Origin of the sequence: Devosia litorisediminis, from assembly GCF_018334155.1 — a bacterium.
Lineage (GTDB): Bacteria > Pseudomonadota > Alphaproteobacteria > Rhizobiales > Devosiaceae > Devosia > Devosia litorisediminis.
Window position 1 is genome coordinate 2,582,407 of the sequence record NZ_JAGXTP010000001.1, and the last position, 55,147, is coordinate 2,637,553.

Annotated in this window: 60 protein-coding genes and 2 tRNA genes (2 of these 62 running past the window's edge); 30 read left to right on the forward strand and 32 right to left on the reverse strand. The window is 61.3% G+C overall.

Annotation, left to right across the window (positions count from 1 at the left end; translation table 11 throughout):
- The 6 genes from KD146_RS12315 to KD146_RS12340 form a co-directional block, all read right to left on the reverse strand.
- Window positions 1-65, reverse strand: the 5' portion of a protein-coding gene (locus tag KD146_RS12315) for a YbhB/YbcL family Raf kinase inhibitor-like protein (RefSeq protein WP_212658952.1). 493 nt of this gene lie to the left of the window's left edge; the window shows 65 of its 558 coding nt (coding positions 1-65); the start codon lies at window positions 63-65; its stop codon lies off the left edge, out of view.
- Complete coding sequence (locus KD146_RS12320; RefSeq protein ID WP_249327664.1) at window positions 62-1,066, reverse strand: YHYH protein; 1,005 nt, start codon at window positions 1,064-1,066, stop codon at window positions 62-64. The genes KD146_RS12315 and KD146_RS12320 overlap by 4 nt, the downstream gene beginning before the upstream one ends.
- Before the next feature lie 88 nt (window positions 1,067-1,154).
- Complete coding sequence (locus KD146_RS12325; RefSeq protein WP_212658953.1) at window positions 1,155-1,649, reverse strand: EF-hand domain-containing protein; 495 nt, start codon at window positions 1,647-1,649, stop codon at window positions 1,155-1,157.
- A gap of 569 nt (window positions 1,650-2,218) precedes the next feature.
- Window positions 2,219-3,826, reverse strand: a complete 1,608-nt coding sequence (locus tag KD146_RS12330; protein ID WP_212659215.1) for a catalase — start codon at window positions 3,824-3,826, stop codon at window positions 2,219-2,221.
- A 211-nt stretch (window positions 3,827-4,037) separates the two neighbouring features.
- Window positions 4,038-4,544, reverse strand: coding sequence for a CAP domain-containing protein (locus tag KD146_RS12335; protein ID WP_212658954.1), 507 nt, complete (start codon window positions 4,542-4,544; stop codon window positions 4,038-4,040).
- Between the two features lie 187 nt (window positions 4,545-4,731).
- Window positions 4,732-5,580: an aminoglycoside phosphotransferase family protein gene (locus KD146_RS12340; protein WP_212658955.1), complete on the reverse strand. Its 849-nt coding sequence runs from the start codon at window positions 5,578-5,580 to the stop codon at window positions 4,732-4,734.
- A 214-nt stretch (window positions 5,581-5,794) separates the two neighbouring features.
- Between KD146_RS12340 and KD146_RS12345 the strand changes: the two genes are divergently transcribed.
- Window positions 5,795-5,971 carry a hypothetical protein gene (locus tag KD146_RS12345; RefSeq protein ID WP_212658956.1) on the forward strand — a complete coding sequence of 59 codons (177 nt, stop codon included), beginning with the start codon at window positions 5,795-5,797 and terminating at the stop codon, window positions 5,969-5,971.
- Window positions 5,972-6,041: 70 nt separating this feature from the next.
- Here the strand turns inward: KD146_RS12345 and uxaC are convergent, their stop codons facing one another.
- Window positions 6,042-7,484 carry a glucuronate isomerase gene (gene uxaC / locus KD146_RS12350; RefSeq protein ID WP_427857088.1) on the reverse strand — a complete coding sequence of 481 codons (1,443 nt, stop codon included), beginning with the start codon at window positions 7,482-7,484 and terminating at the stop codon, window positions 6,042-6,044.
- A 182-nt stretch (window positions 7,485-7,666) separates the two neighbouring features.
- Here uxaC and KD146_RS12355 point away from each other — a divergent pair, with 182 nt between their 5' ends.
- Together KD146_RS12355 and KD146_RS12360 are read left to right on the forward strand one after the other, a co-directional pair.
- The gene (locus KD146_RS12355) at window positions 7,667-7,834 is read left to right on the forward strand and encodes a hypothetical protein (protein WP_212658958.1); all 168 of its coding nucleotides are present in this window, start codon (window positions 7,667-7,669) and stop codon (window positions 7,832-7,834) included.
- Window positions 7,835-8,028: 194 nt separating this feature from the next.
- A complete protein-coding gene (locus KD146_RS12360) occupies window positions 8,029-8,199 on the forward strand; it encodes a hypothetical protein (protein ID WP_212658959.1) in 171 nt (56 codons plus the stop codon).
- A 124-nt stretch (window positions 8,200-8,323) separates the two neighbouring features.
- Here KD146_RS12360 and KD146_RS12365 read toward each other — a convergent pair whose 3' ends face one another.
- On the reverse strand, window positions 8,324-10,165 hold the full coding sequence (locus tag KD146_RS12365) for a putative bifunctional diguanylate cyclase/phosphodiesterase (protein ID WP_212658960.1): 1,842 nt from the start codon (window positions 10,163-10,165) through the stop codon (window positions 8,324-8,326).
- A gap of 152 nt (window positions 10,166-10,317) precedes the next feature.
- Entirely contained in the window at window positions 10,318-11,064 is a 747-nt protein-coding gene (locus KD146_RS12370; RefSeq protein ID WP_212658961.1) for an SDR family NAD(P)-dependent oxidoreductase, read from the reverse strand.
- Between the two features lie 252 nt (window positions 11,065-11,316).
- Between KD146_RS12370 and KD146_RS12375 the strand changes: the two genes are divergently transcribed.
- Both KD146_RS12375 and KD146_RS12380 read left to right on the forward strand, forming a co-directional pair.
- On the forward strand, window positions 11,317-12,693 hold the full coding sequence (locus KD146_RS12375) for an NAD-dependent succinate-semialdehyde dehydrogenase (RefSeq protein WP_212658962.1): 1,377 nt from the start codon (window positions 11,317-11,319) through the stop codon (window positions 12,691-12,693).
- 99 nt (window positions 12,694-12,792) lie between these two features.
- Window positions 12,793-13,395, forward strand: a complete 603-nt coding sequence (locus KD146_RS12380; protein ID WP_212658963.1) for an SDR family oxidoreductase — start codon at window positions 12,793-12,795, stop codon at window positions 13,393-13,395.
- A gap of 64 nt (window positions 13,396-13,459) precedes the next feature.
- Here the strand turns inward: KD146_RS12380 and KD146_RS12385 are convergent.
- The 7 genes from KD146_RS12385 to KD146_RS12415 all read right to left on the reverse strand — a co-directional run bounded on the left by KD146_RS12385 (window position 13,460) and on the right by KD146_RS12415 (window position 17,563).
- A tRNA-Phe gene (locus KD146_RS12385) sits at window positions 13,460-13,535 on the reverse strand.
- Between the two features lie 161 nt (window positions 13,536-13,696).
- Window positions 13,697-13,903: a DNA gyrase inhibitor YacG gene (yacG, locus tag KD146_RS12390; protein WP_212658964.1), complete on the reverse strand. Its 207-nt coding sequence runs from the start codon at window positions 13,901-13,903 to the stop codon at window positions 13,697-13,699.
- A complete protein-coding gene (locus KD146_RS12395; RefSeq protein WP_212658965.1) occupies window positions 13,903-14,541 on the reverse strand; it encodes a Maf family nucleotide pyrophosphatase in 639 nt (212 codons plus the stop codon). The genes yacG and KD146_RS12395 overlap by 1 nt, the downstream gene beginning before the upstream one ends.
- A 10-nt stretch (window positions 14,542-14,551) precedes the next feature.
- A complete protein-coding gene (infA, locus tag KD146_RS12400) occupies window positions 14,552-14,770 on the reverse strand; it encodes a translation initiation factor IF-1 (RefSeq protein WP_046138947.1) in 219 nt (72 codons plus the stop codon).
- A gap of 76 nt (window positions 14,771-14,846) precedes the next feature.
- A complete protein-coding gene (locus KD146_RS18500) occupies window positions 14,847-15,824 on the reverse strand; it encodes a UPF0262 family protein (protein ID WP_212658966.1) in 978 nt (325 codons plus the stop codon).
- A gap of 2 nt (window positions 15,825-15,826) precedes the next feature.
- On the reverse strand, window positions 15,827-17,119 hold the full coding sequence (hisD, locus tag KD146_RS12410; RefSeq protein ID WP_212658967.1) for a histidinol dehydrogenase: 1,293 nt from the start codon (window positions 17,117-17,119) through the stop codon (window positions 15,827-15,829).
- A 9-nt stretch (window positions 17,120-17,128) separates the two neighbouring features.
- Complete coding sequence (locus tag KD146_RS12415; protein WP_212658968.1) at window positions 17,129-17,563, reverse strand: DUF2948 family protein; 435 nt, start codon at window positions 17,561-17,563, stop codon at window positions 17,129-17,131.
- Between the two features lie 186 nt (window positions 17,564-17,749).
- On the opposite strand from KD146_RS12415, the gene KD146_RS12420 reads away from it, so the two are divergent.
- The 4 genes from KD146_RS12420 to KD146_RS12435 are packed head-to-tail and all read left to right on the forward strand — an operon-like array spanning window position 17,750 to window position 21,379.
- Complete coding sequence (locus KD146_RS12420; protein ID WP_212658969.1) at window positions 17,750-18,382, forward strand: TetR/AcrR family transcriptional regulator; 633 nt, start codon at window positions 17,750-17,752, stop codon at window positions 18,380-18,382.
- Complete coding sequence (locus KD146_RS12425; protein WP_212658970.1) at window positions 18,379-19,314, forward strand: HlyD family secretion protein; 936 nt, start codon at window positions 18,379-18,381, stop codon at window positions 19,312-19,314. The genes KD146_RS12420 and KD146_RS12425 overlap by 4 nt, the downstream gene beginning before the upstream one ends.
- The gene (locus tag KD146_RS12430; protein WP_212658971.1) at window positions 19,311-20,249 is read left to right on the forward strand and encodes an ABC transporter ATP-binding protein; all 939 of its coding nucleotides are present in this window, start codon (window positions 19,311-19,313) and stop codon (window positions 20,247-20,249) included. The genes KD146_RS12425 and KD146_RS12430 overlap by 4 nt, the downstream gene beginning before the upstream one ends.
- Complete coding sequence (locus KD146_RS12435) at window positions 20,246-21,379, forward strand: ABC transporter permease (RefSeq protein WP_212658972.1); 1,134 nt, start codon at window positions 20,246-20,248, stop codon at window positions 21,377-21,379. Before KD146_RS12430 ends, KD146_RS12435 begins: the two co-directional genes overlap by 4 nt.
- Window positions 21,380-21,403: 24 nt before the next feature.
- Here KD146_RS12435 and murA read toward each other — a convergent pair whose 3' ends face one another.
- Together murA and KD146_RS18375 are read right to left on the reverse strand one after the other, a co-directional pair.
- The gene (gene murA, locus KD146_RS12440; protein WP_212658973.1) at window positions 21,404-22,696 is read right to left on the reverse strand and encodes a UDP-N-acetylglucosamine 1-carboxyvinyltransferase; all 1,293 of its coding nucleotides are present in this window, start codon (window positions 22,694-22,696) and stop codon (window positions 21,404-21,406) included.
- Window positions 22,697-22,826: 130 nt separating this feature from the next.
- Window positions 22,827-22,952 (reverse strand): hypothetical protein, encoded by a 126-nt coding sequence (locus KD146_RS18375; RefSeq protein ID WP_282222859.1) that lies wholly within the window; start codon window positions 22,950-22,952, stop codon window positions 22,827-22,829.
- A 161-nt stretch (window positions 22,953-23,113) separates the two neighbouring features.
- On the opposite strand from KD146_RS18375, the gene KD146_RS12445 reads away from it, so the two are divergent.
- The 8 genes from KD146_RS12445 to KD146_RS12480 all read left to right on the forward strand — a co-directional run bounded on the left by KD146_RS12445 (window position 23,114) and on the right by KD146_RS12480 (window position 31,302).
- Window positions 23,114-23,188, forward strand: a tRNA-Thr gene (locus KD146_RS12445).
- A 207-nt stretch (window positions 23,189-23,395) separates the two neighbouring features.
- Entirely contained in the window at window positions 23,396-24,166 is a 771-nt protein-coding gene (locus tag KD146_RS12450; protein WP_212658974.1) for a motility protein A, read from the forward strand.
- A 7-nt stretch (window positions 24,167-24,173) separates the two neighbouring features.
- On the forward strand, window positions 24,174-25,022 hold the full coding sequence (locus KD146_RS12455; protein WP_212658975.1) for an OmpA/MotB family protein: 849 nt from the start codon (window positions 24,174-24,176) through the stop codon (window positions 25,020-25,022).
- Window positions 25,023-25,244: 222 nt separating this feature from the next.
- Window positions 25,245-26,498: an ABC transporter substrate-binding protein gene (locus KD146_RS12460; RefSeq protein WP_212658976.1), complete on the forward strand. Its 1,254-nt coding sequence runs from the start codon at window positions 25,245-25,247 to the stop codon at window positions 26,496-26,498.
- Between the two features lie 68 nt (window positions 26,499-26,566).
- Window positions 26,567-27,442 (forward strand): carbohydrate ABC transporter permease, encoded by an 876-nt coding sequence (locus KD146_RS12465; protein WP_212658977.1) that lies wholly within the window; start codon window positions 26,567-26,569, stop codon window positions 27,440-27,442.
- Window positions 27,439-28,299: a carbohydrate ABC transporter permease gene (locus KD146_RS12470; protein WP_212658978.1), complete on the forward strand. Its 861-nt coding sequence runs from the start codon at window positions 27,439-27,441 to the stop codon at window positions 28,297-28,299. The genes KD146_RS12465 and KD146_RS12470 overlap by 4 nt, the downstream gene beginning before the upstream one ends.
- Before the next feature lie 13 nt (window positions 28,300-28,312).
- Window positions 28,313-29,395 (forward strand): LacI family DNA-binding transcriptional regulator, encoded by a 1,083-nt coding sequence (locus KD146_RS12475; protein ID WP_212658979.1) that lies wholly within the window; start codon window positions 28,313-28,315, stop codon window positions 29,393-29,395.
- Window positions 29,392-31,302 (forward strand): glycoside hydrolase family 127 protein, encoded by a 1,911-nt coding sequence (locus KD146_RS12480; RefSeq protein WP_212658980.1) that lies wholly within the window; start codon window positions 29,392-29,394, stop codon window positions 31,300-31,302. The genes KD146_RS12475 and KD146_RS12480 overlap by 4 nt, the downstream gene beginning before the upstream one ends.
- A gap of 74 nt (window positions 31,303-31,376) precedes the next feature.
- Here KD146_RS12480 and KD146_RS12485 read toward each other — a convergent pair whose 3' ends face one another.
- Entirely contained in the window at window positions 31,377-31,763 is a 387-nt protein-coding gene (locus KD146_RS12485) for a PRC-barrel domain-containing protein (RefSeq protein WP_212658981.1), read from the reverse strand.
- Between the two features lie 195 nt (window positions 31,764-31,958).
- Here KD146_RS12485 and KD146_RS12490 point away from each other — a divergent pair, with 195 nt between their 5' ends.
- On the forward strand, window positions 31,959-32,216 hold the full coding sequence (locus tag KD146_RS12490; protein WP_212658982.1) for a hypothetical protein: 258 nt from the start codon (window positions 31,959-31,961) through the stop codon (window positions 32,214-32,216).
- Complete coding sequence (locus KD146_RS12495; protein WP_212658983.1) at window positions 32,216-32,515, forward strand: hypothetical protein; 300 nt, start codon at window positions 32,216-32,218, stop codon at window positions 32,513-32,515. The genes KD146_RS12490 and KD146_RS12495 overlap by 1 nt, the downstream gene beginning before the upstream one ends.
- Before the next feature lie 49 nt (window positions 32,516-32,564).
- On the opposite strand, the gene KD146_RS12500 is transcribed toward KD146_RS12495, so the two are convergent.
- Window positions 32,565-33,233 (reverse strand): YiaD family glycine zipper/OmpA-like lipoprotein, encoded by a 669-nt coding sequence (locus KD146_RS12500; RefSeq protein WP_212658984.1) that lies wholly within the window; start codon window positions 33,231-33,233, stop codon window positions 32,565-32,567.
- A 101-nt stretch (window positions 33,234-33,334) separates the two neighbouring features.
- Window positions 33,335-34,105: an SDR family NAD(P)-dependent oxidoreductase gene (locus tag KD146_RS12505; RefSeq protein ID WP_212658985.1), complete on the reverse strand. Its 771-nt coding sequence runs from the start codon at window positions 34,103-34,105 to the stop codon at window positions 33,335-33,337.
- 306 nt (window positions 34,106-34,411) lie between these two features.
- Between KD146_RS12505 and hemA the strand changes: the two genes are divergently transcribed.
- Window positions 34,412-35,692, forward strand: coding sequence for a 5-aminolevulinate synthase (gene hemA, locus KD146_RS12510; protein WP_212658986.1), 1,281 nt, complete (start codon window positions 34,412-34,414; stop codon window positions 35,690-35,692).
- Between the two features lie 21 nt (window positions 35,693-35,713).
- On the opposite strand, the gene KD146_RS12515 is transcribed toward hemA, so the two are convergent.
- The gene (locus KD146_RS12515; RefSeq protein WP_212658987.1) at window positions 35,714-36,349 is read right to left on the reverse strand and encodes a response regulator transcription factor; all 636 of its coding nucleotides are present in this window, start codon (window positions 36,347-36,349) and stop codon (window positions 35,714-35,716) included.
- Window positions 36,350-36,567: 218 nt separating this feature from the next.
- Window positions 36,568-36,996 (reverse strand): large conductance mechanosensitive channel protein MscL, encoded by a 429-nt coding sequence (gene mscL, locus KD146_RS12520; protein ID WP_212658988.1) that lies wholly within the window; start codon window positions 36,994-36,996, stop codon window positions 36,568-36,570.
- 170 nt (window positions 36,997-37,166) lie between these two features.
- Here mscL and KD146_RS12525 point away from each other — a divergent pair, with 170 nt between their 5' ends.
- On the forward strand, window positions 37,167-38,789 hold the full coding sequence (locus KD146_RS12525) for a hybrid sensor histidine kinase/response regulator (RefSeq protein ID WP_212658989.1): 1,623 nt from the start codon (window positions 37,167-37,169) through the stop codon (window positions 38,787-38,789).
- Here KD146_RS12525 and KD146_RS12530 read toward each other — a convergent pair.
- The 3 genes from KD146_RS12530 to KD146_RS12540 are packed head-to-tail and all read right to left on the reverse strand — an operon-like array spanning window position 38,786 to window position 41,119.
- A complete protein-coding gene (locus KD146_RS12530) occupies window positions 38,786-40,141 on the reverse strand; it encodes an MATE family efflux transporter (RefSeq protein ID WP_212658990.1) in 1,356 nt (451 codons plus the stop codon). The genes KD146_RS12525 and KD146_RS12530 overlap by 4 nt on opposite strands.
- Window positions 40,142-40,157: 16 nt before the next feature.
- Window positions 40,158-40,829: a nucleoside/nucleotide kinase family protein gene (locus KD146_RS12535; protein ID WP_212658991.1), complete on the reverse strand. Its 672-nt coding sequence runs from the start codon at window positions 40,827-40,829 to the stop codon at window positions 40,158-40,160.
- Window positions 40,829-41,119 (reverse strand): DUF6460 domain-containing protein, encoded by a 291-nt coding sequence (locus tag KD146_RS12540; RefSeq protein WP_212659221.1) that lies wholly within the window; start codon window positions 41,117-41,119, stop codon window positions 40,829-40,831. Before KD146_RS12540 ends, KD146_RS12535 begins: the two co-directional genes overlap by 1 nt.
- Here KD146_RS12540 and KD146_RS12545 point away from each other — a divergent pair.
- Window positions 41,001-43,694 carry a ligase-associated DNA damage response DEXH box helicase gene (locus tag KD146_RS12545; RefSeq protein WP_212658992.1) on the forward strand — a complete coding sequence of 898 codons (2,694 nt, stop codon included), beginning with the start codon at window positions 41,001-41,003 and terminating at the stop codon, window positions 43,692-43,694. The two genes, KD146_RS12540 and KD146_RS12545, sit on opposite strands and share 119 nt — an antisense overlap.
- A complete protein-coding gene (pdeM, locus tag KD146_RS12550; protein ID WP_212658993.1) occupies window positions 43,691-44,398 on the forward strand; it encodes a ligase-associated DNA damage response endonuclease PdeM in 708 nt (235 codons plus the stop codon). Before KD146_RS12545 ends, pdeM begins: the two co-directional genes overlap by 4 nt.
- Here pdeM and KD146_RS12555 read toward each other — a convergent pair whose 3' ends face one another.
- The 3 genes from KD146_RS12555 to KD146_RS12565 form a co-directional block, all read right to left on the reverse strand.
- Complete coding sequence (locus KD146_RS12555) at window positions 44,399-45,160, reverse strand: TIGR02186 family protein (protein WP_212658994.1); 762 nt, start codon at window positions 45,158-45,160, stop codon at window positions 44,399-44,401.
- Window positions 45,157-46,083, reverse strand: a complete 927-nt coding sequence (locus tag KD146_RS12560) for a sulfite exporter TauE/SafE family protein (protein ID WP_212658995.1) — start codon at window positions 46,081-46,083, stop codon at window positions 45,157-45,159. Before KD146_RS12560 ends, KD146_RS12555 begins: the two co-directional genes overlap by 4 nt.
- Window positions 46,084-46,236: 153 nt before the next feature.
- Entirely contained in the window at window positions 46,237-49,935 is a 3,699-nt protein-coding gene (locus KD146_RS12565) for a peptidoglycan-binding protein (RefSeq protein WP_212658996.1), read from the reverse strand.
- A gap of 237 nt (window positions 49,936-50,172) precedes the next feature.
- Here KD146_RS12565 and KD146_RS12570 point away from each other — a divergent pair, with 237 nt between their 5' ends.
- Entirely contained in the window at window positions 50,173-50,844 is a 672-nt protein-coding gene (locus tag KD146_RS12570) for a response regulator (RefSeq protein ID WP_212658997.1), read from the forward strand.
- Here KD146_RS12570 and KD146_RS12575 read toward each other — a convergent pair.
- Both KD146_RS12575 and KD146_RS12580 read right to left on the reverse strand, forming a co-directional pair.
- Entirely contained in the window at window positions 50,841-51,950 is a 1,110-nt protein-coding gene (locus KD146_RS12575) for a quinone-dependent dihydroorotate dehydrogenase (protein WP_212658998.1), read from the reverse strand. The two genes, KD146_RS12570 and KD146_RS12575, sit on opposite strands and share 4 nt — an antisense overlap.
- Entirely contained in the window at window positions 51,947-52,303 is a 357-nt protein-coding gene (locus KD146_RS12580; protein WP_212658999.1) for a DUF952 domain-containing protein, read from the reverse strand. Before KD146_RS12580 ends, KD146_RS12575 begins: the two co-directional genes overlap by 4 nt.
- Before the next feature lie 132 nt (window positions 52,304-52,435).
- On the opposite strand from KD146_RS12580, the gene KD146_RS12585 reads away from it, so the two are divergent.
- From KD146_RS12585 to KD146_RS12595, 3 genes are read left to right on the forward strand one after another with little or no spacing between them, the layout of a single operon-like run.
- Complete coding sequence (locus KD146_RS12585; protein WP_212659000.1) at window positions 52,436-53,077, forward strand: S24 family peptidase; 642 nt, start codon at window positions 52,436-52,438, stop codon at window positions 53,075-53,077.
- Entirely contained in the window at window positions 53,074-53,538 is a 465-nt protein-coding gene (gene aac(6') / locus KD146_RS12590) for an aminoglycoside 6'-N-acetyltransferase (protein WP_212659001.1), read from the forward strand. The genes KD146_RS12585 and aac(6') overlap by 4 nt, the downstream gene beginning before the upstream one ends.
- Window positions 53,519-53,701, forward strand: coding sequence for a hypothetical protein (locus KD146_RS12595; RefSeq protein ID WP_212659002.1), 183 nt, complete (start codon window positions 53,519-53,521; stop codon window positions 53,699-53,701). Before aac(6') ends, KD146_RS12595 begins: the two co-directional genes overlap by 20 nt.
- Window positions 53,702-53,773: 72 nt before the next feature.
- Here the strand turns inward: KD146_RS12595 and KD146_RS12600 are convergent, their stop codons facing one another.
- Window positions 53,774-54,163 (reverse strand): chlorophyllide reductase, encoded by a 390-nt coding sequence (locus KD146_RS12600; protein ID WP_212659003.1) that lies wholly within the window; start codon window positions 54,161-54,163, stop codon window positions 53,774-53,776.
- A gap of 107 nt (window positions 54,164-54,270) precedes the next feature.
- On the opposite strand from KD146_RS12600, the gene KD146_RS12605 reads away from it, so the two are divergent.
- The 3 genes in view from KD146_RS12605 to KD146_RS12615 are tightly spaced (at most 55 nt apart) and all read left to right on the forward strand, a layout consistent with a single transcriptional unit that may run on beyond the window.
- Window positions 54,271-54,855, forward strand: a complete 585-nt coding sequence (locus KD146_RS12605) for a hypothetical protein (RefSeq protein ID WP_212659004.1) — start codon at window positions 54,271-54,273, stop codon at window positions 54,853-54,855.
- 5 nt (window positions 54,856-54,860) lie between these two features.
- Window positions 54,861-55,082, forward strand: a complete 222-nt coding sequence (locus tag KD146_RS12610; protein WP_212659005.1) for a helix-turn-helix domain-containing protein — start codon at window positions 54,861-54,863, stop codon at window positions 55,080-55,082.
- A gap of 55 nt (window positions 55,083-55,137) precedes the next feature.
- A protein-coding gene (locus KD146_RS12615) for an alpha/beta hydrolase (RefSeq protein WP_212659006.1) crosses the window boundary here: on the forward strand, window positions 55,138-55,147 show its beginning. 902 nt of this gene lie beyond the right edge of the window; the window shows 10 of its 912 coding nt (coding positions 1-10); the start codon lies at window positions 55,138-55,140; its stop codon lies off the right edge, out of view.

Consider the following 55,147-nt stretch of genomic DNA (forward strand, 5'->3'; position numbering starts at 1 on the left):
GCCGACCCGGCCAATCCTGCCAGCATCAGCGCAGTGATCCAGCGCCGTGGCGCGACCGGCATCATCGGCAATACTTGCCGGTTTTGATCTCGCCCTTATTGGTCACCGTGCGCGTTTCGAAATCGTAGCAATCCGGCGTGTCGGAGGGTGTGTAACGCATGTAGTACTCTTCGCCCTGATAGGTGTAATCCATGCTGCGCTGACCCGAGGCATCCTGGGTGAACACCAGGCCCTCAACCCCACCGCGTGGCGGCTGACCGGGCTCCAGACCAACGCCGCCACCAGCAGGTGACAACGGGGCAGTCCGTGGCAAATCTTTCAGATCGGCGACCGTGCCCATCAGGCACTGGATAATATAGGGGGCCTCCAGCGAGGTGTGATAGCGATAGCCAAAGGTGTCGTCGGCCTGCCCGTTGCAGACATCGAGCACGTCTATGGCGATGGGCGTGCCGTCGGGATTGTTGTCACCGAAGATGGGGAAGCCGTCAAAGGCCCAGCCGATGATGGCGTCGTCACCGGCATTGTCCATCTGTTCGATCATGCAGGTCGGTTTGACGTGGTAGTGATAATCATCGCCACGTCCGGCATGGCCACCACAGACATCGAGCTGCTGGGTCAGCAGGGTGTCGTGCTGGGTTTGGTGGTGGTACAGATCGGCCTCGGTCATCTCGCCGCCGCCGGTATAGTCAAAGATCGGCACACCGTTCACGGCCACACCCAGCGCCGCGTCGCGCGTCTGTGGTGTGTCGCCCAGGCTCGGCTGCAGCGGGATAGGGGCGGCATAGTCCTTGGCCGGAACCGGCACCTGCTCGTTGGTGCCGACAATGCCGGTCATCAGAGTGTGGTCGGGATAGGTGTCCGATGTCATCACCGCCTGCCCATTCTCACAGGTGACGGTGACACTATCGGCAAATCCGGCATCGGCCACAGATGCCATGACGGCGGCGCAATGCTCGTCTTCCGACTCGTGGGAATGTGCGGTAGCGGGCGTAAAAACCGCTGTTCCGATGAGCATCGTCAGCGTTGTCACACCGAACTGAAAATGGAGAGGCTTCGTTATCGGCATGGTGACTCCAGTGATTGCCTGTTGGGCTCTGAGACTGAAAAACGGCTCGGCAATGGCAGCGACCTTTCAGATCACCGCCAGGCGAGGACTAGCCGCGCGGCAACTGACCCGAGACGTGGGCGGCTTCAATCTCTTCGGCGGAGACCGTGTCATCTCCGTCGATGTCGATCAGATCAAAGAATTCACCAAGGCCCATCTGACGGTAGAGCCGTTCGTTGGCATAGTCGGTAACTTCCGCAAGCGTCAGACGACCGTCCGCATTGGCGTCTGAGCCATCGAAGGCGAACTCGGGCTGAACGCTGGCGACTTCGCTCTCGTCAAGAACCTGATCCTGGTTGAGGTCGAACTGGTCAAAATAGGCAACCATGCCGACGCTGCGTTCCGGGCCCATCGCAATAAACTGGTCGATTTCGGCCCGCGTAACCTGACTGTCGTGATCAAAATCAGAGGCGCTGAAAGGACCGTGAGGTCCGGGGCTTCGGGGACCATTCGTCAGACTGTTTCCCGCAGTCTGCGCAAAGGCAGAGCTGGCCAACAGGGCTATAGTGGCTGCCGCCAGAATGAGCTTCGTGGTCGTTTTCATTGTGCCCTGCAACTCCCAAAGATAATATCACGCCATCTGCGGGCCGCTACGGCACCCGCGATTGTTGCGCATAGTCATACGGTCGCGGGCTGCCCGATGGCACGTTACAAGCCGGTCGCAAACATGAACGTTTGGAAACAGATCGTCATTGCTGAGGTCGTGCAGGACAAGACTGCTCCTCGACGACACGGAGCCGTAACGCTGGGCGCTGCGATGGGTGAGCGCGTGTGGCCGCTCTCATCCGGTGAGTAGCGACGAGATCGCTATTCCTATCCTTGGGAGAGAACTGAAGGACGCAGCTGCGGCTGAACGATTTTTGGCCAGGGTCGACCCGGCGGGCCGGCGCATCGCATGTCGCATCGGCGTCTTCGCTGACGCAACCGGCTTTTGCCATCAGTCGCGAGTTGCAGCTATCGCCATGTGGAGAGGCGACTGCTTACATACATCGGAACATACGGCTTGAGTGGCTGAAATGGGGTCTTCAGCAGATGGGCGATTTGGGTTTTTTTCCTGACCGACCGGTTTGCGGCCGGTCAGGAGAAAGAACCCAGACTTAGACGAGGTGACGGCTATCGCGAGACTGGATCGTCTTGCTGGTCAGGGGAGGCGCCGTTCTGGGCATCGCCTTTGGCGATCGATGCCGTGGCGGGAACGCCATGGTAGCCGGAAATCGATTTGGCGCTGGCCATGCCTGGAGATTGAGACTTGCCGCCGAGCATATCGCGGGTGGCCTTTTCGATCCGGTCGCCAATGTCTTTATCCACCTTGCGCCAATAGTCAAAAGCGCGCTCCAGGATCGGCTCACTGACGCCGTTGGCCAGATGTCCAGAAGCGTTTTTGACAAATCGCTCGCGTTGCTCATCGTCCATGACGTCGCGCACGAGTGCACCGGCTTGGCTCCAATCGTCATCTGCGGCGCGTAGGGTGTAAGCAGCGCGGACCATGTCGCCATCGGCCATCCAGGTCGCTTCTCCCCCTGTTTCCGGCTGCGCTCCAGCACCACCATATGAGTTGGGCGCATAGACCGGATCGAGCGCATTGACAGTGCGGCCGCGCCCGGCACGCGAATAGGAATGCACCTCCGCCGCCTTGGCCTGATTGACCGGAATCTGCTTGTAATTGACCCCCAGCCGAGCGCGGTGTGCGTCAGAATAGGAGAACCCGCGCGCGAGAAGCATCTTGTCAGGGCTGAGACCGATACCCGGCACCATATTATTTGGCTCGAAGGCCAATTGCTCAATCTGCGTATCCCAATCCACGGGGTTTGTATCGAGCGTTAGCTTGCCGACCTCCATCAACGGATAATCGGCATGCGGCCATATCTTGGTGAGGTCAAACGGGTTGATACGATAGGTCTTGGCGTCGTCGAAAGGCATCACCTGGAACTTCAACGTCCAGCTTGGGAATTCACCTCTGGCGATGTGCTCGAACAGGTCGCGACGGTGATAGTCGCCGTCCTGGCCTGCCATCTTGTCAGCCGCGTCCTGTGTAAGGTGCGCATTGCCGTCGCCCAGATCGGTATGGAAGTGCCACTTGACCCAGAATTTTTCGCCCGCTTCGTTGGTGAGCATGTAGGTGTGGCTGCCGTAACCGTTCATTTCGCGCCAGTTCCTGGGCACGCCGCGATCGCCCATAAGATAGGTCACCTGGTGTGCACTTTCGGGGCTGAGCGTCCAGAAATCCCACTGCATGTCATGATCGCGCAGTCCGTTATCGGCCCTGCGCTTCTGGCTACGGATGAAGTGCTGGAACTTCATCGGGTCGCGAATGAAAAAGATCGGCGTGTTGTTGCCGACCATATCGAAATTGCCGTCATCGGTGTAAAACTTCACCGAGAACCCGCGCGGATCGCGCCACGTGTCGGGACTGCCGCGTTCACCGGCCACGGTGGAGAAGCGGACCGCGGTTTCCACTTTGGCACCAAGCTGCAGGAATTTTGCCTTGGTGAATTTGCTGACGTCGCTGGTCACCTCAAAATGGCCAAATGCCCCACTTCCCTTGGCATGGGGCTGCCGTTCAGGAATGCGCTCGCGATTAAAATTCGCCATCTGCTCAATCAAGTAGTGATCATTGAGCACGATCGGGCCGTCTCGACCTATCGTGAGCGAATGCTCGTCGCTCTGGACCGGAATGCCTGCATCGGTCGTGGTGCGGGGGGCGGAGCTCTTATCGGCCATGGTCGTGTCCTCGGGGTGCGTTGCTATAGCACTACAACCGATGGCGGGAGCGGCAGGTTCCGTCGTGAGCGGTCCTGATCGGGCATGCGTTGCAGGACTTAGTGATGAGGGGCGACACGGCCGCACTTTGTCGGCTCGAAGCGCCGGGCAAAACTGCGCAGACTGTATTGTCGGCGGCACGCCGGCTGCAGCTGAACCGGCCCGTTTGTCGCTAGACCACCTTGAGCCAGGGCTGGAAACTGCCGCCGGCGATCATGGCCCAGTAGAGCTTGCCGTTTGACGTCCGCGCGACGGCCAGACCGAATTCGGTGAATTTGGCATTGAGCAGGGTCGAGCGGTGGCCAGAGGATTGCATCCAGCCCTCGATGGCACCTTGCAGGCTGGTATAGCCCTTGGCGAGGTTTTCGCCGACGGCGCCCTGATAGCCTGCGGCGGTGACGCGCTCGCGCAGGGTAACCCCCAGATCGTGGCTGAGCGTGTTCTTGCTGGCCATCAGGCGGGCCTGTGAACGGGCGGCGTCTTCAAGGCGGGGATTGTAGCTCCAGGGGCCCGCTCCATTGGCCTTGCGCACCGCGTTGATGGCGGTGAGGATTTCCGCGTCGCTCATGGTCTCGGGCGTGCTGGCGCCCTTGGGCAAGACCGGAATGGTGCTTGCGCAGGCGGACAGCGCCAAGGCGGCACCGAGAACGAGAAAGCTGCGGCGGGGCAAAGTCGACATCAAGCAAATTCCACTTGTAGCGGCGCTATGGCACCATGAATCCGAAGGTCTGGCATACAGCGTTCTGGCGTCGCGCATGGCGCTCGGTTGATCTGATATCACGCAAGGAAGATTGCCAGTCCATGAAGATCATAGTGGAAAGCTGGCAGTTCTGGGCCGCCGGTGGCCCGGCACCAAAGCCAGGGCGCTAGGCCTGATCATAGGCGCTGAGCAAGAGCGGCAGCATAGTGAGCTGCCAGATGATCGCCTCGCCCGCCTCCAGGGTCCAGCAGGCCGAAAGCGCCGCATGGGCCGAGGCCCAGCCCAGAACACGCTTGCGACTGTAACCCAGCCGTTCGGCCACCATGTCGGCCATGGCGGCGATGCGGCGGGGATCCTTGACCGTATCTTCGGCGCCCAACGGATTGATGAAGGCATTGGCCAACTCGTAACAGGGGTCACCCAGCAGCCCCTTGGGATCAATGGCCAGCCAGCCCCGATCGGAGGACATGATGTTGTCATGGTGCAAATCGCCATGCAGCGGGATCTGCGCGGTGGGGCGATCAAACAGTTTGAGCGCTATGCCGGCGGCCCGGGCATACATGTCGCGGGCGGTGTGGGGCCAGGCGCGCACATCGGTATCAAACAGCGGCTGGAAGCGCTCGCGCAGCGGCAGCATGTCTTCAAGCGGCTCGGCGCGAGCACGGTGCAGGCCGCCCACCACAGAGCACAGCGCGGTGGTGGACTGATCATCATGACCGGCGCGCACGGCATCGCCCAGCGTGCCGCCATCGAGCCATTCCATGAAAATGGTATCGCCGTGGATATCAAAGACCGTTGCAGCCCCCTCCCCGCCATACCAGTTCATCAGGCGCCCGCCACGCCGCTCTTCCTGCGCCGCTGCAGGCTTGAGCAGTTTGAGCACGGCGAAATTGCGCCCGTTCTGCTCGACCTTGAAGATCGTGCTGGACGGGCTGTCGGCAAGCTGGGTCGACTTGGTCAGCGACCAGCGGATCATGGCGCGGCTGAGCGCGGTTTGAAGGGGCGACTGATTCATCATGACCGCCATTAGAGCAGAAGCCGGTGCCGGATTCGACTGGCAGCCAAACATGGCCGGAAAAGTTGATCAAGATGGGGCACAAGCCGGCAGCGGTCGCCCTTGACACAAAAGCAAGCATAACGCGCAAAAACGCTGGGACGGCAAGGCTTCTTAACCGGATGGGGGCGCATGATCAGTGCATGCAAACGGCGGGCCCTGGGGAGGACCATCGATGACGCATTACAAGAGAGACGACGCCTACGCCCATCCTGAACTGACCGACATTATCAGCCCTGATGAAGCGCGGCCGGGTCTGCTGCGGCAGTTTGCCAATGGCCTTGGCGGGCTGGTGGTGCTGATGCTGACCGGACTGGTGCTGATTGTCATGGTGTTCTGGAAATCGCCCTGACCGAACCGGCAATGGAAAACACCCCGACCATTGCCCGGGGTGCAATCAATCATGGGCCGGGCGGGTCAGCCTATTTGATGCGGTAGGCATCCTTGGCAGCCTGATAGCTCAGATGCTTGGCAACATCGCGCGCCGTGCTGCGCGAAATGCGGTTCTCACCCACCCAACGTCCCAGAAAGCCACAGACTTCGCGGCGCCAGACATCGTGACGGGCCGGGATCGAGAGCAGCGCGCGGGTGTCGTCGTTGAAGCCGGCCAGATTATAGAAGCCAGCGCTTTCAACCACCTGATCGAGATAGCGACGAATGCCCTGTGGGCTATCATGGAACCACCATGGCGGCCCCACCAGCAGGCTGGGCCAGTAACCGGCCATGGGGGCCAGTTCGCGGGCATAAGTGGTTTCGTCGAGCACGAACATGATCAGGCGCAGATTGGGCTCATTACCGCAGCGTGAGAGCAGCGCGCGCAGGCCGTTGACGTAATCGGTGGTGCCCGGAATGTCGGCACCCAGATCGGGGCCACGCTCGGTGAACAGCAGCGGATCGGTGTTGCGGCGCGAGCCGGCATGGATCTGCATGACCATGCCATCCTCGACAGCCAGCAGGGCCATTTCGGTCAGCATCTGGGCGCGGAACAGTTCGGCATCGTTGGCTGTATGCGTGCCAGCCAGAACGCGGTCGAGCAGTGCCTGCTTGTCGACCAGAGGCAGATCAGCCGTGTTGGCCGTCGGCACGCCGTGGTCGGTAGCCACCGCGCCATGCTGGCGGAAAAATTCGCGGCGAATGCGGTGGGCGTTGATCAACCCGTCCCACCTGGTGATGTCCTCGCCGGTCAGTTCGCCGAACTTTTGCAGGTTGGCGGCAATGGCAGGGCGGCTTGGGTCGGTGACGTCATCGGGTCGATAGGTGGTGCGGACGCGACCGATATAGCCATCGGCCTTCATCTTTTGATGATGCGGCAGGGTATCGAGGGCAAATTCGGTGGTGGCGATGACCTCGACATTTGCATTGTCGAGCACGGCGCGCGGCAACAGGTCGGGCGTGGCGAGCGCGGCATCAATGCGATCATAGATGGCGTCGGCGGTCTCGCCCGAGAGTTCTTCTTCAATGCCGAAGGACGCCTTGAGCGAATGATCGATCCAGGTCTTGGAGGGGGTGCCGGCAAACAGATAATAATTGGCCGCAAACAGTCGCCAGGCATCGCGGCCGGCGGCGACCGACTTGCCATCCTTGCGGGGCACGCCCAGATCGTCATAACTCAGGCCACGGCTGCGCAGCATGCGCAAGACGTAGTGATCGGGCGTCAGAAACAGGCTGGCCGGATCAGAAAAGCGCTGGTTGTTGGCAAACCAGGCCGGGTCGGTGTGACCGTGCGGGCTGATCAGCGGCAGGTCGGAGACCTCGGAATAGAGCTGGCGCGCAATGGTCTGGGCGGGCTCGGAAGCGGGAAACAGGCGGTCTGGATGCAGGTGTGTCATGGACCATTTTTGCCATGAACCGCGTCCGGAATCAATCATCTTCCATACAAGATAAGCGATGGAATCAGATTGATAAAATTAACGGCGTTTGCAGGATCGTCTTCGGCTTTTCGCGCCGCGGGATTAGCCTTCATGTGCCGGGTGAGAACAGCGTAAAGCGGCGACCCAGTTGTGAGCCCGATCCGGCACGGATCGGCATGCTGAGGGGACGACCGAGAATGGCGCATCTCAATTTCGACCACGCACAGAGCAAGCCAAGCGGCACCCGCGCACAGGCGCGCGCCGCCAACCATGTCCATCACGCCCAGATCATGCTGGTTGCGGCAGGGATGACCGCGATGGGCATTGTAGCCGTGGCCGCCACGATGATGACCACCCTGCTCTAGCAGCAGAAGTCGCTATGTCGGCTCTGCGCGCCCCATGGCTGGGCGCGGCCTGTCCGCACATGCCCTGAGCGGGCAATACCCTCACCGCATGGCTGGATTGACCAATTGGGCCTACCGCAAAGCAGGCGGCGCGCCCATTTGTCTAGTCATGAAAGCGACCCGGCAATTCGGTTGGGTCTTATGAGGAACTGGCTATGAGCAATCCGCGCAAAACTTTGTTTGCGACCCTTGGCACCGTGTTCGACGTGTTCGGCAGCGCTGCTGCCGCCGCGGCGGCTGTTGAAGGTGGGCGTGCGCCCAAAGCCAAGCACCTCAAGACCCTCGGGATTGATTCCGACGCTTTCCGTTCGATCGGCAAGCGCTAGATCTCCTGGCAGCAGGGCGCGTCCCCTCCCTGAGCGACCTGCGCCGCGCACCCGACCTGACGTAAGAAAGCCCGGGCACCCTTGATTGGGTGGCCGGGCTTTTGCTTGCGTATTTACGCGCAGATCAGGCCGAGAGCTTGCTGGCCTGACGCAGTGGCACGCGCTTCTGGGCGAAGGTGGTGAGCAGACTGGTGGTGTCTTCCGCTGAACACGGGCGGGAGAACAGGAAGCCCTGCCCCAGCTTGCAGCCCAGTTCGGCCAGCGCCTGAACCTGATCGGCGGCCTCGATCCCTTCAGCGACAATCTTCATGTCGAGCTTGCGGGCCACCTCGATGATGCACCCCACAATGGTGCTGCTGGCAGCGTCGGAGCCGATACGGTCAACGAATGACTTGTCGATCTTGATGACATCAACCGGGAAGCTGAGCAAATGGGTCAGCGAGGCAAAGCCGGTGCCGAAATCATCAAGCGCTACCAGAACGCCACGCTCACGCAGGGCGCTGACGGTCTTGGGGACCTGATCGATGCCGCCCATGAAGACGGCTTCGTTGACCTCAAGGGCGATGTGGTGGAGCGGCACGCGGGCTGCACCAAAGGTGTCAACGATGCGCTGTTCGAGGTCACCGCGCAGGAAATCGCCCGAGGTGACATTGATGCCAACATGCTGGAAATCAATGCCGTCATCGAGCCATTGGCGGACATCGCGGGCGACCTGATTCATGATCTGGCCGGTCAATTGCCAGGCAATGCGCGGATCGGCGAAGGCGGCGTGGAATTCGCCGGCGCTGGCAATGCGCCCATCAGGCATGCGCATGCGAGCCAGCGCTTCTACGCCGACGATCTCGGCAGTGTCGAGGCGGACGACTGGCTGGTAGTGCGCCAAGATGCGGTTTTCGCTCAGCGCCAGATCGACATCGCGCACCATGCGGGCGCGTTCGAGCATGGAAGTACGCAGATCGGGGGTGAACCGGACAAAGCCGCCGCGACGAATTTCCTTGGCGTGATAGAGCGCGAAATCGGCGTTCTGACGCAATGAGCCACTGTCTTCGCCGTCAGCGCCGAACAGGGCACCGCCAAGAGTGATATGGGGATCGATGGCCTGGCCATCGGCGTGGATCAGACCTGCGGCGGCCTCGATAATGGTGGTAGCCGCATCGTGCAGGCAGGTTTCGGTGCCGCAGGCGGGCACCAGCACGGCGAACTCGTCGCCGCCCAACCGACAGGCCACCAGGCTGGAATGGGCACCGGCAATGCGCTCGGCCAGGGTGCGGATCATCAGATCACCAACCACATGACCGACAGTGTCGTTGACGACCTTGAGATGATCAATATCGATCAGTAGCAGACCGAACGGGGCCTTATGCGAGACGGCATCTGCCAGCAATTCATCGAAGTGCCCGCGATTGGGCAGCCCGGTGAGGACATCGAAATAGGCAAGTCGTTCGCTGCGCGCGCGGACCTTGTCGTGATCGATAGCAAGGGCGCACAGATGCAGGCAGGTCTGGACGATATCGCGTTCCACCACATTGGGGCCGCGACAGGTGCGATAATAGAAGGCGAAGGTGGCCACTGTCTGGCCGTTCTTGTCGCAGATCGGGCTGGACCAGCAGGCCCGCAAACCCAAGGGCTGCGCCAATGCGCGATAATCGGCCCAGAGGGGGTCGTTGTCGATATCGGTGACCATTACCGGCTGTTTGGTGTAGGCAGCGGTGCCGCACGAGCCGGTTTGTGGCCCAATGGGAAGATCAACAAGCGCCGCAGAGAACTCTGGTGGCAGGCTGGGAGCCGCAAGCGGCTGAACCCGTCCCGCGCCATCAATGGCGAGAATGGAGCAGATGGCGCCGGGGGCCATGGCTTCGGCCCGGCGGCACAGCAACTCGGCGATCGACGCAATCGTCTCGCCGCGAGCGACTGCTTCAAGCACCTCGGTCTGCAAATGCAGCAATAATGCACTGTCGGTGACCATGAAAACCTCTCACCGGTCGCTTCAGAACAAAAACGCTGTACCACCACGTTTTATCACGAGGCTTCACTATGACGCACAAGCTTGAGGCAGGCGTTAAACGCCATGGTTAGGCAGGTCTTACAGATGTTGTGACAAAGCCGAACGCATCGTGATCAATACGTCGCCCGACCGCCCGAGAGATCGAAGACGCTGGCCGTGGTGAAGCTGTTGTCACGACTGACCAGCCAGGCCACCATGGCGGCAGCCTCATCGACCTCCAGGAAGCGCCCGCGCGGGATGCGCACCAGCATGTAGTCGATGAATTCAGGGGTCAGGGTGTCGAGAATGGCGGTCTTGGCCGTCGCGGGAGTGATGGCATTGACCCCGATATCGAATTTGGCCAGTTCCTTGCCCAGCGACTTGGTCAGCCCGATAACGCCTGCCTTGGCGGCTGAATAGGCCGAGAGGTTGGGATTACCCTCCTTGCCGGCAACCGAGGAAATATTGACGATGCGCCCGTAATTGCGGGCCTTCATGGCGCCAATCACCACCTTGTTAACGTAGAAGGTGCCGTTGAGATTGACCTCGACAACACGACGCCATTCGTCCGGGTCGTAATCCTCCAGGCTGGCATTGGAGCCAGCAATGCCAGCGGAGTTGACCAGGATCGATACCGGCCCGATCTGGCGTTCGACTTCGGCGTGAGCGCCCAGCAGGCTGGCATAATCGGTGATGTCCACGACCATGGATGAGGCGGCCGCCCCCAGGGCCACTGTGGCCTGTGACAGCACCTGGGCGTTGGAATCCCACAGGCTCACCTGAGCGCCGCTGTCGATCAGCCGCTTGGCGATGGCGAAGCCCAGCCCCTGGGCGCCGCCGGTGACAATGGCGACCTGGTCGCGAAGATCGATCTGGTTCATGCGTGCTGGCCTCGGAATGACGACGGGTCAGGCAGACTGACGCGGGCATGCCGCGGCGCGCCGAGTCTCCCCCTGAGCCCATAGTGCGACCTGTGCGCCGGCAGAAACAAGCCCGCGACGGCGCGAAGTGTCAGGTTGAGTCTGATGGCGGATAGCGGCGTGATGCACCTGGACGGTACGGCTCACGCTCGCGTGTTGAACGGAACGGACAGCAAATCCGCCCGTTCTGCCCTGGATATTCAAGGAGCGAGCATGTCCACGATCACGACCATCAACCCTGCCACCGAAGAGGAAATCCAGACCTATAACCGGATGAGCGAGGCTGAGGCGATTGACCGGGTCGAGGCCTGCCACACCGCGTTTGTGGAATGGCGCACGCTATCGCATGCAGAGCGCGCGCCCTATCTGAACAAGATCGCGCAGGAACTGCGCGACAATGCCGATGAGCTGGCCGCGCTGATGACGCAGGAGACCGGCAAGCTGATCAAGGATGGCAAGCGCGAGGTGGAAATCTGCGCCGCGATCTTTGAATACACCGCCAAGAATGGCCCAGACGCGCTGGCCGATGAAGAGCGCACCCATGGCGCCAAGCAGAAGCGCGGCGTGGTGAGCTACCAGCCCATTGGCGTGATCTACTCCATACAGCCATGGAACTTTCCGCTCTACCAACCGGTGCGCGTGCTGGCTGCCAATCTGATGGCGGGCAATGGCTGTGTGCTCAAGCATGCCAGCATCTGCACCGGCTCAGGGCTGCGCCTGCGCGAATTGTGCATCGCAGCGGGCCTGCCCGAAGATCTGTTCCAGGTCGTGCTAATCGACCACGACATCAGCGACAAGCTGATTGCGCACCCCAAGGTGCGCGGCGTGACCCTGACCGGCAGCGATAGCGCGGGCCGTCATATTGGCGCTGTGGCTGCCAAGGCGCTGAAGAAGACCGTGCTCGAACTGGGCTCGAACGACGCCTATCTCGTGCTCGAAGATGCCGACATTGATACCGCCGTGAAATATTCGGTGATGGGACGGCTCTACAATAATGGCGAAACCTGCGTCTCGGCCAAGCGCTTCATCGTGACCGAAAAGGTGTATGACGCCTTTGTCGATGCCTTTGTCGCCAAGATGAAGGATATCAGCCTGGGCGATCCGACCGACGAGAACAGCCAGCTTGGGCCCCTGTCGAGTCAGGACCAGTTTGATACCGTCAAAAGCCAGGTTGACGAGAGCGTCGCCAAGGGCGCGAGCGTCCTGTGTGGTGGCACGGCGCCTGACCGGACGGGGGCGTACTACCCCGCCACGGTGTTGGCGGACCTGAAACCCGGCATGCCCGCCTATGACGACGAAATCTTTGGGCCGGTCGCCTCGATCATTCGCGCCAAGGATGACGAGGACGCCATGCGTCTGGCCAATGAAAGCCGGTATGGACTGGGCGGCGGCATCTTTTCCAAGAATGAAGAGCGTGCGCTGGAACTGGCACGCGACCACTTCGATACCGGCATGATCCGCATCAATTCGTTCGGCGCGGCCGACCCCAACATGCCATTCGGGGGCGTAAAGGATTCCGGCTATGGCCGCGAACATGGCGGCTTCGGCATGAAGGAATTCGTCAACACCAAGGCGATTTTCCTGCCGTAACCGCGCGGCGGCGCCGGTTTTCCGGTGTTCCGCCCACCTTTTCGACATCCCGCGCGACATACGCAACCCAAATCAAAATCCGAGCTTAGGAGCATAGTTATGAGCATGAATATTCTTGTTGCCGGCGCAACCGGCAAGACCGGGCGCCAACTCGTCCAGGCCCTGATCGATCAGGGTCACCAACCCACAGCCCTGGTGCGCGAAAGCTCGGACACCAGCGCCCTGCCCGCGGGTGCGAACCTGCGCCAGGGTGATCTGACCGATCTGCAGGCGGGCGTGTGCGAGGGCATGGATGCAGTCGTCTTTGCAGCAGGCTCGGGCGGCTCAACTGGTCCCGAAATGACCGACAAGGTGGATCGCGACGGCGCGCAACGCCTGGTCGATCTGGCGCGCGCGGCGGGCGTATCCCGCTTTGTCATGCTGAGTTCGGTCGGCGCCGACCAAGCCAATCCTGAAGGCAAGCTGGCGCATTATCTCAAGGCCAAGCACGCCGCCGACGAACACCTCAAGGCGTCCGGCCTGACCTACGCCATCCTGCGCCCGGTTGCCCTGACTGATGATGGCCGTAGCGACAATGTGATTCTGGGCGAAGACGTGGACAAATCCGCCGAAGCCTCCCGCGCCGACGTGGCGCATGTGCTGGCCGAGGCCGTGACGACCGGTCGATATGATGGGCAGGCGCTGAACCTGCAGTCAGCTTAGCTCAGAGCAAAGCCGCGCTGGAAACGCCCTCGGGCATCACGAACTGGTCTTTGTAAAGAAAAGGTGGTGCCCGGGACCGGAATCGAACCAGTGACACGCGGATTTTCAATCCGCTGCTCTACCAACTGAGCTACCCGGGCAAGTGGGCGGAAGGTCCGCCCGGCTGAAAGCCATGGGCCTTATAGGGGATGGGTTTTTGCCGTGCAAGCGCGAAAAGCGCCTGTTGAAAATCAGTTTGCACGATTGGCGAGAAACTGGCGGGTCAGCTCGGGTTTTTGGGGCGATGGACGGCGCAAATGGATCAGAATTCGTCGTCCTGATCGTAGCTGGGGATGGAATTGTCGTTCTCGGACATAGGCTCGTCATCGCGCGCGGGGATGACATAGCCGCCGGTAAGCCAGCGATTGAGGTCCACATCGGCGCAGCGCTTTGAGCAGAAGGGCTTGAAGGCCTCAACGGCAGGCTTGGAGCAGATGGGGCATTTTTTGGCGGCGGCTGGGGTGGCCATCAGACGCCCGACAGCGTGGACTGATTGAGCCAGTTGAAATGGACTGGATAGCCCTCGCCGGCCAGCAATTGGGCGGTTTCCATCAATGGCAGGCCAACCACGCCCGAATAGGAGCCGGTGAGCTTGACGACAAAGGCAGCCGCAATGCCCTGGATGGCGTAGCCGCCAGCCTTGCCGCGCCATTCGGCGCTGGCCAGATAGGCTTCCATCTCGCGGGTCGAGAGCCGCTTGAAGCGAATGCGGGTTTCCACCAGCCGCTGGCGCTTGGCGCCCGAGGGCGTGAGTACCGTCAGGCCGGTATAGACGCGATGGGCCCGCCCCGAGAGCATGGACAGGCACTCGCTGGCCTCTTCCATGGTTTCAGCCTTGGGTAGAATGCGCCGCCCGACAGCAACGACCGTATCGGCGCCAAGCACCAATGCGTCAGCACCAAAGCCCGCAGAGCGGGCCTTGTGTTGGGCGGTCAATGCCTTGAGGTCGGCCAGACGCTGCGCGAGCTTGCGTGGCAGCTCGCCCTTTTCAGGGGTCTCATCGACATGGGCGGGCACAAGGTGCTCGGGCTCGATGCCGATTTGATTGAGCAATGCCAGCCGGCGCGGCGAGGCGGAGGCCAGGATCAGGTCCGGACGGCTGGCCATCGCGTTAGCCTTACTTGAAGCGGTAGGTGATGCGGCCCTTGGTCAGGTCGTAGGGCGTCATTTCGCACAGGACCTTGTCACCAGCGAGGACGCGAATGCGATTCTTGCGCATGCGGCCAGCCGTGTGGGCGATGATCTCATGTTCGTTTTCCAACTTGACCCGAAAGGTCGCATTGGGAAGCAATTCCACTACCACGCCCGGAAATTCGAGCACTTCTTCCTTTGCCATACTGTCTCCAGATAAGACCCCGCGCAGCTCGGAATGGCGCGCCAGGGGTCGGAAATTGGGCGGAACCTACTTCAATTCATCGGGTTTGTGAACCACCGGAAACCAGTGACTCCAACCGCTCCCGAACACGCCTTGAAAGCGTGTCCCGCAACTCGCGATATGCACCGAGAACAACGTCGCGATTGCCCTCGACAAGTGAGGGGTCCGCAACCTGCCAGCGCTCGACAGCGCCCGCCTCCAGACCCTTGCGGGCGACGGCTTCCGGGGCATCATCGGACAGGCAGATCACCAGATCAAAATGGTTGGCCACCAGCTCGTCGAGAATGTGGGGCGTGTGCACGCTCATATCAATACCGACTTCTTCCATGACCTGATGGACGAACTGATCGGCCTTGCCGCCATTGACGCCAACCGAGCGGGCGATGATGCGACCTGGGAAAGCCTTGCGCGCGAGCGCGGCGGCGATAGGCGAGCGCACCGAATTCATCGAGCAGACGAACAGCACGGTGGGCAGCTCGGATTTGCTCTCGTCAATGCGGCTGGCATAGGGCTGGACGGCACAGATCAGGGTGAACAAGCGCCGGGCGGTATTGAGATCGATGATCAGCTTGTTATCGAGCCGGGTACGCAGCAGTTCGGCCGCTTCATTGTGCATGCCGCGCCGGGCCATATCGACCGTTTCGATCTGGAAGGGCTGAGCGGAGCGGATCGCCTCATAATAGGCATCGCGAATGCGGAAATAATCGCGGATCAGGCGCCGGAACGGGGTGAGCGAGAGATAGTGCGCGGCAATGGGCTGGAAGGTATCGGGATTGCGCACGTCAAGCACGATGGAATTGCCGACGATAGACATATGCAGCGCAAACGGCCCCTTGGCGCTGACGCGGGCGGGGCGGAAACTATTGTCCTCGAGCAGATCATAAATGGCGATGCGCCACTCATGCACCTCGTCAGGGTTGATCGAGGTGATGGTGTTGGGGTCCAGCGTGACGGTCACCAGCCGATCGGTCTTGGTCGGATCGGCTTTGGTGCGCGTTTCCGTGCCCATCACCATGCCTAGCGGTTCAGCCGGATGGAAATGGAGCGACCGTGGCCATGCAGCGCCTCGACCTCGGCAATGGTCACCGCCGCCTCGGCAAGTGCCGAGAGCGAGGACGGATCACAGCCCAGAATGGAGGTGCGCTTCATGAAATCGAGCACACCCAGGCCCGAGGCAAAGCGCGCCGAGCGGGCGGTGGGCAGCACGTGATTGGAGCCGCCAACATAATCGCCAATGGCTTCTGGGGTGTGGTGGCCCAGGAAGATCGCACCGGCGTGGCGGATGGCGCCCATAAAGCCCTGCGGATCATTGATGGCCAGTTCGACATGCTCTGAAGCAATGCGATTGGCCAGAATGGCAGCTTCATCGAGCGAGCAAACGGTGATGATGGCGCCGAACTCATCCCAGCCCTGGCGTGCAATCTCCTCCTTGGGCAGCAGTGCGAGTTGGCGATCGACTTCGGCGTCGACCGTATCGGCCAGGCCCTTTTCGGTGGTGACCAGAATGGACTGGGCACCTGCCCCGTGTTCAGCCTGCGCGATCAGATCGGCGGCGACCCAGGCGGGATTGGCCGAGCCGTCGGCGATCACCAGCACTTCGGAGGGACCGGCGATCATGTCGATGCCGACCTGGCCGAAAACCTGACGCTTGGCCGTGGCAACATAGGCATTGCCGGGGCCGACAACCTTGTCGACCTTGGGAATGGATGCGGTGCCATAGGCCAGCGCAGCGACGGCCTGTGCGCCGCCAATGCGGTAGATCTCGGTGACGCCAGCAATCTGGGCAGCGAGCAGAATGGCGGGATTGATTTCGCCATTGGGGGTAGGCACGACCATGGCAATGCGCGCCACGCCGGCCACCTTGGCTGGCACGGCATTCATCAGCACCGACGAAGGATAGGAGGCCAGTCCACCCGGCACATAGATGCCCACGGCATCGACCGGGGTCCAGCGGGTGCCCAGGGTAACGCCGAGCGGATCGGTGTAGATGTGGTCTTCGGGCTTCTGCTTGGCATGGTGCGCCCAGATGCGATCATGGGCCGTCTGCAACGCGGCGCGGATATTGTCGGGAACGCTGGCCGCGGCGCTGGCGATTTCCTCGGCCGAGATGGCGAGCGTATCAAGTGCGACATTGGCGTGGTCGAACTTGTTGGTCAGCTCGACCACCGCCGCGTCGCCGCGCGCGCGCACGTCTGCGATGATACTGGCCACAGCGTCGTTGACGTCCTTGCTGGCTTCGCGCTTGCCTTCAAGCAGCTGCACGAAGCGCTGCTCGAAATCACTGTCAGCGGCATCAAGACGAATGGGCATCAGCAGTCCTTAGTCGAGAGAGTGGGCCGGCTTGGCCGCGGCGGCCCAGGCGGCACCAAGATCGCTCAGCCGGGCTTCGAGGCATTCAACGCCGAGACGGACGGTACCGCCACCGGCAAAGCTGAGTTCAACGATACCGGCCGGGCCGTCAATGGATTTGAAGGTTATGGCCAGCAATTCCAATACACCCTCGGGCGCGGCTGGATCAAAACCATTGGTCACGACTGACTGGACCGCGTCAAAATGCAGCGCGGTGCGCTTGCGCACGCCCTTGTCGCGGCGGGATTTGCCCGATTCCCAGTCGAAGCGGTTCATCAACAGCGCAAAGCGGCGATCGCCGCGCGCATAGCCCATGTCGGAAACGCGCAGGACGGCGTCCTGTACATGGGCGGAAATGACTTCGAGGTCTTCGGTGTCGAGCGCGAGCAGCTTCAGGTCGGTCATGGATGGTCGGCCTTTGAGTTGGAAGGACCGTATCTGGTCACCCCGCTTCCGATCTACAAGCTTGATCGGTGTTGAGCAATGCGGCCAGCGCAAAAAGCGCGGCCCGCGAGAAGCCACCGTGCAATGGATTTTACTTGTTACTGACTGACCAGTCAGTTATTAACAAGCAATAGCTGGAGAAATGCCATGGGCGAAGACACCAAAAAATTCCGCCGTCGCGCCGAGGCCAGGCCTGACGAAGTGCTTGATGCAGCACTGGCGGTGTTCGTAGAAAAAGGCTTCGCGGCGGCCAAGGTGGACGAGGTCGCGCGGGCTGCCGGGGTCTCCAAAGGGCTGGTCTATCTTTACTTTCCCTCCAAGGAAGCGCTGCTTGAGGGCATCGTGAAGCGCGCGCTTGCGCCAGTTGCCGACCACGCGGTGGAAGGTCTGGCGCATTTTGACGGCGACCCGCGCGAGGCCATCACCATGCTGCTGACCATTCTGTGTCGGCAGTTATCCGACCCGGCCAAGCTGGCAGTGCCCAAGCTGGTGCTGAGCGAAGTGGTGCGGTTTCCAGAGCTGGCAGCGATGTATCGGCGCGAAGTGCTCGACAAGGTGCGGCCGGCACTGGAGGGCATGGTGGCGCGCGGCGTGGCCAATGGGCAATTGCGGCCTATCGATCCGGAGATGGCAGTGCGCTCGATCATCGGGCCATTGATGGCCCATATCGCCATGAGCGAATTGTTCGACATCCGACCCGATGACGGTCTGGCCATGGAGCGCCTGCTCAAGAGCCATCTCGACATCCTGTTTTACGGCATGAGCGAGGCCCGGCCATGAACGAATTTTTTGCGGCCATCCTGGCAACGCTGATGGCGATCCTGCCCGGTGGCGCAGCGGTCGACACAGGTTATGTGGGCTATCTGGAAGCCGACTATGTCTATCTGGCGCCAGCCAGCGGCGGGCGCATAGCCGAAATAGCGGTGCATGAGGGTGAGGCCGTCGCGGTGGGGCAGTTGCTGTTCAGCCTCGATGACCGACAGCAACAGGCACTGCTGGACGCAGCACAGGCCCGGGTCGCCTCGGCAGAAGCCACGCTGGACAATCTGGTTACCGGCGGGCGCAGCCAGGAGATCGATGTGATCCGCGCAACACTGAGCAAGGCGCAATCGGATCTGGTGCTGGCGCAATCCAACCTGGCTCGCAGTGAAAAGCTGCTCGCGCTGGGGACGGTGCCAGAAGTGCGGGTCGAACAGGACCGCGCCGCGCTGAACGCAGCGCAGGCGCAGGTGAACCAGTTGACGGCACAGGTCGGGGTGGCCGAGTTGCCGGCGCGCAATGCCCAGCAATTGGCAGCTGAAGCCAATTTGAACGCTGCCCAGGCCGATGCACGCCGCGCGGCACTTGAGCTGGCTGACCGTCAGACCAGGGCACCGGTTGCGGGACTGGTGGATCGCCTGTTCTACACGACCGGTGAAATGGCCACCGGGGCGCCGGTGCTGTCGATCCTGCCCGCCGGCGCCTTGAAAGCCCGGTTTTTTGTGCCGGAGACCGATCGGTCCGGCCTGGCGCTGGGAGATCAGGTAGCGGTGGGGTGCGACGGGTGTTCGGCGATGCGCGCCACGATCAGTTATCTGGCGCAGGAGCCACAGACCACGCCGCCCGTGATCTATTCGCGTGAGGAGCGCGGCCGGCTGGTCTATCTGGTTGAAGCCGAACTGGCCGAACCCGGCACACTTCAGCCCGGCCAACCCGTGACGGTGACCCGATGAGTGCGGCGCCGGTCATTGATGTGCGGGGCATGACCAAGCGGTTTGGCGACAAGCTGGTGGTCGACGCCTTTGACATCACGGTGCCGCGCGGGGCGATCTACGGCTTTCTGGGCCCCAATGGCTCGGGCAAGACGACCACCATCCGCATGTTGTGCGGTTTGCTGGTACCCGATGCGGGTGAAGGCAGCTGTCTTGGATTTGATGTGCGCCACCAGGCAGGCGAGATCAAGAAACAGGTCGGCTACATGACGCAGAAGTTCAGCCTGTATGAAGACCTGTCGATCCGCGAGAATCTGGACTTCGTGGCCCGCATGTACGGGATCAAGAACCGCAAGGTGCGCGTGACGACGGCGCTGGAAGATCTGGGACTGGCCGACCGTGCCGGACAGCTCGCGGGCACGCTTTCGGGCGGCTGGAAGCAGCGGCTGGCGCTGGCTGCCTGTCTGATTCATGACCCCAAATTGCTGCTGCTGGATGAACCTACAGCGGGCGTGGACCCCAAAGCTCGTCGCGATTTCTGGGACGAAATCCGACGGTTGAGCAAGACCGGCGTGACGGTGCTGGTATCGACCCACTACATGGACGAGGCCGTGCAGTGCGATTTCATCACCTATATCGCCTATGGCAAAAAGCTGATCGATGGCCCCGCAGGCGACATTCCCGCAATTGTCGGCCTGACCACCTGGAGGGCCGAGGGACCCGAACTGGCTGCGCTCGAAACGGCGCTGGCAGGTCAGCCGGGGGTGGCGCAGATCGCGCGTTTTGGGTCGACCCTGCATGTGTCGGGCACGGATGCCCAGGCGCTCGAGACCACCGTGCGTGCCTTTGAGGCCAAGGGAGGGCAACGCTGGAGCCTGCAGCCGGCAGGGCTGGAAGAGGCGTTCATCTATCTGATGGCGGGGGCGCAGGACAATTTCTCGCGGGATGCAGCATGAGCCTGTTCTCCCTGTCCCGCTTTGTGGCCGTGCTGGCCAAGGAATTCATCCAGATGCGACGCGACCGCGTCACCTTCGCGATGATGATCGTGCTGCCGATCATGCAGTTGATGCTGTTCGGCTTCGCGATCAATGCGGATCCGCGCGATCTGCCGACACTGGTGGAGGTCAATGATGACGGGCCGCTGGTACGTGCCATGCTGGCGGGCATGGAGACCTCAGGCTATTTTGATTTCACCGGCGTGGTGCACGGGCCCGCCGAGGGCGAGGATGCGCTGCGGCGCGGTGTGGCCAGCTTTGTTGTGGTGATCCCGGCCCATTTTGAACGCGATGTGGTGCGCGGGCTGCGGCCCGACATTCTGCTGGCGGCCGATGCGGCGGACCCTGCTGCCATCGGGGGCGCTGCAGCCGCGCTGGGCGGTATTATCAATGGCGCGGTGAACCAGACATTGACCGGGCCGCTGGCAAGTGTGGCGGGGTCCCCTGCCCCGTTCGGGGTGATACTGCATCGGCAGTACAATCCCGAGGGCAAGACCTCGACCAATATCGTGCCGGGGCTGCTGGCGATCATCCTGTCGATGACCATGGTGATGATCACCGCCGTGGCCATCGTCAAGGAATATGAGCGCGGCACCATGGAAATGCTCATCTCGACGCCGGTCAAACCGTTCGAGGTGATGCTGGGCAAAATCCTGCCCTATGTGCTGGTCGGCTATGTGCAGACAGTGGTGTTTCTGGTGGCCGCGTTCGTGGTGTTCTCGGTGCCGTTCGAAGGCAGCTTCCTGGCCTTTTTCATCGGCTTCAACCTGTTCATTCTGGGCAATCTGGCGCTGGGTTTTCTGATTTCGACCGTAGCACGCAGTCAGATGCAGGCGATGCAGCTGAGCTTTTTCACCATCTTGCCGTCGATCCTGCTGTCAGGCTTCATGTTCCCGTTTGCCGGCATGCCCGGCTGGGCGCAGATGCTGGGCACAGGGGTCCCGGCGACCCACTTCATCCGGCTGGTGCGCAAGGTCATGCTCAAGGGCGCCGACAGCGCCGATGTAACCAGCCAGTTTGGCGCACTGGCCATCATTCTGGTGGTGTTTTCGCTGCTGGCAATGCTGCGCTATCGGCAGACGCTGGACTAGCAGCGTCTGCCCTGGACTGGCTGACTAGCCAGCAACCCGCTCGATTTCGGCGCCGCAACGGCTGAGCTTGTCTTCGAGGCCCTCAAAGCCGCGATCAAGATGGTAGATGCGGTTGACGATGGTTTCGCCACTGGCCGCCAGACCGGCGATGACCAGCGAAACCGAGGCGCGCAGATCGGTGGCCATGACCTGGGCCCCCTTGAGCTGGGGCTTGCCATGAATGGTGGCCACCTGGCCATCGACGGCGATGTCAGCGCCAAAGCGGACGAGTTCGGCCACGTGCATGTAGCGGTTTTCAAAGATGGTTTCGCGAATCTGGCTGGTGCCCTCGCTCATGGTCATCAGGGCCATGAACTGCGCCTGCAGATCGGTGGGGAAGCCGGGGAACGGATCGGTCTCGACATCGACTGCGGCAATGCCATTGCCACTGCGCTGCACACGCAGCCCGCCGGGCTCAACGGTCAGCCTGGTGCCGGTCTGCGCCAGAATATCGAGCGCCGACTGCAGGTGCTCGGGACGCGCACCCTTGAGCAGCACATTGCCGCCCGTCATGGCGGTGGCCATGGCGAAGGTGCCGGTTTCAATGCGGTCGGGGATGACGTCCACCGTGGCGCCATGCAGGCGCTCGACGCCCTCAATGGTCAGCGTCCGGGTGCCAATGCCGGTGATCTTGGCGCCCATGGCGACCAGACATTCAGCGACATTGGTGATTTCGGGTTCCTGGGCGGCATTTTCGATCACCGTGGTGCCCTTGGCCAGGGTCGCGGCCATCAGGATGGTGTGGGTCGCGCCGACGGACACTTTGGGGAAAGCGATGGTGGCGCCGACCAGACCGCCCTTGGGTGCCCTGGCAACAACATAGCCTTCGTCGATATCGATCTCGGCGCCCAGCGCCTTGAGGCCGAACAGGAACAGATCGACCGGGCGTGTGCCAATGGCGCAGCCGCCGGGCAGCGAGACGCGGGCCTCGTGGCACCGCGACAAAAGCGGGCCGATGACCCAGAAGCTGGCGCGCATCTTGGAGACCAGCTCATAGGGCGCGGTGGTGTCGACAATGTCGGCGGCATGAAAGGTCATGCGCTGGCCAACCATGTCGTCTTCGCCACGGCGGCGGCCGTGCACGGCGATATCGACGCCATGATTCTCGAGAATGCGTTCGAGCTGCTTGACGTCGGCCAGGCGCGGCACGTTCTGCAGCACGAGGGGTTCATCGGTCAGCAATGATGCAATCATCAGGGGCAAGGCGGCGTTCTTGGCGCCGGAAATGGCGATTTCGCCATTGAGTTCATTGCCACCGATCAAACGGATACGATCCATAGTCTACGTCCTATATGGCGGGCTGGTGCCCTAGCTACCTGGAGATCGAGGTAGGCCAAGTCCTAGTTGCCACGTAAGCCAGACTCGCCGCTCTCAGCGTTGAAGATTTCGATAGTCGTCCGAAAATGGTTTACGGTTTCTTCACCGTGACCGTTTCGGGGGCCGGTTGGGGATCTGGCGCCTGACGTTCCGAATCGGAACGCGCCTTGGCCTGACCCTTGCGGCGCTTGAGGTTCTCGCGAAGCTTTGCGGCCAATCTTTGGTCTCGAACAGTGGCTTCTTGGGATTTGCTCATGGGGCGTGTTGGATTCGTGTTTATGTTGAAGGCGGTGATAGGCGTTTTTTTGCCTTGCGTCGAGCCAGACCCTATGGCAGTAGAGCCCCCGTCGCGCCGAGCATACCAGCCGCGTAACAAATGCTGCCGTAGCTCAGTGGTAGAGCACCCCATTGGTAATGGGGAGGCCGACAGTTCAATCCTGTCCGGCAGCACCAGTCCTCTCCATCTCTGAAAATTGTTTGACCACAGTTGTTTTGGTCGGTCGAACGCGCGCGTCGCGTTAGGCGGGCGGCGTCGTGACGACTTGTCGCACCAAAATTATTATCCAGATTCAGGCAGTTATGAATCTTTTCACGGGCCAGATTTACGATGAGTTAGGGGCCGTGATTTATATTCTCCGCGGAACTTAAAGGGGCTGCGGCATGGATATTGCGACAATTGCGGGCATCATCGTTGGCGCCGCTGTGATTGGTTGGGCCGTATCGCTGGGCGGCTCTTTTTCGGCCTTTGTCGATCTGCCTTCCGTGCTTGTGGTGTTTGGGGGCGGCCTGGCCGCAACCGTTATCCGCTTTCCGCTGTCCGGTATTGGCCCCAGCTTTGCCCTGGGCGGCCGGGTTGCGTTCACCCACAAGAAAACCAATCCGCGTGAGACCATCCAGTCGATCGTGGAAATGGGCGACATTGTCCGCAAGAAGGGTCCGCTGGGCCTTGAGACCTTCGAAACCAAGGAAGCAGGCCTGTCGCGCGGTGCCACCTATATCGCGGACGGCTATGACGCGACCTATATTCGCGACGCGCTGGAGCTGGCGCGCGATCAATATCTGTCGCGGCTGTCCGAAGGCCAACGCATCTTCAAGTCGCTGGGCGACGCCGGCCCGGCCTTTGGCATGATCGGCACGATTGTGGGCCTGGTGCAGATGCTGGGCAATATGGACGATCCTGCCGCGATTGGCCCGGCTATGGCGGTGGCTTTGCTGACCACGCTCTATGGCGCGGTGCTGGCCAATCTGGTCTGCCTGCCGATCGCCGACAAGCTGTCGGCCAAGCTTGATATCGAGGAAATCAACCAGACGCTGATCATTGACGGCGTGCTGGGCGTCAAGGATGGCATGAGCCCTTCCCTGCTGCGCGAAAAGCTGGTTGCCTACCTGCCCGAACATCAGCATCAGAGCCTGCTCGAGCAAGCGGCCTGATCCGGCCATGGCTCGGAAAAAGAAAGTTGCAGGCGGCGCGCCGGAATGGATGGTCACCTTTGGTGATCTGATGTCGATTCTGGTGTGCTTTTTCGTGCTGCTGATCTCGTTTTCCATTCAGGACACCGTCAAGCTGCAGGTGGTCGCGGGCTCAATGCGCGAAGCATTCGGCATCACCAAGACACGTACGGTCAACGGGGTGATTGAAAAGGACGGCAATCCATTCCGCGACCATGTGCTGGAAAACGCCTCAGACCTGCCCAAGAGCCAGGTCGAAGAGGAAGACAATGGCGTGTCGATCGAGCCCGATGATCTGCTGGGATTGTCGGCTGCCGCTGCACCCAGCCCGACCAAGGATGACGAAGCGTTTGCGCTGGCCGCCGCCTCCATCCGCCAAGCCTGGCAGGACATGCCCCAACTGACGCCGTTTGCCGACAACCTGATCGTGGAAAATACAGAGGAGGGCATGGATATCGTAATCTCGGACAATGCGGGCCGCCGCATGTTCCCCGAGGGCAGCAAATATCCCATCGAGCCCACCCGCAAGGCGCTGGCGGTGATCGCGCCGATTCTGGTGGGGCTGGGGCATCCACTGCGGATCACCGGCCATACGGCTGCGGGGGTGCAATACAGCAATCCGCGCTATGGTGCCTGGGAGCTGTCGAGCGACCGCGCCAATGTTACCCGTGCCACACTGGGCGAATTCGGCCTGGGTAGCGGACTGATCGACTCGGTGGTGGGCCGGGCCGATACCGAACCCTATTTCCCCAATGACCCCTATCTTGATGCCAATGAGCGCGTGCGTATCTCCGTGCTTAAGTCAGCGCCGCCCGTGCCCGCCAATCTGAGCTTCTAGGGCCCGACCTGCCCCGCACGGCGGAAAAATGATCTTTGCCAGTTGAACAGCATCGGAGCCTGTGGCACAAAGGCATTTGAGAAAACCTTTTCCCAACTTGTGAAGCAGGCCAGATCACAACAGCGCCAGCGACAAAAGGAAAACCTTTTCTTATCAAGCCCCGAGGGGCATTGGCCGGTGCGGGGAGGAGCTTGCGCAGGCCGAACACAGGGAGAAACAGTCATGAACATGCCAATTCTGGGCAGGATGGCGCTCGCGCTATCGCTGTCAGCCGCCGCGTTCTCGCCGGTCGCCGCCACTGCAGAAACACTCAGCCTCTGGGCGCGCTCATCGAGTTCCAATGCCGCCCAGCACATGATCGATCTGTGGAACAGCAGCCATGACGACCAGATCGAACTAACCACCATTCCCGACAACCAGATGGTGACCAAGCTGGCCACCTCGGTGCAATCGGGCGATGTGCCGGACATGATCTCGTTTGATCTGATCTTCATGCCAGACTTCATGAAGGCGGGCTTTTTGACCGACCTGACCGAAACGCTGGGGGCCGATCCCAATCAGGACAAGGTGGCCCAGGCGTTCCGCGATCTGGCCAGCTATGACGGCAAGCTCTATGGCACCGGCTTCACCCCCGACGTGTCCATCCTGCTCTATAATAAAGACCTGTTCGCCGCCGCTGGGCTGGACCCCGAGCATCCGCCCGAAACACTGGCCGAACTGCAGGATTTTGCCACCAAGATCCACGCCAGCGATCCTGACAATGTCTATGGCTACTACTTCTCGGGCTCGTGCGGCGGCTGCAACATCTTTACCCAGGCGCCCATGATGTGGGGCAGCGGCGCGCAGGTATTGCCGACCGGCCCGGATGCCCCCGTGATGGAAGGCCCCGGCGTGGTTGAAGTACTCACCATGCTCAAGGATATGTGGGAGGCCGGGGTTATCCCCGAAAGCGCCGAGGGCGATACCGGCGCCAATTTCATGGCGACATTTGAAACCGGCACCATCGGCATGCAAGGTTCTGGTGGCTTTGCCATCTCGGCACTCAAGGCCAACCATCCTGAGATGAATTTCGGCATTGCGCCTCTGCCCGGGATCGAGGCGGGACAGAATTCGTCCTTTGTGGGCGGCGACGTGATCGCCATCCCGGCCGGTGCGAAAAATCCCGAAATCGCCACAAGTTTCATCACCTGGCAGTTGAGCGACGAGGCGCAGCTTGAAGGACTGGCGAAAAACCTGATCCTGCCATCGCGCAGCGATCTGGCCAACAATGCCTATTTTCAGGATGAGCCACGTTACATCACCACGGCCAAGGCGGTCGGCATCGGGCAGACGCCCTACGCCTTCCACTTCAATGACATGGTCAATGCCGATCAGAGCCCCTGGCTGACCATGCTGCAGACCGCCGTGTTCGATGGTGACATTGAGGGCGCCATCGAGGATGCGCGCGCCACCATGCTCGAAATTGCCGCCGAGTAATCGCGGCACGGGCGGCGGCCCTCCCTTTGCCGCCGCCCAATCCTTATCATTCCTGCCGGGGCCAGACCGTGTCAGCCATTCCCAATCGCCATCTGGGCCTGCTCTATGTGGCCCCTGCCCTGATCTTCGTCACCGCTTTCGTGCTGGTGCCATTCGGGCAGCTGATCTACCTGTCACTGACCGACACCTCACTGCTGGGCGGGGGCGACTGGGTGGGGCTGGCCAATTATGAAAAAGCGCTGGGCGACAAGGCATTCTGGCGGGCGCTGGGCTTCACCGCGAAATATACCATTGTCATTACCCCCATCCTGATGGGTCTGGGCTTCGGGCTTGCCCTGCTGACATCGCAGAACACGCCATTGCGGCTGCTGACGCGGGCCACGGTGTTTCTGCCGGTGGTGATCGGGCTGGGCACATCGAGCCTGCTCTGGTTCTGGCTGCTGGATCAGCAGGTGGGGCTGTTCAACAAGATACTGGTCGATCTGGGTCTGGTGGCCGATATGCCGGTCTGGTTCACCAAGGCAGATTCCGCCCTGATCGGGGTGATCATTTCGGTCACCTGGAAGGTGGTTGGCTTCGGCATGATCCTTTTCGTGGCAGCGATCCAGTCGATTAATGGCGAGGTGCTTGAAGCCGCCACCATTGATGGCGCCACCTATTGGCAGAAGGTCCGCCGTATCATCGTGCCGCTATCGATGCGAACCATTCTGCTGGTGACGCTGATTTCGGTGATCGGCTCGATCCTGGCGTTCGACCAGTTCTACATCATGACCGGGGGCAATCCGCGCGGGCAGACCTTCACCTCGGTCTATCTGATTTACCAGAGCAGCTTCATCAGCTTCAAACTGGGTTACGGGGCCGCACTGTCGATTATCCTGACCGCGATCATTCTGGTGTTCGCCGCCATCCAGGTCTTCATCACCAGCCGGAGTGACAGCCAATGAGCGGGATCCTGCAATATGGCACGTCGCTGCTGCGCGGGCGCAGTCTGGTGGTGGCGGCAATCTGCGTGCTGGTGATCACGCTGATGCTGGGGCCGATCTTTCTCAGCCTGATGGCATCGATCAAGCCACCGGCCGAGGCGTCGGCTTCCCCGCCCAACTATCTGCCGCAAAATCTGAGCCTGGAGAACTACCAGAAGGTGTTCGATTATCAGGCAGGGCTGATGACCTATGCCGGCAATTCGCTGCTGGTGGCCGGGATTGCCATCGTGCTGTGCCTGGCGCTGGCAGTGCCGGCTGGATACGGGCTGGCGCGCTTTCAACTGCCGGGCAAGGAGTTCCTGTTCGTGCTGATGCTGGCGCCGCTGATGATCCCCTATCAAGCCATCCTGATGCCGATCTATCTCAACTTTTCCAAGATCGGGCTGGCCAATTCGCATCTGGGGCTGGCCATCGTGCATGCAGTGCTGCAGTTGCCCTTCTCGATCTATCTGATGCGCAATGCCTTTGAGGCCATCCCGCGCGAGATCGAAGAGGCCGCCATGATGGACGGCGCGACCTCGTTCACCGTGCTGCGGCGCATCTTCCTGCCACTGGTTCTGCCCGGCATGGTGACCGTGACGCTATTCACCTTCATCAACTCCTGGAACGAGTTTCTGGCCGCGCTGATCTTCATGAACAAGGAGAGCGCGTTCACCATGCCCATCATGCTGGTGTCGGTGCGCTCGGGACGGTTGGGCGCTGTGGATTGGGGCGCGCTGCAATCGGGAGTCATCCTGTCGATTCTGCCCTGCATTCTGATCTATCTGTTGCTGCAGAAATACTATGTGTCCGGCTTCCTCAGTGGCGCGGTCAAATAGGAGACGGGGCAGCATGACCGACAAGACCAACATCGAGACGGGCGCCGAGCGCTATCCGGAGCGCGCTACCATTCGCGACGTGGCGGCTCGCGCCGGTGTGTCGATTGGCACAGCGTCCAAGGCGCTCAACGACAATGGACGGCTCAAGCAGGAAACACGCGACAAGGTCATCGCGGCCGCCCAGGAACTGGGGTTCCGGCCCAATGCCATGGCGCAAAGCCTGCACCGGACCAAATCGATGACCGTTGGCATCCTGACCACTGACAGTGTGGGCCGCTTCACCTTCCCGATTTTCGAGGCGCTCGAAGAGCGGCTGGCCGAGCACGGCATAGCGGTCTTCATGTGCAATGCGACCGAAGATCCAGCGCGCGAAAAGCAGCATATCGACCAGCTGCTGGGCAAGCGGATTGACGGGCTGGTGGTGACGGCACGGCGCATGGACCGGCGCCCGGCCATTGCCGTGCCGGGCAAGACCATGCCGGTGATCTATGTGTTCTCGCAGACGGACGATCCTGATGCGCTGTGCCTGGTACCCGATGACTATGGCGGGGCCGTATTGGGGGTGGAGCACCTGATTGCCGGCGGGCGCAAGCGCATTGCCCATATCACCGGGCCTGAGCGTTTTGAGGCCGTGACGCTGCGTCAAAATGGGTTTGCTGACGCCCTGAGCAAAGCAGGATTGCCACAGATTGGGGGCTTTTACCGCAATGGCCAATGGTCCGAGCAGTCGGGACGCGAAGCGGTGGCCGAACTGTTCGACGGCGAGCAAACCCATCCAGACGCGCTGTTCTGCGGCAATGACCAGATCGCCCGCGGCGCCACCGATGCGCTGCGCGAGCGCGGCCTGCGGGTGCCGCAGGATGTGGCGGTGGTCGGTTTCGACAATTGGGACGTGATGGCATTGGCAGCGCGACCGCCACTGACCAGCGTCGACATGAATTTGCGCGCGCTGGGGCGCGCGGCTGGCGAGCGACTGATCGCCATGATCGCCGGGGAGCGCCTCAAGGGCGTCGAACGGCTGCCCTGTTCACTGGTGGTTCGCCAATCGTCGGACCCCGGCAATTCCAAAAAGACGACCGAGGAGAATCAATCATGAGCCGCTATGCCCCCGTCAACTTTCCCGACGTCAAACTGGAGGGCCAGTTCTGGCATGAGCGGCTCGAAACCGTTCTGACGCGGACCATCCCCAGCCAGCACAAAAAGCTGAGCGAATATACGATCCTGGATTCGCTTAAGCTCAAACAGCCACCGCCACCCTTGCGCTTTCCGCGCCACGCCAACGGGTTCACCGTTCAGGTGTTCTGGGACAGCGATATCGGCAAGTGGATTGAAGCGGCCAGCTATGCGCTGGCACATCGCCGGGATGAAGATATCGAAGCCAAGATCGAGGCTATTGTCGATGATTTTGAGACGGCGCAGGCGCCCGATGGCTACCTCAATTGCTGGTATCTTGGCCATGAGCCAGACAAGCGCTGGACCAATCTGCGTGACAATCACGAGATGTATAATGCTGGCCATTTGCTCGAAGGCGCGATTGCCTATTTCCAGGTAACCGGCCGCCGGCGCTGGCTCGACATCATGGAGCGCTATCTCGAGCACATCTATTCGGTTTTCGGTACTGGCCCGGGGCAGAAGCGCGGCTATGACGGGCATGAGGAGCTCGAGCTGGCGCTGATGAAGCTGTACTATCTGACGCGCGACAAGAAGCATCTCGATTTCGCCACCTATCTGATCAACGAGCGCGGCCAGCAACCACCGCATTTTTTCGACGTCGAACGCGAAGCGCGGGGCGATGCAGAAAAGCAGCAGCGCTATGTGCAGGGCAATTACGAATACAGCCAGAGCCACAAGCCGGTGCGCGAGCAGGACAAGGTTGTCGGCCACGCGGTGCGCGCGATGTATCTCTATACAGCCATGGCGGACCTTGCGGCCGAGATCGGTGACGCCGATCTCAAGCGTGCCTGCGAGGTGCTGTGGGACGATGTGATGGAGACCAAGATGTATGTGACGGCGGGCCTGGGCCCCTCGGCACAGAACGAGGGCTTCACCCATGATTTCGATCTGCCCAATCAGACGGCCTATGCCGAGACCTGTGCGTCGGTAGCCCTGATTTTCTGGGCCCAGCGCATGCTGCATCTGGACCTCGATGGCAAATATGCCGACATCCTTGAACTGGCAATGTTCAATGGCGCGCTGAGCGGGCTGAGCCGGGATGGGGAGCAGTATTTCTATGCCAATCCTCTTGAGAGTGACGGCACGCCGACCCGTTGGGACTGGCACACCTGCCCGTGCTGCACGATGAATGTCAGCCGGCTGGTGGCCTCGGTGGGCGGATACTTCCTCTCTACCGCGCAGGATGGCGTGGCGTTCCACCTTTATGGCGGGATCGATACCGAGGTCGAGATTGCCGGCACCATGGTCGCGCTGCGTGAGATCTCGACCTATCCCTGGAGCGGGGATATCCGGATTGAAGTTGATCCCAAGGTGCCAACGACGTTCGACCTGAAGCTGCGCATTCCAGGCTGGTGCGAAGGCGCCAAGGTGTCCGTCAATGGCAATGCCGTGGACGTCTCGGCGGCAGTCGATGGCTATCTGACCATCAACCGTGACTGGTTCGAGGGCGATGTAGTGACCATGGAGTTGCCCATGCCGCCGGTCCGGCTTTATGCCCATCCCGGCGTGATCATGGATGCGGGCCGGATTGCACTCAAGCGCGGTCCGTTGGTCTATTGCGTCGAGGAAGCCGACAATCCAGGCGGGCGCGTGCAGCGGCTCAAGCTGCCCCGGGATGCCCAGCTCAAGACAGAGAAGCGTGCCGATCTGTTTGATGGCGTTGTGACCCTGAAGGCCGATGCCCTGGCAATCAAGGAAGGTGACTGGCAGGCGTTATATCGCACCGACCCACCGCAGGATGAAAAGGCGACGCTGACCGCGCTGCCCTACTACCTGTGGGCCAATCGCGGACAGGGATCGATGGTGGTCTGGGTGCCTGAAGTGCAATAGGCGAACAAAACCGGCGCTCCCGCAAGGGAGCGCCGGCGTGCAATGATCAGGTGATCAAAAGCGCTTGGCGCGGGTTAGATCCAGTATGGAGCCACACCGTAATAGTCATAGACGCGACGGCCGTTATCGGCAGTCCAGAAGTTCTCGTCGCCGTCATATTTTGGCGCGCCCTCCAGCTGCTGCTTGGTCACATCGACCTGATAGCCGCCGAGGTCCTCCACATAGTCCAGTTTGGACCATGGCAGCGGGTAATGGTCGTGGCCGATACCGAAGAAGCCGCCAAAGCTGAGCACAGCGTAGGATACCTTGCCGCCGCGCTTCTCGACGAGAATGCGCTCGATTGAGCCGATGTGCTCGCCGCTTGGATCGTAGACCTTGGTGCCCTCAACCTTGTCGGATGCGATGAGATCGTGGGTTTCCTTGACGTCTGCATTTTGGTCGCGAATGTCATCGTAAGCCATTTTACGAACTCCTCTTGGTTGCGTGTGACCGGCTAACGTGACGGTGCGCCGCGAAGTTCCACGATCGAAAAATGTGATCGGGGCGGTGCTTTAGGTGTGGAACCAAAGGCCGCTGTAATGCGCGACCCAAGCCCGCCAGCGGAACCGCGACACGCCTATGGCGTTTACTGATCATCGAACACGAAGGGGATCACCATGGTTTTTGATAGCCTGCGCGAGCGTATGGGAGGGCACGACAATCTCTCGCCCATGCAAATCGCCCACAACACGCTCTTCACCGCCAAAGAGAAAATCGACCTGCTGCACCAGCTCAAGGCCGAAGTCACCAGTGCCAATGCCAATGGCAACGATGTCGGCTTCAGCGCGGACGAGATCGACGCTGCCATCGCCGAAGTGCGGCAGGGCGCCGAGAATGACGTTGGTGCCGACACCGTCCTGAAAGGGGATTTCTGATGGCTACTGCTCCAAAACAACCGGCGGCCAATGCCGCCCGCGTCGATGCCTTGATCGACGAGAATGGCGCGCGTCTTGACGTACCCGACAACTCACCACTCAAGGTGGCGCGCGAACACGAAGCGACCGTGGGATCGACCGGCCCAACCAATTGGTGGCTCTACGGTCTGATCGGTCTGGCGATCGTCATCGCGCTGCTGTTCTTGATGCAGATCCTGACAGGGGCGCCCGGCACAGATGTGCACTCGGGGACGCCTGTCTCGGCACCTGTTGTCGAACCAGCCATCCCGACACAATAAAAAAGCGCGGCTCAATGGCCGCGCTTTTCCGTATCGATGATCTAACTGATCAGCCCTTATTGATAGGCGCGATCTGGATTTCCACGCGACGGTTCTGGGCACGGCCCTGCTCGGTTGCGTTGGAAGCGATCGGGCTCGTTTCGCCCTTGCCTTCAATATAGAAGCGGCGCTGATCGATACCCTGATTGGCCAGAATTGTCGCGACGGAAACGGCACGACGCTGGCTCAGGCTGAGATTGTAGGCGTCGTCGCCCTGACTATCGGTGTGGCCGTAGACGTCGATGATCGACTTGTCGAACTTCTTGAGCACCAGGGCAACCGACACCAGGGTCGAGTTGAACTGCGGCTGAACATTGGACTGGTCGGTGGCGAAGGTGATGTTGGATGGCATGTTCAGAATGATGTTCTGACCAACACGGGTCACCGAAACGCCGGTGCCCTGCAGCTGTGCGCGCAGCTCGGCTTCCTGCTGATCCATATAGGCGCCAATGCCGGCGCCGGTCAGACCGCCAACACCTGCACCGATCAGGGCACCAACGCGAGGATCGCCGCCAACGGCTGCGCCAACAAGCGCACCAGCAAGAGCGCCGCCGCCCGTGCCGATCAGCGCGCCGCCAGTGGTGTTGGAAAGCTGGGACTGGCCCGTGTACGGATTGGTGGTGGTGCAGGCGGTCAGCGCCAGCGTCGCGGCAAGCGCAACAAAAATCTTCGACTTCATAGAATATCCCCCTGAAGGATTCGGTTTGGTGGCCTGTAGGTGCCCCCTGAATACGGCAGGATGGTGATGAACGAAAGAGCCTGAACAGTTGATGAACGGGATCAGCTGTTGGCCCAGCCGCCATCGACAAGAAATTGCTGGGCTGAAATCATGGCGCTGTCGTCGGCTGCAAGGAACAAAGCCATGCGCGCAACGTCATCGGGATAGATGTGACCCGCCAGCGCCTGCGCGTCCGAAATGCCCTTGAGCGCGGCTTCATCAAGCCAGTGCTCAAGCTGTCGTTCGGTGACGATGGCGCCGGGAACCAGCGAGTTGACACGGATGCCGGACTTGCCCAGCTCGCCCGCCATGGCCCGGGTCAGACCGTGGGTGGCAGCCTTGGCGGTTTCATAAACCGGCAGCTCAGGCGTCATGACCATCCAGCTGATCGAGCCGGTATTGATGATGGAGCCCTTGCCAGCCTTGATCATGCCCGGCGCCACGGCCTGAATGGCAAAGAAAGCGTGCTTGAGATTGACCGCCATGCGGTCATCCCAATAGGCGGGCGTCACTTCTGCCCAGTCATGGCGCTGATCGTGGCCAGCGTTGTTGACCAAAACCAGGGCATCGCCATGGGCTGCGGCAAAATCGGCGATCGCAGCCTGATAGGCCCCAGTATCGGTAATATCGCAGTCTGCGAACTTGACCGTTTGTCCACTATTGGTGAGTTCAGCGGCCAGAGCCTGGCCCGCCTCGCGCGCAATATCGACAAAGCCGACCCTGGCGCCCTGAGCCGCAAAATTGCGGACGAGCGCTGCGCCGATTCCCGACGCGCCGCCTGAAATGACAACCGGCATGCCTGTCAGGCTGGGGTAGTTGGCAAATTCGGTCATGATGGCTCCCGGTGTTTATCGCCCCCGATCTAGCGCGCACTGGTCGGGGCGACAAGCGCGGGAGGCGGGCGATCAAAGTGTCGGGAGACGGCTGACTTCTGCTGCCTGCGAGCTTCTGGCACATTGGCAGCGCGGGCTTTGCAGTTTAGAACGAGTCTCATGTTGATGGTCCAAATCGTGGGCCTCGACATTTCGGCGCGGCAAGCAGCGAGAGATTGACGTGGGTCAATGCACCAGCTGCCGCAGCTTATATGGCTAGTCGAGATCGGACGCCGACCTGTCCGCGACAGACAAAAGGACGTTTCGATGGACTATCGCGGCATATTCGAAGATGCGGTTGATACGCTACGGGCGGAAAAGCGCTACCGGGTCTTTGCTGACCTCGAGCGGGTTGCGGGCCATTTCCCCAAAGCCATCTATCGCGACGATGCCGACAATGAGCGCGACATCACGATCTGGTGCTCCAATGACTATCTGGGCATGGGCCAGCACCCCAAGGTGATCGGCGCGATGCAGGAGACCGCAGGCAAGCTTGGCGTTGGTGCCGGCGGCACGCGCAATATTTCGGGCACCAATCGCCCGCTGGTCGAGCTTGAGCGTTCGCTCGCCGACCTGCATCGCAAGGAAGCGGCGCTGGTGTTCACATCGGGCTTTGTGTCCAATGAAGCGGGCATTTCGACCATTGCCCGGCTGCTGCCGGACTGCATCATCTATTCGGACCAGCTCAACCACGCCTCGATGATTCAGGGTGTGCGTCAGTCCGGCATGCAGAAGGTGATCTTCCGCCACAACGACGTGGCCCATCTGCGTGAACTGCTCAGCCAGGTCGATCGCAAACGGCCCAAGTTGATCTGCTTTGAATCCGTCTATTCGATGGATGGCGATATCGCCCCGATCAAGGAAATCTGCGATCTGGCCGAAGAGTTCGGCGCCCTGACCTATATCGACGAAGTGCACGCCGTTGGCATGTACGGCCCCCGCGGCGGCGGCATGGCCGAGCGTGATGGCCTGATGGACCGGATCGACATCATCGAAGGCACTCTGGCCAAGGGCTTTGGCACCATGGGCGGCTATATTGCCGCCAACAAGGCGATCATTGATGCTGTGCGCTCCTATGCGCCCGAGTTCATCTTCACCACCGCCCTGCCCCCAGCGCTGTGCGCTGCTGCCCGGGCGTCTATCGAGCACCTCAAGGTCAGTGGCCATGAACGCATGATGCAGCAGCGTCAGGCACGCGTGACCAAGGCTATTCTGGCCGATGCCGGCCTGCCGGTGATGGACACCGAAACCCATATCGTGCCGTTGATGGTGGGGGATGCGCGTCAGTGCAAGGCGGCCAGCGACATGCTGCTGGAAAAGCACAACATCTATATCCAGCCGATCAATTATCCCACCGTGCCCAAGGGAACCGAGCGCCTGCGGATCACTCCGACACCGCTGCATACCGATGAGATGATCTTCGAGCTGCGCCACGCGCTGGTCAGCGTCTGGACCAGCCTGGAACTGCCGCGCGAGCGGGCCGATGCCCGGATCACGGCGAGCAAGCTCACCTCGGGCGATCTGACACTGCCCACCGTCGGCGGGTAGTTTTCGGCGCGATCAGGCAGCTCAGCTGGTCAGGACGATCCGCATCAGATCGGCCGTGTTGCGGGCGCCGAGTTTTTCCATGACCCGGGCGCGGTGCACCTCAATGGTGCGCGGCGAAATCCCCAGCGCACGACCGGCTTCCTTGTTGGACTGGCCATTGGTGATCAATTGCAGCACTTCGCGTTCGCGCGGGGTGAGTTGTTGAAAGCCGCGTACCTCAACAGCGCGGCGCCCACCCTGCATGCCGTTCAAATGCACATCCTGGCAGAGTGCCTCGCGGATGTCGGTCAGCAGATGCTCGGTATCGATGGGCTTGCTGATGACATCGGAGGCGCCGATTTTCATGGCGGTGACGGCGGCTTCAAGCTGTGGATAATCGGCCAGCATGAAAACCGGCGTTCCCGTTCCCATCGACTTGACCCGCCGCAACAGGCTTAGCCCGCTCTCCTCGCCCAGCCTGAGATTGAGCACCACGACATCGGGTTTTCGCCGTTCAAGCCCAATCAGAAAATGGGCGGCCTCCACCGAGAAGGTGGTCTGAAACCCCTCGAGCCGGAACAGCACGCTGAGTGCCTCGCATGTGGCCGGATCGGAATCGACGATGTGCACCAGCCGATCGCGGTTGAGTGAAGACCGATAATGGATGTTGTCGCTCATCTTGCCCCCTGCCCTGGCAAACTTGCTTCAAACCGACACCGCTCCAACGATGCGTTTGCGCTGGTAGTTTGCACTAAGGGTTCCCGCTCGCCGATACGGACTATACGTAGGCGTTGCTACCTACTATAGGTTTATTTGCCTATTTCTGATCTGTCAATGGACTATGTTCCTACCTTGTAGGCGCGAAAAAGGCCAGCCCGGAGGCTGGCCTGATCGACTTACTTCTTGCGCAGTGCGTCGCGAATTTCGGTCAGCAGCACCTCTTCCTTGCTCGGCGCCGGCGTGGCCGCAACTGGTTCGGCAGCGGCTTCGCGCTTCATCGAGTTGATACCCTTGACCACCATGAACAGCACAAAGGCCACAATGGTGAACTTGACCACAGCGTTGATGAACAGGCCGATATTGAGTGTGGCGATACCAGCTTCCTGAGCAACGGCAAGCGATGGCACAGCAATGTTATCCGGGTTGGAGAGCACGAAGAACAGGTTCGAGAAGTCGATGCCACCCAGGATCAGACCGATCAGCGGCATGAACACGTCGTCAACCAGCGAAGACACAATGGCACCGAACGCTGCGCCAATAATCACACCGATCGCCAGATCGACCATGTTGCCCTTGATGGCAAAGTCCCGAAATTCTTTAAACATTGGTAGCCCCTTTTGTTGTGTTCCGCCTTTCCCCAGGCGGCCCGCACGACCCGCGGGTAAGTAGCATTGATGAGTGATGGGTCAAAAGCAATGACCCGCGGGTTGTTCTTGCGCAGGTTTGCGAGGGGGCAGATAGTCCGGAATATCCCCACAAAGGTCGCCTCTCGCCCATGCCGCCAAACAGCCTTGCCCCAACCACCAGCCTGAGCCAGGCAATCGACCACATTCCGCAGGGCATAGCCGTGTTTGATGCCAGCCTGCGACTGGTAACGTCCAATGCGCGGTACAATTCGCTGCTTGAAGTGCCCGAAGTCCTGCAAAAGGTCGGCACGCCGCTGTTCGACATCGCGCTCTATCTGGGGGATCGCGGGGATCTGGGCGATGGCGACGCGGCGCGTCTGGCCATAGAGCGGATCAACATGCTGACCTCTTCACCCGTCACAGTGACACAGCGACGGGGCAATGGGGGGCAGACACTGGAGTTTCATTCCAGCCGATTGCCCGATGGCGGCCTGGTCATTGCCTTTGCTGATGTCACAGCGCGGGTCAAAGCCGAGCGCGAACTGGAACGGGTCAATCTTTCGCTCGAAGCGCGTGTTGCCGAACGCACGGCAGCGCTGACGCGGGTCAATACCGAGCTTGAAAGCGCCCGCGCCAAGGCCGACGCGGCCAATCATGACAAGACGCGGTTTCTGGCTGCGGCCAGCCATGACCTGCTGCAGCCGCTCAATGCAGCGCGACTCTATACCTCGACCCTGATCGAGCGGGCCAAATCAACGGGACTGGCGGAACTGGCCAATTCGATCGAAGCGTCACTGACGGCAGTGGAAGACATCATGTCGGCGCTGCTGGACATTTCGCGCATCGATAGCGGGGCACTCAAACCCGCTCCTGTGCCGGTCGCTGCGCGCGACATGCTGAAGCGGATCGAGGTGGAGTTTGGCCCCATGGCACGCGAGCGCAATATTACGTTGCGCATCGTGCCGAGCAAAAGCTCGGTGCTGGTGGATCGCTCCCATGTGGGTCGCATCGTGCAAAATCTGGTGTCGAACGCGATCAAATACACCAATCCGGGCGGCAAGGTGCTGGTCGGGTTGCGCCGTCGCGGCAATCGCATGCGGCTTGATGTAATCGACACCGGTATCGGCTTCAACAAGGACCAGCACCGGCTGCTATTCGCCGAATTTTCGCGGCTGGAGCGGGGCGCCCGCATGGCACAGGGGCTGGGGCTGGGGCTGTCGATCGTGCAGCGTCTGGTGACCGCCCTTGGGCTGACCATGGAACTGGATAGCAGCGAGGGACGCGGATCGCGGTTTTCGCTGTTCCTGCCGCTGACCCGGACAATCCGTCCGACGGCCGAGATGGGGCCTGCGCCGGCTGAAACCAATTTCGGCACGCTGGGGCTCAAAGTGCTGTGTGTGGATAATGAGCGCGCCATCATCGAGGCCATGGAAGGGCTGCTGCGCCATTGGGGATGCGATGTTCGCAGTGCGCTATCGCTCAAGCAGATCGACAAGGAACGCCTGCTCGAGGGCTGGTATCCCGATCTGGTGCTGATGGACTATCACCTCGATCAGACCTCGGGGCTCGATGCCATTGAATGGCTACGGCACAATGTGGGTGGACATTTGCCGGCGGCGCTGGTGACGGCGGACCGCAGCCCAGCGGTGCGGGCACTGGCCGAGGAGCGCAGCATTGCGGTGGTGACCAAGCCGGTCAAGCCGGCAGCGCTGCGGGCGGCAATCAGTGGGCTGGCCAATCAAAGCCGCAGTCCCGGCGGCCGAAGCAGCTAGGCAGCGGGGCTGAACAGCCCGGCCTTACGACGTTCAAGCGCCCACCAATAGATCACGCCTCGGGCGATGAACCAGCTGTGCAGCGCCAGCCACAGCCCCCAATTGCCCAGCAATGGCTGCGCCACCAGCGCCACCGTCAGGAACACCACCAGCGAGATCACCATGCCATTGCGCATGGTGGCGTTGAGCGTGGTGCCAATCAGTATGCCGTCATAGACAAAGGCGGGCATGAAGGTGACGGTGCACAGCGCGGCGATGGGCAGATAGGTCAGGGCATAGGCCTGGACTTCGGCATTGGTGGTCATCACGCCAATAATCAGCGGGCCGGAAAAATACCAGGCCAGTCCCATGGAGACGGTCAGCACCAGACCCCAGACAAAGCTCAGTCCATAGGCCTGATCAAAGGCCGGACGCCAGTTGGCGCCCACGGCCTTGCCGGTCAATTGCTCGGCGGCCTGCGCCACCCCATCAAGGAAGAACGATACGACCATGAGCAGGTTGAGCAGCACAGCATTGGCTGACAGGGCCACCTCCCCCATGCGCGCGCCCTGCGCAGCAAACCAGGCATAGGCTCCCATCAGGGCTGCCGAGCGGATCATCAGATCGCGGCTGAGCCCGAACATGCGTTGCAGCGCCGTAGTATCGAGCAGTTCGATGCGCGGTGCCCGATCAAGCAGACGGCGCAGGCCACCATAGTGGCGCACCAGCAGAATCAAGCCGAGCACGGCAGCAATGGTGCCGCCCAGCACAGTGCCCAGGGCCACCCCACGCACGCCCATGCCAAAGCCGAACACCAGCACAATGCTGGCCACAATATTGATGCCATGCAGCAGGATCTGCAGCATCATCCCGGTCGCAGCGGCGGCACGCCCATAGAACCAGCCGAGCAGGCACTGGTTGATCATCACCACCGGGGCGGCCCAGATACGAACGAAGAAATACTCGCTCAATGCAGCGCTGACGCCGGGCCCGGGCGCCAGCAACGCCTGGCTGGCCCAGTGCAGCGGCACGGCCAGCGCAATCATGCCCAGACCGATGATAACGGCCAGCACCAAGGCGCGGCTGACGTGGAGCAGGCCGTCGCGCGGATCGCGTGCCCCGACCGCCTGTGCGGTCAGACCAGCAGTGCCGATGCGCAGGAAATAGGTCATCGAAAAGATGACATCAAAGATCAGGGCACCCAGCACCAGACCACCGAGCAGGCCGGCATCACCCAACCGGCCAATGACGGTGATATCAACAATGCCGACAAGCGGCTCGGTGATGAAGGCCACAGAGGCCGGAACGGCTATCTTCCACACATCTGCATGGCGCACGACAAAGGGGTGTTGCGGACGGGCGCCGGTGGTCATGGTGGGGCTCGCAGACTCATTGGTCGGTGATCAGGGAGATCACCACATCTGCACGGTCCTGCGACAGACAGACAAGATCATAATTGGGCAGGTCGTTACGCTCGATATGGGCGCGGTTGCGCTCTTCGCTGAACAGGCCTTCCTCGCCATGCCGCTTGAGCAGTCTGGTTTGCACCAGATCACGCGGCACATCAATGAAGACGGCGTAGTCCAGCAAGGGCCGGGCGCCGGCAAACGGACCTTCGCTGAGCAGCAGATAGTTGCCCTCCACAATCAGCACGCGAACTTCGGCCGCAACGGTGAAGGCCTTTTCGACGACATCTTCGATCTTGCGGGAGTAGCCGGGGCCACTGACTTCCTGCTTTGCCGATTTGAGGTGGTGCAGGAAGCTGACGAACTCGGCGCCTTCGAAGGTATGCGGCGCCCCCTTGTAGTCGGTTTGCCCCATGGCCTCGAGCTTGGCGTGCTTCATGTGGAAGCCATCCATGGGGATCAATTGGGCGCTACCGGGATGGGTGGCATTGAGCATGGTCACCAGTTCAGCGGCGAGCGTGGACTTGCCGGTGCCCGGACCACCAGCGATGCCAATCATAATGCGGGCGTGAGCCTTGGATTCCATTTCGAGGATATGGGGCACCAGACGCGACAGGGCCTGCTGCGGGGTGAGGTTGAGGTGCTCGGGGGCCATCAGCCTTTCCTCGTCAGTCGGATCAGCAGCCAGATGGGCACAACCAGAGCGGCGCCGGTGAGGATATAGCCGCCCAGGCTGCGGAACACACCAGCACCATCGCGCAGGGCTTCGCGGAACAGCTCGATTGTGCCGCGCACGATCTGCTGGGCATCGACACCAAAGACCGACATGAGAAAACCAACCAGCAGCGAGAGCAGAACGAGCCGGACAATCACCTTGCCCGGCCGGTCCCCGAGCAGGCGTTCGAACCTGGGTCGATCATACTCGCTGCGTGATGGATCACTCATAATTGCTCCGGCTGTCTATTGTGCGTTGAGTGACCATATAGTGAGTTTTGTGATTTGCAGAAGCCTTCCGCGCTTCTGGCGGAGCTTCGATTTGGCTGAACTGCCTGCCATCATCGCCGACTGGTTTGCCACCAAGTGCTGGGCACCACGGCAGCACCAGCTTGATGTTCTGGAAAGCTGGCAGGCAGGCGCCTCGGCGCTGCTGATTGCGCCCACCGGCGCGGGCAAGACACTGGCGGGTTTTCTGCCCAGCCTGACCGATCTGGTCCAGAGCGATCATGACGGGTTGCACACGCTCTATATCTCCCCGCTCAAGGCGCTGGCGGTGGATGTGCAGCGAAATCTGACCGGCCCGATCGACGAGATGGGTCTCAAGATCAAGGTCGAGACCCGCACCGGGGATACACCGGCCAGCAAGCGTGCCCGGCAAAGGGCAAAGCCGCCGCATATCCTGCTAACCACCCCGGAACAGCTGTGCCTGTTGATCAGCCACCCGCATGCCGAGCTGTTCTTCGGTTCGCTCAAGCGCATAGTGCTCGACGAGCTGCACGCCCTGGTGACCTCCAAACGCGGCGAATTGCTGTCGCTGGCGCTAGCGCGCATTGCCACGCTGGCACCCGATCTGCAGATCACCGCGCTCAGCGCCACGGTGGCGCGACCAGACCTGTTGCGGGACTGGATCGCGCAGCCGGTTTCGGGCAAGCCAACCCATTTGCTGGAAGCTTCGGGTGGCGCGCCGCCCGTGCTCAAAATCCTCGAAACCGAACAGCGCCTGCCCTGGGCAGGGCATTCGGCGAATTACGCCCACGCCGAACTCTATGAGACCATCAAGCGGCATCGCACCACGCTGTTGTTCGTCAATACGCGCAGTCAGGCCGAACTGCTGTTTCAGGGGCTGTGGGCGGTCAATGAGGAATTACTGCCCATTGCGCTCCATCACGGCTCATTATCGGTTGAGCAACGCCGCAAGGTCGAGACCGCCATGGTTGCGGGCACGCTCAAGGCGGTGGTGTGCACCTCCACCCTTGATCTGGGCATTGACTGGGGTGATGTCGATCTGGTGGTGCAGGTGGGGGCGCCAAAGGGCAGCTCGCGCATGCTGCAGCGCATTGGCCGCGCCAACCACCGGCTGGACGAGCCATCCAAAGCCATGCTGGTGCCGTCCAACCGCTTTGAGGTGCTCGAATGCGAGGCGGCGCTGGAGGCCGTCGCCGAGCGCCATCAGGACAGCGAAGACCCGGTCAATGGCGGCTATGACGTGTTGGCGCAGCATATTCTGGGTATGGCCTGTGCCGCGTCGTTTGCGGCAGACGATCTTTATGCCGAAATACGGCTCGCCTGGCCCTATCGTGATCTGGAACGCAGCCAGTTCGACCGCGTGCTCGAATTCGTGGCCACGGGTGGTTATGCGCTCAAGGCCTATGAGCGTTATGCCCGCCTCAAGCTGACCGAAAACGGCACCTGGCGCGTGGCCAATCCGCAGGTGGCCCAGCAATATCGACTCAATATCGGCACCATTATCGAAGAGCCGATGGTGCGGGTGCGACTGGTGCGATCGCGTGGCTTCAAGAAAGGCCAGTCCAAGAGCCCCATCGGGGCGGGCGGGCGCGTGCTGGGTGAGATGGAAGAGTATTTCTTCGGCACGCTGCTGGTGGGCGACACCTTCATGTTTGGCGGCGAGATCGTGGCCTTTGAGGGCATGCGCGACAATGAGGCTTTCGTGTCGCGGGCGCAGGCGACCAATCCCAAGATACCATCCTATATGGGCGGCAAGTTTCCGCTCTCGACCTATCTGGCCGACCGGGTACGGCGGATCATGGATACGCCGGCAGACTGGGCCAAGCTGCCCGAGCAGGTGCGCGACTGGCTGGCTTTGCAGCGCGACGTGTCGGTGATGCCCAAGCGCGACAGCCTGCTGGTCGAGACCTTTCCGCGTGGGGCACAGAACTATCTGGTGTGCTACCCGTTTGAGGGTCGGCTGGCGCACCAGACGCTGGGCATGTTGCTGACGCGGCGGCTGGAACGATCACGGGCGCGGCCGCTGGGCTTTGTCGCCAGCGAATATGCGCTGGCGATCTGGGGACTGGGCGATCTGTCAGCTTTGATCCGCACCGAGCGGCTATCGCTGGACGAGTTATTCTCCGAGGACATGCTGGGCGATGATCTGGAAGCCTGGCTGGATGAATCGGCACTGATGAAACGCACCTTCCGCAATTGCGCGATCATTGCCGGGTTGATCGAACGTCGACATCCGGGCCGCGAGAAAAGTGGCCGGCAGATCACCATGAGCTCGGACCTGATCTATGACGTGCTCTATCAGCACGAGCCCGATCACATATTGATCCAGGCGACCCGTCGTGACGCGGCGCGGGGACTGCTCGATATTGAACGGCTGGGCGACATGCTGGCGCGCATTCGCGGCCATATCGTGCACAAGCCGCTGAACCGGATTTCACCACTTGCGGTACCGGTGATGCTCGATATCGGCAAGGAGCCGATTTTCGGCGAGGGGCGCGAATCGGCTATGGCTGATGCCGCAGATGAACTGATGCGTGAGGCGCTTGGGCAATCTTGAGCCAGGTCCAATATCAAGCCGAGATGACGGAGACACCGGTCTTGCGCTTTGCCGGCCATAATTTTGAACCCCTGCCTTCCGGCGCGCTGTACTGGCATAGCCGGCAGACGTTGCTGGTTGCCGATCTGCATCTGGAGAAGATGAGCAGCTTTGCCAGACGCGGGCAGATGCTGCCGCCTTATGATACCGGCATGACGCTTTCTCGGTTGGAGGCCGATCTGCGACGTACCGGCGCGCAGCGTCTGGTCTCGCTGGGTGACAGCTTCCATCGCGATGAGGGCACCACCACGCTCAGCGAGACGGACCGCGCACGGTTGGACCGGTTGACGGGGCTGGCGGAATGGCTCTGGCTGGCAGGCAATCACGATCCGCGCCCGCACGTACTGGGCGGACAGTGTCGAAACGAGGTTACGCTGGACGGGCTGGTTCTCACACACGAGCCGCGCCGAGGCACCGTTGGATTGATGGCGGGACATTTGCACCCGGCAGCCCATATCCAGATCGAAGGGCGCTCAACGCGTCGTCCGTGCTTCGTGCATGACAATCGGCTGATGATCCTGCCCGCCTATGGCGCCTCGACGGGGTCGATCAATATCCTGTCGGCAGCCTTTAACGGTCTGTTTCATCTGCCGGGGCTGGAAGTGACCATGCTGGGCAAGGATCGCACCTATCCGGTCAGTCCCAAGCGGCTGGTCCGCAACTGATCAGCGCTTGAACAGCACGCCACCAAGCCAGCCGGTAAACAAGGCCAGAATGACGCAGACCAGACCATAGAGCAGCGGCTGCTGCACGGCAGACAGGGCGATAAAGCGTTCAAAGCCAATCTTTCGCACCGAAAAACCCTCGGACTTCCGGGCGATAATTTCGCCCTGCTTGAAGACGTAGGTCAGCGCGATATAGGGCCCCGGCGGCGCATTGCTGGGCAGCGTCAGGCGGGCCGAATAGAAATTGTCGGACAGGAAATTGACGCCATTTTCCTGAATGCCGAACAGCCCCTCCTCGCGCATCAGCCGAACCAGTTGGGGGCTGAAAACAGCAGTTTTCCACCAGTCGGCCGTACTTGTGGCCAGTGTCAGGGCCTCGGGCAGGATGGCGTTGGCCGTCAGGGTGGTGACGTCGGTAATGTCCGTCAGTTTGTCGCTGGAGAGCACATGGAAGTAGCTGGGGAAGTTGTCGAATTCGACCTGATCGGTGTTCAACCAGATACCGAAATTGTGGGTTTTTTCGCGCGCGACACGGTTCTGTGTCGGCCCCAGCACCACGACCACAACGTGGAAGGGGCCGGTGACAAACTTCTGATCGGAGCCAGCATCTGGCGCAATGGTGCCGAAGAAGGTCATCCTCTCGCCATCAAAGCTGGAGGTGATCTCGACGCTATCATTGGAGAGCTGGGAAACGAGGCGCTCGGCATGCGCTGAGGAGATCAGCAGCGTTGTCAGGATCGCGATGACAAGAAACCGGATCATTGGCTACCTCCGACCACCGCCATGCTGAACACGTCAGCTGGGGTGAGGATCAGCGAAACACCAAAGCGGATCGCCACGGCCAGAACGAGCAGCGCCAGCAGGCCGCGCAATTGCTCGCCTCGCAGATACTTGCCGGCCGATGCGCCGAACTGGGCGCCGGCGGTGCCGCCCACCATCAGGCAGAAGGCGAGCAGAATATCGACGCTCTGACTCTGCACGGCATGCAGGATGGTGGTCGCGGCCATCATGGCAACCACCTGCGCCAGCGAAGTGCCGATGACAATGCTACCGGGCACACGCAGCAGATAGACCAACGCGGGCACCATGATGAAGCCACCGCCAATGCCCAACAGCGAGCCAACGAAGCCGATAAACAGCCCAATCAGCAGGACAGGCAGCACACTGATATAAAGGCGCGACTTCTTGAAGCGCACGCGTAGCGGCAGACCGTGAATCCAGTTGTGCTGATTGGGCAGGCGTTCGCGCACCACCACGCCCTTGCGTGACTTGAGCAGCGAGCGCGCCGACTCCACCAGCATCAGCGTACCGACCGAACCGAGCAGCACCAGAAAGCCAACGGAAATGACCACATCGAGCTGACCGGCATCGCGCAGCATGTCAAACGCAGCCACGCCACCAATGGCACCCATAATGCCGGAAATAATCAGATACAGAGCGAGATGAAGGTCTATGCCGCCGCGTCGATAGTGTCCGAGGGCGCCAGAAGTCGATGCCGCGACGACCTGGCCGGTTACCGAAGCAACAGCGACAGGTGCGGGAACACCAGAGAAAATCAGCAAGGGAGTCAGCAGGAAACCACCGCCGACCCCAAACAGGCCCGACAGGAATCCGACTGCCCCTCCGATCCCCACGAGAAAGAAGAGGTTCACGGAAAGTTCGGCGATCGGCAGATAGATCTGCAAGACCCTGGTTCCGTTCGAAACAACTACATCGCAACGACCCTACAGGATCGTCCGTCAACAATAAGTCAAAGGCTCCCACCTTTTACAGGCAGGAGCCCCACTATTTTTGCGCTGTATGGCGCATAAGGCACACAGTCAGAATACGCTTTGATGTCAGACCGGCTGACTGCCCAGAACGGCGAGCAGACGCGGGTTGATCACGCCGGTTTCACTCATGCCGGTGCCCCGCTCGAATGTGCGAATGGCTTCGGCAGTCTTGGGACCAACCAGACCGTCAGGGGTGCCGATGTCAAAGCCCAACTTCGCCAGCGCCATCTGCACCTTGGTGATCACTTCACGCGAGGTGATGGGTTCGCCGGCCACGAACTTGTCGGACCACGTCCCGATGGGCGCAAAATTGGCAGCCAGGTTGATCGGTGCTGACTTCCAGGCAGCCACCTCGGCCCCGACGCGGCTGACGGCTTCTGCGCTGAGCGACTTGGCGATATCTTCGCGTGCCTTGGCAGCGTCGGCGTCGCCCCCAAGGGCAGCCAGGGAGAACCATTTATAGGACTGCTCGAAATCTTGGGTAACGCCAAGACCGCGGGCATAGAGCATGCCCAGATTGAACTGGCTGTCGGTCATGCCGCGTGCGGCCGCCTGGGCGAACCATTCGGCTGCAGTTTCAAAGGCCTGCTCGCCCATCTGCCCGCTGGCATAGAGTGCCGCCAGATTATGCATGGCCATGCGGTTGTCGGCATCGGCAGCGCGCTGATACCAGAGCTTGGCCAGTTCGAGATCTTTATCAACGCCGGTACCGGTCTCATAGAGATTGCCCAGGCGATACTGCGCGGGCACGAAACCCTGCGCTGCCGAGCGTTCATACCAGACGGCGGCTTCTTCATAGCTCTGATCGACAGCGCGACCTTCGCTAAAGATGGCAGCCACTTCGAACTGAGCCTTGGCGTCGCCATCGGCAGCGGCCTGACGCAGTTCAACTGGTCCGACGGATTCGGTCGGCAGATCAAAGGTCTCGGGAATGGTAATCTTGCCACCAATGCTGCCCGTAGTGGCGGGCACGTCACCCATGGCGCCGTTCGGGGCAAAGGTCGCGCCGTTGCCACCGGTACTGGCCAGCAGCGATGGCGGCATTGGCGTGGTGGCCACATTGGAGCGGCTGAAGCTGGACACGTTGGGGTTGATCGAGGCCGTCGCGGTATCATCGACCATATCGATGACGCGCGGCTCGGGCCGGACCAGCGATACGTCCTGCGATGCGGTTGGCTCACCAGCAGGCGCGGCAGGGGCCGCGGCGGGTGCGGGCTCTTCGACGGCTGCCTGTTGTGGCTGTGCAGGCGCCATGCGCTGCATGACCAGATTGAGGGCCAGCATGGAGACAGCCACCAGCGTAGCGGCCAGCAGCAGCGGCCTGCGGTGGCGCACCAGGAAATTGGGCTGCGTGTCTGTGTCGGGCTCGGCAGTCACGCCGGCCGAGGTGACGGCATCAACTGCGGGAGCCTTGGGCTCGGACTTGCCCAGACGGATCCGGCGCTTGGGCTTTTCGACCTTGGCTGGTTTCTCCGCCTTGGCAGGCTTTTCGACTTTGACTGGCTTTTCTGGGGTCGGCTTGACGTCCGGCTCGCGCAAGAGCGGCGCTGGCTCGGATGCCTTGTCGGGCATGAAGCGCGACAGGGCGCGGCTGATGACTGAGCCGCCGGCAACTTCAGGGACCGCAGTTTCGGCACGCGCACGCTGGGCGCGACGGGCGGCGGCCACGAAGGTGCTGGTACTGTTCTGGCTAGCCTGAGCTTCAGCGGGCGATACCGCAGGCGCAGACGACTTGAAGGACTCAGCGCCCGACGGGGAAAAGCTGGACTGCGGGCGCGGTGGACGCTCCACGCTGCCTGGATCAAAGGCGGGGCGGTCTACTGGCGTGGTTGCGGTTGGCTTTTCGACAAACGCAGCTGGGGCTTCTGGTCTTGCTGTCTGGGGCGGCGCCTCGGGCTCGTGTGCCATTGGCGGCGGCTGGGTAGCGCCAACCTTGGCAGCCAGAGCCGAGCGGACAGGGCCGGCATTCTTGAAGCCGGGATCAACCAGTGGTGCGTCATCGCCCGGATTGGCGGGCATGGCATCATCGTCGTCGTCAGACGGCGCAGTGCCCAGAGCAGACAGCATGGCTTCGAGCCGCTCGGCGCGGCTTTCTCCGGGCGCTTCAGTGGGCGGTGTGGTCAGACCAAAACTAGTCGAAGATCTGGTGGCTGGCTGGGCGGGTTGAATTTCAGCCGCAGTGGGCGCAGTCGGGGCGGATGCAGCCGCACGATTGGTGAGCACCGCTTCGAGCCGCGTCAGGCGCTCGGCGGTATCCTTGCCAGCTGTGTTGAACAGCGCCGTCATGCGCTCTTCTAGTGCATTCATGCCGTCGGGACTCATCCCGGCAGCAGCCGGGGTCGATTTGGCGACGGCCTGCGAGGTGCGTTCAGCAACCAGTTCGGCCAGGGTTTCGTAGTCGGGGGTTTTGCCAGCGCTCTTGATCATGCCGGCCAGGCGGTCTTCAATGCTCTTGAGGCTGTCCGGACCGAACATGGCGACTGGTGCGGGTGCCTTGCGGGTCAGGGCATCGCTGGTGCGCTCGGCAACCAGTGTTGCAACGGCCTCGATATCGGCGGCATCGCTGGAGTCCGAATAGAGCTTGGCCAGGCCATTGAGCTGGGCGCCGGTTTCATCCATGCGCTGCATCAGCAGCTTGAGCTGGCTTTCAACATTGGCGCTGTCTGCGGCCGGCTGGATGCGCTCGGAGAGGGCGCCAATCTGGCTTTCAATCCGGTCAAAGCGCGGCTCCATGCCCGAAAGCACAGCTTCGCGAAGGGCCGATACATCCTGCTTGAGACCAGCAACGTCGCCATTGGCGACCTCGAAATCGCCAATACGGGCGGCCAGGGCATCAACCTTGCTGATCAGCGCGCCAGGGGCCGCATCGCCATTGTGCATGGCCTGGGTAAAGGCGGCCATCTCGGCTGTCAGTCGTTCGAAGTCGCCTGAGGGCAGACCGATGTTCTTTTCGATGGAATCAATGCGGTCATAGACATTGCGCACGCTGGCTTCGATGGCCTGCATGGTGGGGACAAGGCTCGCGGCGCCTTCCGTCTGCGGTGCAGCGGCGATCCGATCCTCGCGGACGATCTCGCGCTCCATTTGCTGGGCCTGCAGTTCGGCAAGCTTGCCCACTGTGCTGGACACGTCATCAAGGCGCTTGTTGATGGCGGTCAGGTCCACCTTGGGACCCTGCTCGATCAACTGGGCCAGTGCGCCGATCTGGGATTCGAGGCGCTTGACCTGACCGGTTTCGCCGACGGCACCGGCAAGCAGTTCCACGACATGGGTAAGCTGCTCAACCTGGCTGGCAACTTCGTGCACGCTGCCATGGTTGTTACGCTGCGATTTCAGTTCGGTTTCAAGCCGACCAAGGCGACCCGAGAGGCCACCGACCAAGGAATTGAGTTCACGGAATTCAGGGGTATCGACAACACGACGCCCCAACCCGGCCGCGGTGCCCGACATCTGTCGGCCGCGAATTTCGGCGATGGCGCTGGCCAGCGCGTCGTCTTCATCATCGTGATGGGCGGCTTCATCGCGTTCGCTGAAACGATCAACGGCACGCTTGACGGTGCGCAGAGCCTCGCGACGGCGGACGGCAGGTTCGGGGCCGATCACCTGATCGCGCAGATTGCGGACGCGCTGGGTCAGCCCCGTCAGGGCGGGCTCGGGCTCTTCGATCTGGGCGTAGCGCCCCTCAACCTGATCAAGCAGGGCTACCAGTTCACCACGCAAGGCCTGCCACTCGCCCGGCTGCGGTTCACGAGCCGGGTCGGTCATATCCTGAAAAGAGTGCGCGCGGGCCATAAACGATACCTGTCATGAAAAGACGGTCCCCCCCCCGCGATTCAACACGAAGGTATGACGCTCACTCTTGGGATTTTATGGTAAAGAACCCGTTAAGCATTGCCGCATTAAGCCAGTGCCGGACCCCTAGAGAGCTGATTTTCTAGTGGTTTACGACTACAGGGTGACGATACACCCCTATTGTCCACGCGCTGGGAGGCCGACGCCAATATGACACGCCGCCGTATCATCATCGTTGACGACCATCCGCTGTTCCGCGCTGCCTTGCGCCAAACCCTTTCTGGTGGCGATGCAACCGTGACGGTCGAAGAGGCAGGTGATCTGGCTGGCTTGAGCTCTGCGCTCGACGCTGATCGCGATTGCGATCTGGTGCTACTGGACCTCAACATGCCCGGCGTGCGGGGGTTTTCGGGGCTCTTGCTGCTGCGGGCGCAATATCCCGATATTCCCGTAATGATCATTTCTGCGGTTGAGGACAGCACGGTTGTGCGCCGCGCGTTCGAGTTGGGAGCTGCGGGCTATCTGCACAAATCTGTGGGGCCAACAGAAATCCGTCGCGCCATCGAAACCGTGCTCTCGGGCGAAGTGTTCGTGCCCGAAGGGACGACGCTGAGCGGCGATGATGATCACACGGCCCTGATGCGCCGCCTGTCAACGCTCACGCCGCAGCAGGTCCGCGTGCTGATGATGCTCAGTGACGGGCTGATGAACAAGCAAATCGCCTATGAGCTGACCATCTCGGAAGCCACGGTCAAGGCGCATGTCTCTGCCATTCTGCAAAAGCTGGACGTCGATAGCCGCACCCAGGCGGTGATCGCGGCGGCGCGGATTGAGGATGGCCAGTTCGAGGCGCTGTTTTCCACGGGCCCCGAAAAAGTCTAAAGGCGTCCCTTGCCCTGCGCCCAGTCTGCAGATCTGCTCCCGACCAGCTGGGCGATATTGGTCTTGCCCTGCGCCCGAACGGCGGCAACAAGACCACGCTTGATGGTGTCGAGCAGTTCAAGACCGCCAAACACCAGCGCGGAGTAGAGCTGAACGGCGTTGGCGCCTGCCTCGAACTTGGCCAGGGCCGATTGCGGCGAGTGGATCCCCCCCACCCCGACAATGGGCAGATCGCCAACGCGCTGTCGCATCTGGGCAAGCTTCCGGGTCGACAGATCAAACAGCGGCTTGCCCGAGAGCCCGCCAGTTTCCTCGGCATTTTCCAGCCCGGCCACCGCATCGCGGGTAATGGTGGTGTTGGAGATGATCAGCCCGTCCAGGTCGGTGGCCAGAACGACCCTGGCGATGGAATCCAGCGCCGCCTCATCGAGATCGGGGGCAATTTTGAGGAAGACCGGCACCCGTGTCCTGGCCTTGGCCCGGGCTGAAAGAATTTCACCCAGCAGGCGCTGCAGGGCTTCGTCAGCCTGCAGATTACGCAGGCCAGGGGTGTTCGGGGAGGAGATATTGGCGGTCAGGTAATCGGCAATGTCCGCGAACTTCTGCACCCCGAGCACATAGTCGGCGACGAAGTCGTCGCTATCCTTGTTGGCACCGATATTAACGCCCAAGGCAGCGGGAACACGCAGCCCCTTGAGCCGGGCGAAGGCGGCTTCATGGCCCTCATTGTTGAACCCCATGCGGTTGATGACGCCATCTGCACCGGACACGCGGAACAGGCGCGGCTTGGGGTTCCCCGTCTGGGGGCGCGGCGTGACCGTGCCGATCTCGACCATGCCGAAGCCCATCTGGGCCAAGGGGCGCGGCACTTCGGCATTCTTGTCAAAGCCAGCCGCCATGCCGACAGGGTTCTGCAAATCAAGACCGCACAGAGTGGTGCGCAATTCGGCGCTATCGGGGTGGACCTGATCGGGTGCCAAACCGAGCCGAAGCGCGGTAATCGTCGCCAGGTGCGCGGTTTCGGCGTCCATCTTGAGCAGGGTCTGCTTGGTCAGGCCAGAAACGGCTGGAACACGTAATAGCGGCGCAAGCGCGGAAAAAATCATTTTACCGCCTCCGGCAGTTCGCAGCTACCCTCGGCCGTCACACTGAGCGGCGCCTCCCAGGCAATGTTGGCGATGGGCAATGGCCCGCCATAGAGGTGGGGAAACAGCGCGCCGCCGCGCGACGGCTCCCACACCAGATCATCACCCAAATCGGCGCTGCGTACCGCCAGCAGGACGAGGCCAGACTGGCCAGCGAAGTGCAGGCGCAGGGTTTCCGCCAACTGCGCGGCAGTGGAAAAATGGATGTAGCCATCCTTGGCATCGATCGGCATGCCGGCAAAAGACGCCGCTTTGCGTGCCGGGGCGAAACCGATTTCGGTGGCGATTTTATAGACGAATTCCGGGGTGCTCATGAGCGCGAACCTAATGGGGAGCGCAGACGGCGGCAAGCGCTGGATGGGTGCTCTTTACAGGGGATGGGGAGCGGCATATATCTAGGACTTAATTCCACATATAAGACATGTTTCCTCTTCAGGCCTCTCGCCATGCTGTCACATAGAGCTATCTGGGATGGAATAGATGCCCTGGCGCGACGCCATGGTCATTCCGTCTCGGCCCTTGCCAAGCTGGCCGGTCTGGATGCCACGGCATTCAATGTATCCAAGCGGGTCAGCAAGGATGGGCGCGAACGCTGGCCATCGACCGAGAGCATTTCCAAGATATTGGAAGCGACCGGGGAAAGTTTCGACACGTTCCTGTCGGGCGCCGGGGCCTTCATGCAGCTCAACGACAATCTGCCCAACCGCACGGTGCCCCTGTTGGGGCTGGCACAGGCAGGCAGTGGCGGCTTTTTTGACAGTGCGGGCTTCCCTGCCGGGCAAGGCTGGGACGAGATTTCGCTGCCTACACCTCAGGAGGGCGGCATCTACGCGCTCGAGGTGCATGGCGATTCCATGGAGCCGCTCTATCGCGAAGGCGACCGCATTGTCGTTTCCCCCACCGAGCAGGTACGGCGCGGCGACCGGGTGGTGGTCAAGACCCGCGATGGCGAAGTGATGGCCAAGATCCTGGCCCGACAGACTGGGCGCCAGATCGAACTGCACTCGCTCAATCCGGCCTATGAGCCCCGCATCTTCGACTTGGTCGAGGTCGAGTGGATCGCGCGGATCATCTGGGCCAGCCAATGATCATCACGGCGGCGACCGCGAGTGATCGTGCAGATTGGGCAGCGTTGCGCCAGGCGCTGTGGCCGCGCCATGGGCTCGACACTCATGCTGCAGCCATTGCCCAGATACTGGCGGCGCCAAAGGATCTGGCAAACTTCGTTGCACGAACGGCAGATGGCTCGGCAGTGGGGATAGCTGAGGCAGCGCTTCGGCATGACTATGTCAATGGTTGCCAGACGAGCCCGGCCGCGTTTCTCGAAGGCATTTATGTCGTGCCCGAGCATCGGCGCAATGGCGTTGCCCGCATGCTGGTGGACGCCGTCGAGGATTGGGCCAGGCGGCTGGGGTGCAGCGAATTTGCATCGGATGCCGCGATAGACAATACCGAAAGCCATCGCATGCACGCCGCTTTGGGGTTCGAAGAGACACAGCGCGTCGTCTATTTCCGCAAGGCGCTCTCCAATGACCCCGCCGACCATTGATCCCAAACGCGTCGACAAGGTCGCGCGGTGCTTTGATGGTGCGGGCCGACTGCTGCGCTGGCCATCCAAGCGGGCCGATCAGTTGCTCGTGTCGGGGGTGGTCTGGATCTGGTCCGCCGCACGCCCGATGGCCGGGTCTACCGGCACATCGCACATGCGGTAGGCGACGTTGCAGCGCTGCTGGCGCGGCTGGCCGACACAGGGCTCGCCCCCTCCTGATCATTGTGCAGCCGACCTAAAGACACCCTGCCCTGTCGAACATGTCGGCGACAATGATGGGCGTTGCTGGCGTATTGCTCCATCTCGCACTATCCGGTGCCGCTGCGTGCAATGCCTCAAGAACGCTGTGCTTGGTGAGGCTGATATCGGTGTTGCACCTGACTGGGGAGATCCCGCGCGCCTCGGCCTGCTGCAACAGAGCCCTGGTGGTCTCACCCAAAGCCGCCAGATAGGCAGTGACAGCCATACGAGCGCCGCGATCGCCGTCAGCGCGTTCGGCGAGCTCAAATACCTGCGCAATCGAGATCATTCCTGTGTCGGTGCTGCTCGCTGTCTGGGCGACCGCAAGCGTTGGCGTCAGGGAGAGCAGCGCTGCGAACAGCACGGGCTTGAGTGCGGGTGACATTGGATGGCCTTATCGTTCTATGATGGTTCCGTATTCTTTTGCGATGTTTTATTATTGTCAAACAATAATTGTTGGGCTATACCTATTTCATCGAATGGAGACCGATGATGATCGACACACGCGTGAACCCGCTGCAGAGCGATATCGCCAATTTCAGAATACCAGTCGCTTCGCGCACTGCGTTGACCTTCAACGCGCTGGCGCTATGCGTGATCGCTGCAGCGGCGCTGCTGCCCGTTGCGCTGGTGCTTTACTGGGGCCTGGTGGACCGCCAGGACATACTGGCCATGACCGGGATAAGTAGCGACGCTCTGGGTGTCGTGACGCCGGTCAGGCGCCTGCTGGCCGCCGGGATCGGGATAGTGGGCGTTGCGCCCCTGATATGGGGGCTCGTGCGCCTGCGGCGCTGCTTTTCCGAGTTTGCCCAGGGGCGACCATTTTCGGCGCGCGGGATTGGCGGATTGCGGGATTTTGCAGCCGGCATCGGCCTGGGCATCATCACCAAGGCGTTGAGTTTCAGCGCACTGACGGTATTGCTGAGCTGGCATGCGCCGGCGGGCATGCGGCAGCTGTCTGTGCAGATCAGTAGCGACATGTTGCTGATGACGCTGTTTGCCGCGACTATCGCCGCCTTGGCATGGGCAATGGAAAAAGCCGCAATCCTCGCTGAAGAAAACAGTCAGTTCGTCTGAGGCTCATGAGTATCAAAATCAATCTCGCCGTCATGCTCGCCCTGCGCAACGTCAAGTCCAAGGATCTGGCCGAGCATATCGGAATTACCGAGGCCAATCTGTCACTGCTCAAACAGGGCAAGGTAAAGGGCATAAGGTTCGAGACGCTCGATGCCATTTGCGATTACCTAGACTGTCAGCCCGCCGACATTCTCGAATACGTTCCAGCAACGGTCGCCGCTGACTGACCAGTCGCGGCACTTGCAGCGTCAACACTCCATCTTTTTCATTGAGGTCAACCAGATGCGGTTGC

Coding starts and splice junctions, on each gene's coding strand:
- KD146_RS12320 (WP_249327664.1), bottom strand. CDS start 1,066: ATGCCGATAACGAAGCCTCTCCATTTTCAGTTCGGTGTGACAACGCTG.
- KD146_RS12325 (WP_212658953.1), bottom strand. CDS start 1,649: ATGAAAACGACCACGAAGCTCATTCTGGCGGCAGCCACTATAGCCCTG.
- KD146_RS12330 (WP_212659215.1), bottom strand. CDS start 3,826: ATGGCCGATAAGAGCTCCGCCCCCCGCACCACGACCGATGCAGGCATT.
- KD146_RS12335 (WP_212658954.1), bottom strand. CDS start 4,544: ATGTCGACTTTGCCCCGCCGCAGCTTTCTCGTTCTCGGTGCCGCCTTG.
- KD146_RS12340 (WP_212658955.1), bottom strand. CDS start 5,580: ATGAATCAGTCGCCCCTTCAAACCGCGCTCAGCCGCGCCATGATCCGC.
- KD146_RS12345 (WP_212658956.1), top strand. CDS start 5,795: ATGACGCATTACAAGAGAGACGACGCCTACGCCCATCCTGAACTGACC.
- KD146_RS12355 (WP_212658958.1), top strand. CDS start 7,667: ATGGCGCATCTCAATTTCGACCACGCACAGAGCAAGCCAAGCGGCACC.
- KD146_RS12360 (WP_212658959.1), top strand. CDS start 8,029: ATGAGCAATCCGCGCAAAACTTTGTTTGCGACCCTTGGCACCGTGTTC.
- KD146_RS12365 (WP_212658960.1), bottom strand. CDS start 10,165: ATGGTCACCGACAGTGCATTATTGCTGCATTTGCAGACCGAGGTGCTT.
- KD146_RS12370 (WP_212658961.1), bottom strand. CDS start 11,064: ATGAACCAGATCGATCTTCGCGACCAGGTCGCCATTGTCACCGGCGGC.
- KD146_RS12375 (WP_212658962.1), top strand. CDS start 11,317: ATGTCCACGATCACGACCATCAACCCTGCCACCGAAGAGGAAATCCAG.
- KD146_RS12380 (WP_212658963.1), top strand. CDS start 12,793: ATGAGCATGAATATTCTTGTTGCCGGCGCAACCGGCAAGACCGGGCGC.
- yacG (WP_212658964.1), bottom strand. CDS start 13,903: ATGGCCACCCCAGCCGCCGCCAAAAAATGCCCCATCTGCTCCAAGCCT.
- KD146_RS12395 (WP_212658965.1), bottom strand. CDS start 14,541: ATGGCCAGCCGTCCGGACCTGATCCTGGCCTCCGCCTCGCCGCGCCGG.
- infA (WP_046138947.1), bottom strand. CDS start 14,770: ATGGCAAAGGAAGAAGTGCTCGAATTTCCGGGCGTGGTAGTGGAATTG.
- KD146_RS18500 (WP_212658966.1), bottom strand. CDS start 15,824: ATGGTGATGGGCACGGAAACGCGCACCAAAGCCGATCCGACCAAGACC.
- hisD (WP_212658967.1), bottom strand. CDS start 17,119: ATGCCCATTCGTCTTGATGCCGCTGACAGTGATTTCGAGCAGCGCTTC.
- KD146_RS12415 (WP_212658968.1), bottom strand. CDS start 17,563: ATGACCGACCTGAAGCTGCTCGCGCTCGACACCGAAGACCTCGAAGTC.
- KD146_RS12420 (WP_212658969.1), top strand. CDS start 17,750: ATGGGCGAAGACACCAAAAAATTCCGCCGTCGCGCCGAGGCCAGGCCT.
- KD146_RS12425 (WP_212658970.1), top strand. CDS start 18,379: ATGAACGAATTTTTTGCGGCCATCCTGGCAACGCTGATGGCGATCCTG.
- KD146_RS12430 (WP_212658971.1), top strand. CDS start 19,311: ATGAGTGCGGCGCCGGTCATTGATGTGCGGGGCATGACCAAGCGGTTT.
- KD146_RS12435 (WP_212658972.1), top strand. CDS start 20,246: ATGAGCCTGTTCTCCCTGTCCCGCTTTGTGGCCGTGCTGGCCAAGGAA.
- murA (WP_212658973.1), bottom strand. CDS start 22,696: ATGGATCGTATCCGTTTGATCGGTGGCAATGAACTCAATGGCGAAATC.
- KD146_RS12450 (WP_212658974.1), top strand. CDS start 23,396: ATGGATATTGCGACAATTGCGGGCATCATCGTTGGCGCCGCTGTGATT.
- KD146_RS12455 (WP_212658975.1), top strand. CDS start 24,174: ATGGCTCGGAAAAAGAAAGTTGCAGGCGGCGCGCCGGAATGGATGGTC.
- KD146_RS12460 (WP_212658976.1), top strand. CDS start 25,245: ATGAACATGCCAATTCTGGGCAGGATGGCGCTCGCGCTATCGCTGTCA.
- KD146_RS12470 (WP_212658978.1), top strand. CDS start 27,439: ATGAGCGGGATCCTGCAATATGGCACGTCGCTGCTGCGCGGGCGCAGT.
- KD146_RS12475 (WP_212658979.1), top strand. CDS start 28,313: ATGACCGACAAGACCAACATCGAGACGGGCGCCGAGCGCTATCCGGAG.
- KD146_RS12480 (WP_212658980.1), top strand. CDS start 29,392: ATGAGCCGCTATGCCCCCGTCAACTTTCCCGACGTCAAACTGGAGGGC.
- KD146_RS12485 (WP_212658981.1), bottom strand. CDS start 31,763: ATGGCTTACGATGACATTCGCGACCAAAATGCAGACGTCAAGGAAACC.
- KD146_RS12490 (WP_212658982.1), top strand. CDS start 31,959: ATGGTTTTTGATAGCCTGCGCGAGCGTATGGGAGGGCACGACAATCTC.
- KD146_RS12495 (WP_212658983.1), top strand. CDS start 32,216: ATGGCTACTGCTCCAAAACAACCGGCGGCCAATGCCGCCCGCGTCGAT.
- KD146_RS12500 (WP_212658984.1), bottom strand. CDS start 33,233: ATGAAGTCGAAGATTTTTGTTGCGCTTGCCGCGACGCTGGCGCTGACC.
- KD146_RS12505 (WP_212658985.1), bottom strand. CDS start 34,105: ATGACCGAATTTGCCAACTACCCCAGCCTGACAGGCATGCCGGTTGTC.
- hemA (WP_212658986.1), top strand. CDS start 34,412: ATGGACTATCGCGGCATATTCGAAGATGCGGTTGATACGCTACGGGCG.
- KD146_RS12515 (WP_212658987.1), bottom strand. CDS start 36,349: ATGAGCGACAACATCCATTATCGGTCTTCACTCAACCGCGATCGGCTG.
- mscL (WP_212658988.1), bottom strand. CDS start 36,996: ATGTTTAAAGAATTTCGGGACTTTGCCATCAAGGGCAACATGGTCGAT.
- KD146_RS12525 (WP_212658989.1), top strand. CDS start 37,167: ATGCCGCCAAACAGCCTTGCCCCAACCACCAGCCTGAGCCAGGCAATC.
- KD146_RS12530 (WP_212658990.1), bottom strand. CDS start 40,141: ATGACCACCGGCGCCCGTCCGCAACACCCCTTTGTCGTGCGCCATGCA.
- KD146_RS12535 (WP_212658991.1), bottom strand. CDS start 40,829: ATGGCCCCCGAGCACCTCAACCTCACCCCGCAGCAGGCCCTGTCGCGT.
- KD146_RS12545 (WP_212658992.1), top strand. CDS start 41,001: ATGAGAAAACCAACCAGCAGCGAGAGCAGAACGAGCCGGACAATCACC.
- KD146_RS12540 (WP_212659221.1), bottom strand. CDS start 41,119: ATGAGTGATCCATCACGCAGCGAGTATGATCGACCCAGGTTCGAACGC.
- KD146_RS12555 (WP_212658994.1), bottom strand. CDS start 45,160: ATGATCCGGTTTCTTGTCATCGCGATCCTGACAACGCTGCTGATCTCC.
- KD146_RS12565 (WP_212658996.1), bottom strand. CDS start 49,935: ATGACCGACCCGGCTCGTGAACCGCAGCCGGGCGAGTGGCAGGCCTTG.
- KD146_RS12570 (WP_212658997.1), top strand. CDS start 50,173: ATGACACGCCGCCGTATCATCATCGTTGACGACCATCCGCTGTTCCGC.
- KD146_RS12575 (WP_212658998.1), bottom strand. CDS start 51,950: ATGATTTTTTCCGCGCTTGCGCCGCTATTACGTGTTCCAGCCGTTTCT.
- KD146_RS12580 (WP_212658999.1), bottom strand. CDS start 52,303: ATGAGCACCCCGGAATTCGTCTATAAAATCGCCACCGAAATCGGTTTC.
- KD146_RS12585 (WP_212659000.1), top strand. CDS start 52,436: ATGCTGTCACATAGAGCTATCTGGGATGGAATAGATGCCCTGGCGCGA.
- KD146_RS12595 (WP_212659002.1), top strand. CDS start 53,519: ATGACCCCGCCGACCATTGATCCCAAACGCGTCGACAAGGTCGCGCGG.
- KD146_RS12600 (WP_212659003.1), bottom strand. CDS start 54,163: ATGTCACCCGCACTCAAGCCCGTGCTGTTCGCAGCGCTGCTCTCCCTG.
- KD146_RS12605 (WP_212659004.1), top strand. CDS start 54,271: ATGATCGACACACGCGTGAACCCGCTGCAGAGCGATATCGCCAATTTC.
- KD146_RS12610 (WP_212659005.1), top strand. CDS start 54,861: ATGAGTATCAAAATCAATCTCGCCGTCATGCTCGCCCTGCGCAACGTC.